Genomic DNA, 55991 nt, shown 5'->3' with positions numbered 1-55991 from the left:
CCAGCCAACGGGTGGGCTGAAAATGCTGACCGGCAACATGGGCAAGGCAGTTATCAAGATATCCGCGGTGGCCAAGGAACGTCACATCATTGAGGCCCCTGCCCGTGTCTTCCACGACCAGAACGATTTTCTGACTGCCTTCAACAACAAGGAACTGACCGGAGATGTTGCCGCGGTTGTCCGGTTTCAGGGGCCGAAGGCAATCGGCATGCCCGAGCTTCACAAGTTGACCCCGTGCCTTGGCATTCTGCAGGACAGAGGCCACAAGGTAGCGCTGATCACCGATGGTCGCATGTCTGGCGCGTCCGGCAAGGTACCGGCGGCCATTCACGTGACACCTGAAGCTGCTGCCGGTGGACCCATCGCGAAAATTCGCGACGGCGATATGATCCGCGTCAATGCGATCAGCGGTGAATTGACTGTTCTGGTTGATGAGGCGGAGTTCAATGCGCGGCCGCTTGCAGAAGCAGATCTGAGCGAACACCAGGATGGCGTTGGCCGTGACCTCTTCTCAGTCTTCCGCAACGCCGTCGGCACTGCCGATACCGGCGCCCATGTGTTTGGCGCTTAAGGAAAAATTTATGCAAGAGCCAGGGTGGACAACACCATCGACCACCCGGCAGGAACGCAGCGAAAAGCAGGGACACACAATCAGTCCCTCAGGACCAAGGCAGAAACGCTGGTAGGTTTGGCCCTGTCCACTGCGTTCAACAAAGAGACCAGATAGAGACTTTGGAGGCGATATGGCCCAGGACATTGAAAAAATCGAACGTGTGATGTGCGCTGCTCCGGTGATCCCGGTTCTGGTCGTTGAAGATCCGAAAAAGGCTGTGCCAATGGCCAAGGCGCTCGTCCGGGGCGGCCTTCCAGCCATCGAGATCACGCTCCGCACCCCACACGCGCTGGAAGCAATCGATGCGGTAAACGAGCACGTGGATGGTGCAATCGTCGGTGCCGGTACAGTTCTGAATGACAGGCAGTATGATGCTGCCGTTTCGGCCGGTGCACGATTTATCGTGTCACCAGGTGCCACCGATGCGCTGCTGGATGCAGCTGATCAGCACAGCGTGCCTCTCCTGCCGGGTGCGGCGACCGCATCGGAGGTCATGAGGCTCCTGGAGCGTGGCTACGAGCGTCTTAAATTCTTTCCTGCCGAACAGGCTGGTGGCGCTTCTTATCTGAAGTCCCTGTCCTCGCCGCTCGCAGCAGCCAAGTTCTGCCCGACGGGGGGCGTCAGTCTGGACAAGGCACCGGACTATCTGCAACTGCCGAACGTACTGTGCGTCGGCGGCTCCTGGATTGCCGATGCCAAGGCGATCGCTTCAGAAGACTGGTCGGGTATCGAGGAGCGCGCGCGTGCAGCCGCTGGTCTGAACGACTAGAAATCCGATGATTAGGCAGGGCTTCGCTTACGGGAAGCTCAGAACTCGGTTGCCGATTGCATGGGATCGTCTTCCGAAGACATGTCGGCATCATCGGCTGCGCCACCTGCCGTGGTGTCGTCTTGTTCAAGCGTTCTGTTCCACAACAAGCGCATTCCGGCAGAGGACTCATTTCGCCAGGCAAATTCGGCAACCACCGGTCTGTCGAACTTGTTCATCGTCAGCAGGACTTCCTCAGGCAGTGCCGTCAGGCCTTTGGCCTTGACGCGGCACCCGTTCTTGCCGGCATCGACAATGGTTCCTTCGATCTCGGTGATGCCGTCCAGGTCAGCAATCTTGACTGGGATCTTGACGTCGTTGCGCTTTTCACGGCGCTTGTCGGAACCCATTTTCTCCTGCTTGGCAAAAACGACGGCCGCATCGTTACCCTTCACGGAAGTCACGTGCGCCTTGACCAGCTTGCCAGCGTCCTTGGCCCGAATGCCGATATTCTTGTAAAGTTGCTGAATATCGACAGATGTCAGACGGCACCCCCATTCATTGACATTTGAGACCACGGCGTTGACCACTGAAAGGTTGTCGAAATCAACGACGAGCACTTCCTCCTCGGCATCCGGCTGATCCTTGAGGTGAAACAGGGTATTTTCACTGCTTTCCGTCGTCATGCCGCAAACCTTGCTCCGGCTCGTTGCCAAACATTGAGAAACTGGTCTTGCCCAGCAAGATTGGGCAGAGAATCACGTCCCCCTCAGGTTGCAATGGTAGGCACACCTGAAAAAATTTGTAATTGACACAACACGCAATTTACTTGTCACAAGCGCGCGAGGCCCGCGTGGTGGAACCCGGCTGGAAATCGCGAGACCGTCGCCGGTAGCATATTTTCTATTTTGACCTCCCCCTTCCGAACAGCCTGTGCTAATGGAAGCGCGGAAACCAAAATACGGTTAAATTCAGGTGATTAAACCGATTTAAGGAGACGTTCATGGCACTCGAAGCCCAATTCGTTTCACTCAGCCAGCATGCCGAGAAACTGAAAAACACCACGCTTCGGGATCTGTTCGCGAACGACCCCGGACGCTTCAATGCGTTTTCAGCAAAAACCGATGATCTTCTTCTCGACTATTCCAAATCGATCATCGATGCCGAAGCTTTGGCTCAGCTTGTCGATCTGGCAAAAGCTGCCGACGTTGAAGGCCGGCGCACCGCAATGTTCTCCGGTGAAAAAATCAACGGCACGGAAAACCGGGCCGTGCTGCACACGGCCTTGCGCAACAGGTCGGACGATCCCGTGATTGTCGACGGCACTGACGTTATGCCGGATGTGCGTGCAGTTCTGGATGCCATGGCAGACTTCTCCGAAGCGGTGCGATCCGCGGAGCTGACATCGTCCACGGGCACCCCCTTTACCGATGTCGTCAATATTGGCATCGGCGGTTCAGACCTCGGCCCGGTCATGACCACGCTGGCGTTGGCACCTTATCACGATGGGCCGGGATTGCATTATGTGTCCAATGTGGATGGAGCCCATGTTGCCGATACGCTGGCAAAGCTGGATCCTGCAACAACACTGATCATTGTCGCTTCCAAGACCTTCACCACCATTGAAACCATGACCAACGCGCAAACCGCACGCAAATGGATCGCCGACACGCTTGGCGAAGATGCGGTCGGCAGCCACTTCGCAGCGGTATCAACCGCGCTCGACAAAGTAGCCGCATTCGGCATCGATCAGTCGCGCGTCTTCGGGTTTTGGGATTGGGTAGGCGGCCGCTATTCCGTCTGGTCGGCCATTGGCTTGCCATTGATGATTGCCATTGGTCCCGATGCCTTCTCAGACTTTCTGGAAGGTGCCCATGCCATGGACAAGCACTTTCAGGAGGCCGACCTTACTGGCAATCTTCCTGTATTGATGGCCTTGATCGGCATCTGGAACCGGGATGTTCTTGGATACAGCGCACGGGCTGTCCTGCCTTATGACCAGCGCCTGTCGAGACTGCCCGCCTATCTGCAGCAGCTGGATATGGAATCCAACGGTAAGAGCGTCAAACTGGATGGCACACCCGTTACTCAGGAAACCGGCCCACTCGTCTGGGGCGAACCCGGCACAAACGGCCAGCATGCTTTCTACCAATTGCTCCACCAGGGCACGACAGTTATCCCTTGTGAGTTTCTGATCGCAGCCAATGGGCACGAAGACGATCTGAAGCACCATCATGACTTGCTTGTCGCCAATTGCCTTGCGCAGTCAGAGGCCTTGATGCTGGGTAGAACGCTGGAAGAGGCAAAAGCTCTTTTGAAAGCTTCCGGCAAGACCGATGACGAAGTCGAACGGCTGGCACCTCATAAGGTCTTTCCGGGAAACCGTCCGTCTATCACGCTGGTCCATGACAGCCTGACGCCCTTTGCACTCGGTCGCCTGATCGCGCTTTACGAGCACCGGGTATTTGTCGAAGGCGTTATCTGGGACATCAATTCCTTCGACCAATGGGGCGTTGAGCTGGGCAAGGAACTGGCGACCGCGCTACTACCGATGGTCAAGGGCGACGCGAGTGCAGACACCAAAGATGCCTCCACAAAAGGACTGTTGGCAGCGCTCAGAAGCTGAACGATTTCCGAGCGGTCGAAAAGCAACACTTTAACGTTTATGGCAACGGGCGCTCTGGAACGCGTGTCAGCGTCATACTTTCGCCCTAACGGCGCTATCTGGTTCACATCGTTGAAGAACTCTGATCAGATATCCCGGTGGCCGCAAAACGCTTGGAAGAATGAACGATTGCCCCGAACGGCAAAGCAGCTTACCTTCGGTCAGACTTTTAATGAATTGACACGCCGTCACGTGCGGCCGGAAAGGAGACGAATTCCATGAAGAAGCTTGTACTGCTCGCTGCAGTCGGCCTTGCGCTGGCCGGATGCCAGTCTGACAGCCAGCGCGACCGCGCCCTCGTCGGCGGCGGCCTTGGCGCGGCAACAGGTGCAGCCATTGGTGCTGCGGCCACTGGTGATGTCGGCGGCGCGCTTGTAGGTGCAGCCATCGGTGGTGCCGGCGGTGCGATTGTCGGATCTGCCACGACACCGAAAAACTGCGTTGCTTATGACCGCTACGGTAACCCGTACCGCGTGGCTTGCCCGTAAGACGCGACGCACAGGCAACACCTCGGTGATGTGACCGGTAGGATGGAAATGATGAGAAAATTGCTTCTTATTGCTGCATCGGCAGCCTTTCTGGCAGGTTGCCAGTCAGACAGCCAGAGGGATCGCGCGCTTGTTGGTGGCGGTCTTGGAGCGGCAACAGGCGCGATCATCGGCGCTGCGGCCGGCAACGGTGCAGGACCTGCGCTTGCCGGCGCTGCCATCGGCGCAGCAGGCGGCGCGATTGTCGGGGCGGCAACGACACCGAAAAACTGTGTCGCCTATGACCGCTACGGCAATCCCTACAGGGTTGTCTGCCCTTAACAGCCTATCTGTCCTTGGATAACCCGAGGCTGGTAAGAAACTGTTAACCATAAATCCCCACCCTTGGCGGACTGAATTTCGCCAGGGGGCAAACTCGGATGAAACCCATCCTAACTGCGGCAGCTTTCGCCGTTCTTTTGGCTGGTTGCGCCAATACCGAGAGCCAGCGGGACAGAATGCTGATCGGCGCCGGGCTTGGCGCAGCGACCGGTGCCACGATTGGCGCGGTTGCCGGATCGACTGTCAACGCAACCATAGCCGGCGCAGCCCTTGGTGCTGTAGGCGGCGGCATTGTCGGCGTCGTCACTACCCCACGAAATTGCATCGCCCATGATGAATATGGAACGCCTTACAAAGTTCGGTGTCCTTGAAACCTCAAAGATATCGCAGCGAGCACAGAGGCTAATTCGTTTGAAGCGACTTTGGCGCAGTTGAAGTCCGTAAGGGTCAAGCAGGTCTTCGTTTTAGTCCAAATACCCTGCCGACCTTTCATTGCGTGCTTGTCCGGGCCAAGCCCGTTTTAGAGCACCCAAGAACCGTTCGGTTGCACCTACCCTGAAAACATCTACTTCTCACGTTCCCTGGGCTTTTGATTTTCACCTTCAGGCAAAACGACTTTCACGCCGGGAGCTTGTTTTTCAAGATCCCGTTTGATGAGACGATATGCGAACCGCCTTAACAGGCTGCGCAACGCAACCTTAAATCCCCCAAATTCCCCCATAGAGCGAAAATAACAACCGAAACCACAACTTTCAATAAGGAGGATTACGAGCGCAATCGTGCGTCCAGCTCACGCCCACCGGTTTTGGGCGCTTCCTTCAATCTGGCTATGTCCTTACAAATTGCGATTGTCTGCGAACGGAGTAATCTTCGATGTCACTGCAATCGGTCCCGATGTTGGTTGTGCTGATGATGCAGAAGATTGTTTGCTCGTTTTTAAAGTCAAACAGGCATTGCCAGCTGGGAGGGCATTGATTGAACACTCCAATTGATGAGCTGCACAAACGGGTCGTTTTGAAACTCAGAACACTCGGAGGCTCTTCGCCATATGCAGCGGATGCGAACGAGCCAGATCCACGCTATCTCGGGTATGGGGTCAGAGCACCGGAAATGAAACGTGTGCTCTCTGACCTGAAAACTGACTTCTCCATTCTCGACAATGAACAGAAGGTTTGTCTGGCAAAGCGACTTGTTTTCTCCGGATACGGTGAGCAAAAGACTGTTGCACTGACACTGCTGGAACGTATTCCCGAGTATTTCACTCCGGACCGGTTTGATCTCTTGGAGGACTTGATCAGAGGTCTTCAGGGTTGGAGCAAGATAGACGCGTATACCGGGTCACTCTTGAACCAGGTGCTAAAGATCCATGAAGCTGAGCTGCTTGAACTGCTTGTTTCGTGGAACTGCGATGATGATCTATGGCTCCGTAGAGCAAGCGTCGTCATTTTCACCCGCAAAATTGCAAAGTCTGGATTGTACAAGGATGTTGCACTCGCGAACTGTGACGCGTTGATAAACGATCCAGAACACCTGGTGCAGACTGGAGTGGGATGGTGTTTGAGAGATCTTATGCGGTGGCACAAGGAAGAAGTGTTGAACTATGTCATAGGTCTGCGAAAGAACGGTGTAAGCAGTACAATTACACTTTACGCACTGCGCGACATCAAAGGTGCGGAACGGCAAGCGGTCTTTGACCAATCCGCCTGACAATTACGTTTGGCGAGGGGATCGGACATTCTGCTATTGCCGAGGCATCAAGGGGCAGCGAGACTTTTGCGAAGCATTCTTTCTCCGGTTTAAAACCTGTCGACGAACGACAATTTGCAGCATGAGAAAGCAGCCAGCTACCTCACAGTCTTTTAACCCAATGGCAGAGCCGAGTGTCAGAACCCCGGCTCCGCTCTCTTGATATCTTTCATTGTGATTTACTGGGTAAAGGTGCGCTTGAGCATCACCGCAAATGCTTGTCGCCCCTCAATTCGCCGTTCATCGCTTTCCGGTACATTTCCCAAGCGGCACCCTTGCGTTTGTCAGGCATCAGACCGTGCAATACGCCATCTATAAGCTCACCTGCATCCGTTAAAAACTTGCCGTAAACACTGAAAGGTGGGCCCATCTTGTCGAACGCCTCTCCCCCTGCAGCCAGCACTCTTCCAAACGCATCGGCAGCCGCATCGGGATCCTTTTCAATCAACTGAGGGGTAATTTTCTTGTAGTTCTCATGAAAGGCCTTGATCGCGTTGAAAGCCTTGAATGCTTCATTGATTTTATTGGGCTGCTTCAGCGCCTTGCTTGCCTTATCGAGCCTGTCTGCTGCTGCGTTGAGCTTGCCCTCTGCGTAAATGTCGTTCGTAGCCCGCGCGAGTGCTCGAAGGTCTTTTGCTGCATTTTCAAATTCGCCTCCGAGTGCATTTGCGTTTGAAATTACGCTGCAGATTTCCTTGTTCCAATATTTGTCCCAAGGGCCATCACAGGGATTGTCAGCCATAAATGCTCTCCAAAAATATAGTATCTACAAAACGTAGATCAGCACTGGGCAAATAAAAACCTATGGAAAAACATAGTTCTAAAGCCCTCATGGGCTGGTTTGAATGCGATAGCGAAGAACATGGAAAAACAACTGCAAGCGCTGAAACGCACCAGTTTCTGAACACGATCATACGAATTCTGATGGTTTGGAACGGGTGTCCCAGACAACCCATGACCGTTGAAATCGTGAGGCAGGTAACCCAGCGCGTGCCGAAGACAGCGGCAGAGTTGATTTTCAGCTTGAACTTGGCGGCAGTCTTTTTGCTTTTAGCAACGCGTCGCACGCAGCAGCTTCATAGCACCTACACTCAAAGATCGCCTTCAACTGAAATCCCTAATCGGGTTAAAAGGCGCATCCACCTTGGCAAGGCGAAAGAAAAGGCCACCTTGCTCTCTTTTCAGCTCGTCGAGGTGGCCCCTAAACTCTGGGTTCTTGTGAAACAATTCAGGGCTGGCCATCTTCTGAAATTCGAAGGAAGAACCATGATCCTTTCGCAAGAATTTGACGACCCGTCCATTGCCAAGGGGTTCCTGGTTGAGCTCAGACCTGAAAATGTTGACGACAGTGATTGCAAGAAACTCGCCCCGGTTCTTGAACCAGAACTTTCGATCGGCCGCTTTGACCGAGCCTGTTTCTTCTCCCGGTGGATGGGTCGCCGGATGCAGTCCGGCAACATTCTGATCGGATGGATATTTCCCATTTGAATCACGCATTGCATGAAAAATCTCATGAAGCAGTGTCATTCCCGCCTTGAAGCCCGGCCCCAGGTAGGACGGCGAACCTGGGACATACTTCCCAGGCGTAAAGAACAGACGTGGAGGCTGACCTGCGTTCGCCGGCTTGAAACGGGCATCTGCTTTTTCCAGGTCGCCCTCAGGGATAACTCGAATTTTCCGCGGCAGTGGTCCAAAGGCATGGAAGACAACGCGCGGCACGGTTCCGGTTTTGAACAGATCCTCCATTTGCTCCCGCACGGCGCGTACGTAACTGGAAGGCCGCCAGATGTGCCCTTCTTTCAAGTTGGCAGGTTTAGCCGAACCCATGATCTTGAAGGTGTCGTCCAACTCAGAGGCGGTTGGAAATGGCAGAGACGCAAGGTCCGTGTCGACCCTTCCGATTGTAGTCGGACCAACCAGCCCATCGTCCACTATGTACTGATGGTTTTGGAACAGCTTGATGGTTGCTTCAGTGCCACCACCGAAAACACCGTCGAAGACGCCGGGAACGCTTTCTGAGTGGGTCATGTCATATCCCAACCGATCCAGCGCCTTCTGTGCGGCCGCAATTTCTGGGCCTCTGCGGCCACGCTTCAGATAATTGCTGTTCGTCAACTGCCTTAACACGGCGACAGAATTTAACTCCGGTGATTTTAAGTTCAACATGGCAAACCACTCACTCGCCTTCTGTGCCGGTGGCACGTTCACTCAACTGATACCTGGTTTCCAGAAACAGTGTCTTCTGAGAGGGCATCCATGAAAGTGATCCTGGTCACATTCAGAAAGATTTGATCGGAGACATGGATGGCGGGATGTATAGAGTGACTATCAATACATCGGCATGCCCCCAAAGATAGCGCAAGGGACCCAAAGTTAATGAAAATTGAGATACCGGAGGAACCTACCCACATGGTGACGGCAATTGTCGCCTATGCCGGTATTGCCAAACGGCTGCATGTTGAACTTGAAAAACATGCCGAGACTGCAGGGATTGACCTGGACGCCATAAAGTCCGACCTGCTCAACCAGGCCAAGAAAACCGTGCCGCACGGGGATTTCGCCAAAGACGAAGTCGGGCTCTACCACACCATGTTTGAAGCTATTGATACGATTTTCAAACCGACAAAATAGCCACTCAAGGCTTTGAGCATTCAGGAACGCGCCTTCAGAACGCGGCCACAATTCACGCTTTTACTGTTTTGCCCACCTGCTTTTTGGCAAGGATTGGATCAACAAAAAAGCCGGCTCGAAAAGCCGGCTCTTTCAGATTCGTATGTGTCAGATCAGGCCGCCTGGCTGGCGCCAGCCTGTTCCAGTGCGACCTTCGGATCGACATAGTCATATCCAAGTGCAGTCGCGACAGCTTCACAGGTTACCTGACCGCCAATGACGTTCAGGCCCGGCAGGAAGTGAGGGTCATCGAGCAGTGCCTGCTTAGCGCCCTTGTCCGCAAGTGCCAGCGCAAACGGAAGCGTTGCGTTGTTGAGCGCATAGGTCGAGGTTTTCGGCACTGCGCCAGGCATGTTGGCAACGCAGTAATGAACAACATCGTCGATGATATAGGTCGGATCTGAATGGGTTGTTGCCCGTGATGTTTCAAAGCAACCGCCCTGGTCGATGGCCACATCCACCAGCACCGAACCCGGTTTCATGCGGCCGACGAGATCCTTCGATACAAGCTTCGGAGCTGCTGCACCGGCAACCAGAACTGCGCCAACAACAAGATCAGCTTCCAGCACATGGCTCTCAAGCGCTGCTCTGCTGGAATAAACTGTCTTGAGGGCCGGGCCGAATGAAAGAGCGAGTTCACCAAGAACCGCCGTGTTGCGATCAAGCACGGTAACATCGGCACCAAGTCCAATCGCCATGGTAATGGCATGAGCGCCAACGACACCGCCGCCGATCACGACGACCTTCGCCGGCTCCACACCGGGAACACCGCCGATCAGGGTGCCGGAGCCGCCATGGGCTTTTTCAAGCGCCTTGGCACCAGCAATCACCGACAGGCGACCCGCCACCTGGGACATGGGGACCAGAAGCGGCAAACGGCCATGCGCATCGGTCACAGTCTCATAAGCAATGCAGGTTGCACCGGACTTTACCAGATCAGCTGTCTGCTCGGCATCAGGAGCCAGGTGCAGGTATGTGAAAAGAATATGATCCGGACGCAGCATCGCGCGTTCGCCTGCCTGCGGTTCCTTTACCTTCACAATCATCTGAGCGGCGTCAAAAACCTCTTTCGCCGTCGGCAGGATCTTTGCCCCAGCGGCTACATAGTCGGCATCGCTCACACCAATCCCGACACCAGCCTTCGTTTCAACAACGACTTCATGACCATGTGCAATCATTTCAAGAACGCTGTCCGGTGTCAGACCGACCCGGTATTCGTGGTTCTTGATTTCCTTCGGCACACCAATACGCATTTCCGTCTCCTCTGAAAGCGTTTTTGATTGCTTTCAATTCTACGCGCCTTCTTGTCGAATGTGCTTGCGTTCACTGTTCTTAAAATGACAAGCGGCACACGATTTGTGCGCAAGAGTTCTCGATCTTCGAATTTTCTGCTAACTTGACATTACATGACAGCAATATATGCGGTGCAACATAATGCAGCTCGACCGTCTCGACCGAAAAATCCTGAATGTGCTTCAAAGCGAAGGGCGCATCGCCAATGCGGACCTTGCCGACAAGGTGGGTCTTTCTCCTTCAGCATGCCTGCGCCGGATGCGCACTCTGGAAGACGCCGGGATCATCGAAAAATATGTTGCACTTCTCAATCAGAAGAAACTCGGCAGACACATGGATGTTTTTGTCGAGATTTCGCTTGTCGGACAGTCCAAGGAGACGCTCGAGAATTTTGAGCGCGCGGTCGCCCGCTCAGACGAGATCATGGAATGTTATCTAATGGCCGGCGATGCGGACTATATCCTGCGTCTGACGGCGCAAGACCCAATGGACTTTGAGAGGATACATCGGGATCATCTGGCTCAGTTGCCAGGCGTCCTTCGCATGAAATCCTCCTTCGCAATCCGGCCGATCGTCCGACGCACAGCAATACCACTCAACGGTGAGTAGGCCTCGGCAAGGCACTCATTTGTTTTTCTCGACGGATGACGCGCAGCTTTGTCCGTCCGCTTCTGTGGTCACCAAAGGACGTTGTCGCGGCCAGTTTATCCGCTGCTGCACTGGCAGCCTGGCGTCCTTTTGAAGTCTCGACGCCGCGAGCCCCGCCCGCTATAGTCCGCCTCCATTCAAAGACTTGGTTTTTCAAGGAACCTGCGCCGGTGTCTCACACGATCACGCGTTTTATCGACACGACCTACCAGCTTGCCGAATGCCCCACCTGGGATGACAGAAAAAACCGCCTGCTCTGGGCTGATATTCAGGGCCGCACGATCCAGTCGATGGATTGGGAGAGCCATGACATCACAACCTGGCATTTCGACAATGAGGTCGGGTCCTTTGGCCTGACAGAGGACGAAAGACTGATCGTCGCGGTCTGGGACAAGGTGCTGCTGTTCGATACGGAAAGCGGCAACAGTGAGGTGCTGGCGGAGATCCAACCTGACCAGCCGCGCACACGTTTGAATGATGGAAAGGTCGGCCCGGACGGAGCATTCTGGGTCGGAACCATGGACACCAACTCGCCGCGCGATCCGATTGCCGGCCTTTATCGGGTCGATGCCTCCGGAGAGGCTGCTGAAATCCGCGACGAGCTGTTGTGTTCCAATGGCCTCGCCTGGACGCCGGACGGAACGTATATGTTCCATTCCGATACCTCACCGGGCTGGATCGAGTATTATTCTTTCGATCCTGTCGCAGGCACGCTCGGATCCAAGATGCTCTTTGCCCAGCAGACAAATGAAACCGGTCGTCCCGATGGGGCAACTGTCGATGCTGCCGGTAACTATTGGAGTGCAGGCGTTTCAGCAGGTGTCCTGAATTGCTTTGCGCCTGACGGCAATCTTCTACAGGCGATCAAAATGCCCGTTGAGAAACCGACCATGCCCTGCTTTTGCGGCCCGGAACTGGATCATCTGATCGTGACCAGCATCAAGCAACCGGCGGATCCAACAGCCATCGAGCCTGACACACTCTCAGGCGGCCTGTTCCTGGTCGAAGGCCACGGCCAAATTGGCCGGAAAACCTATCGCTTTAAAACATCAGGCCGCTGACCGGTCCGGTGTTGGTTCCACAGCACCTTTGTTCAAAAACGGCAATGCCGGTCCTACAGGAACAAGACCTGCGGGATTGAGCGCTTCGATTGAATAATAGCCCGCCTTGATGTGATCTATCCGCGTGTTGTCACCAAATGCGGGCTGTTTGTAGAGCCGCGCAAGGTAGCCGCTCAAGGCTGGATACTCGCGAATAGTCTTCAAGTTGCATTTGAAGAGATCGACATAAGCTGCATCAAAGCGAACCAGCGTCACATAAAGACGGATATCGCTTTCAACGATATCGTCTCCCGTCAGGTATGTACGCCCATCGGACAATTTCGTCTCAAGCGTATCGAGCGTCGCGAAAATGGTTTTGACCGCTTCTTCATAAGCAGCCTGGCTTCTCGCGAAGCCAGCCCGATAGACACCATTGTTGAGAGTGTCATAAAGAAGCTTGTTCAGCGCCTTAATTTCAGACTTCTTTTCAGTCGGTGTCAGGCTTGGTTTCTCTCCGGTCAGACTTTCAAAACCGGTGTCGAAAATTCTGATGATATCGGCGGACTCATTATTGACGATCGTCTGTCTTGCCCTGTCCCAAAGCACTGGAACTGAAGCCCGACCACTATATCCCGGGTCGGCCATTGAATAGAGCTCGTGCATGTATTTTGCCCCGATCTCCGTGTCCGCACCAGTGGACCCCGGGAATGCGCCAAAGCTCCAGCCTTGTCGGGTCATCACAGGTTCCAGAACAGATATTGAGATGATCTCTTCAAGCTTTTTGAGTTTGCGGGCAATCAGGGTGCGCCCGGCCCAGGGACAAATGTAGTTGACGAAGAGATGATAACGACCGGCAACCGCCTTGTGCGCGGCCTGGCCTTCCGGCCCGGCACTACCGTCAGACGTGATCCACGAACGGAAGCTGGACGTCTGGCGAACGAACCGTCCCTTGTCGTCGTTCTTTTGATAAGGGTGCCAGTCGGCACTCCACTTTCCATCAACAAGCATGATCTTGCCTTTCGCTAAGCAGTCAAAGGGGCCAATGGTCAGGCCACCGGTTCCTGTTGCAGAGTTATTCTTCCACCATCAAATGAGAGCGCATAGGCACCGCCTCCAAGCAGAGACTGAACAATCAGCGCCAGTGCCCAGAACGCGGGAAACTCCCAACCGCCGTTCTCATTGGAAAACAGCCAGCCGTTTTGCGCATGAACAAAAATGATTGCTCCAAGAAGGATGGGCAAAAGCGCAAGACTTACATACCGGGCAAACAATCCGCTGATGAGCAGCAGTGCACCGATAACCTCCGCCAGAATTGTGACGTAGGCCAAAGCCCCTGGAAGTCCAAGAGACTGAAAAAAGCCAGCCGTGCCGGCAGGCGTAAAGACGAAATACTTGAGCCCGGCATGGGCAAGGAAGAGAAGCCCCAGCGAAACGCGCAACACAAGCGCGGCATAAGGGGCGGTCCTGGTATCGATCATCACAAATTCCCTGAAGTCAGATTTTTGTTGCTCCAGAGACATAATTGAAGAAAAATATGCGATAAATAACTGAAATAGAAACTTATAGTATCAAAAAAGTGCACAATATGAACCTTATCGATTGCATGCGCGCCTTCTCGGCCGTGGTTGAAACAGGATCATTTACCAAGGCCGGCGACAGACTGAGCTTGTCGAAAACATTGACCAGCAAAAAGGTGCAGGCGCTTGAGGCGCATTTGGGAACACGGCTTTTGAACCGGACAACGAGAAGCCTCAGTCTGACCGAGGCCGGTCGCATCTTCCATGGGCGGTGCGGGCAGATCCTGGAAGATGTTGAGGAACTGGAGGCCTTGATCCAGAACCAGGCAGCCAGCCCTCGTGGCCGACTGTCGGTGACGGCGCCGACAACATTTGGCGAGATGTTCATAGCCCCACTGATGCCGGCCTTTACCGAAAAGTTCCCGGAGATCTCCGTGGATCTAAATCTGACAGACCGGCACATCGACCTTGTCGACGAAGGTTTTGACGTCGCCGTCAGAATTGCCGATTTGGCGGACTCAGCGTTGATCGCAAGGAAGCTCGCACCTGCCCCGATCCACTTATGCGCCTCAACCGAATACTTCAGAAGGTGCGGGAAACCAGCACATCCAACCGACCTTGAACATCATCGATGTGTAATCGACACAAACTTTCAAAACGCCTATTCCTGGCCCTTCAAGATGGATCGGGAAATCCGATCCGTTCAGGTCAACGGGCCGCTTGCGGTCAACAGTGCGCGAGCAGTCAAGGATATCGTCCTTGCAGGAAGCGGAATCGCGCTCATACCGGGATACATGATCGCCAAGGAGCGCCGAGAAGGCAGGCTGGAAACCACCCTTTCCGACTTCAACGCGTTCAACATCAACGTCTATGCGCTGTACAATTCCAAACGTAACCTGGCGCCGAAGGTCCGGGCTTTTGTCGATTTTCTGGCGGACAAGCTGTCTGAAACCGCCACGGAGTGGTGATTTCAGCGCTGGGTCGTAGATCGACTGTCAGCGTTGATCCTTGCCGCATGATTTCAGCGCGGCAATCACCTGTTCGGCGGTCACACCCGGCACCTGAATCTTGGTCTCACCGAAAAGATGCACGACCGCATTTTCACCGTTGGCGTTCTTCTCGTTGAAAATCCGCACAGACTGATTTTCCGGAATGAGAACAGCCATCGAACCGCCTTCGACACTCAAAAGAATGGAAGAGGCTATCAAGGTACAAATCATCGGCCTTCTCCGGAAACATAAGAGATCATCGCAAGGTGCCTCAATAACGACAGCCGCGAACCCTTACCGGTCTCCAGACTGTCCTGGCGGGTTGAACCTGCACCTGACGACTTACTGTTCTGTACACTGCCGGCTTCTGGACCACATGGCTCCTTGCCGGTTGGATCAGGACCTTTTCCTTGACCGAGCTGTAGACAGCTGGGTGACGCACGGCAACTTTCGATGCCGGCTGAACCAGAACCTTCTGACTGACGGTTTTGAAAACGGCTGGGTGCTTGATCTTGCACAAGACATTGCGGCCTTTGATCATCCGGTATTCCCAACCGATACTTGCTGGCTGCACCTGAACCTGGCGGTGCTGCGTCTGATAGACGGCTGGGCTTTTGCGGTAAGTCACACGCTCAGGCTGGACCAGAACACGTCGGCTCTGATAGCCGTAGACGGCGGGCTTTTTCACCACGTAGCTGGACGCGGCCTGTACCAGAACCTTCTCATGAACAGTCCTGTAGACAGCTGGCACAGTTGCCTGCTCATAGCAGGAAAGCGCCTGGCCGCCAGCGAATGCAGCTGACCCCATCAACGGACTAATCACCAGCGCGGCGACCGCGCTCCAGAACCTGCGACGCATGATACTTCCCCCAGTCTGGTGCAGAAACGGCTCTGCTCATTGACTTTAGGGAAGTTCTTCAATGGGTTAAAGCGAAAAAGTTAACAATCGTTAACGCGTTTCGTGCCAATTCGGGACTGAACTCGTGTCAAACCTTGGTCTGCGCAGTCTGGGCTTCGTCGCCCCTGATACCTTTTTCGTAGTCTGTGTCTTCATTGATTATGTGCTTGGCTTCTTCCGGCACCCACTCGCCCCAGCGGGGTTGCAACTGGTGGTCCACCGAAACCCTGTCGTCAAAAACGAAGCATTCGCCCTTCCACAGACTGTTTTCCTCGGGAACCTTCTCCAGGTAGTTCAAGATACCACCTTCAAGATGGTAGACGTCGTCAAACCCGTTTTTCAGCATCCATGCGGTTGCTTTTTCACAGCGGATACCGCCGGTGCAGAACATCGCCACTTTGGGCTTCTTCTGCAATGCTTCCTGTTCTTCCACCCAAGCCGGAAACTCTCGAAATGATTGCGTTTCCGGGTTGAGCGCCTTTTCAAAAGTGCCAAAGGCGAATTCATAGTCGTTGCGCGTGTCAATCACGACAACATCCGGGTCGGAGATCAAGTCGTTCCAATCTTCGGGTTTGACATATTCCCCGACGATCTCATTCGGATCGATACCGTCGACAGCCAGGCGCACGATCTCTTGTTTCAAGCGGACTTTCATGCGCTTGAACACGTGGCGATGCGTCCAGGATTCCTTGTGATGCAGATCCTTCAAACGAGGGTCCGCGCGCAAGTGAGAGAGAACCGCACGCACACCGCTTTCCGGACCGCAGATTGTGCCGTTGATGCCTTCAGATGCCAGCAAAAGACTGCCGCGCACATCCTGCGCGACACAGAATGCCTTCAGGGGATCACGCAGCGCCTCGAAATCATCGAGCTGTGTAAACGAATAGAGTGCGGCAACGAGGAAATCGTTCATCGGGCTTTTTCTTTTTGTTGAATGTGCCTGGTACAGCGCAAGACAATCTGGCGGCTGATACGCATTTCGCACTCTCTATACAGGCTCGATAGCCAGTCTGCAAAGTCCGCAGTATCGCGGATCTCCAGGCCGCCTGCCTTCGCCCACTCCCACCATATCCAATCCGAGACATACCAGGTTGGTCGGCCCGGCAACCGGTTTCGAGGCCGGTGTCCTTAACCATGCTGAAACGTATGATTGTGCTCGGGTCTGAACTCCATTAATCAGACCATTCTGGTATCCAGATCACATACCAGCAAATCATTCCGTGCTAATGCCCATTCTCGCAAAGGCATACTATTCAGCATTCAGGTTTCTCTATTCAAATAGGCCAAAGACATGGACACGACCCCCCAACCAACGCCTGTGACCCATCCGTTTCAATTTAACGGCCGGGCGGGCGAGTATTTCGGCATCTGGATCGTCAATCTGCTGCTCACGATTGTCACTCTCGGCATTTACAGCGCCTGGGCCAAAGTTCGGCATCAACGCTACTTTTACGGAAACACGGTTCTTGATGGCCACAATTTCGAGTATCACGCCAGACCGATCAACATTCTGATCGGCCGTATCATCGTCATCATCGCGCTCGTGATCTACCAAGCGCTTGCGTTCATATCCCCCGCCCTAGCCGGTATTCTGATCCTGATCTATCTCGGCTTCGTTCCCTGGTTGTTCAACCGATCCATCAGATTCAATGCACGCGTTACAAGTTACCGGAACCTGCGCTTCAATTTCGAACCGTCTTACTGGAAAGCCTTTCTTGTTTTCCTCGTCATGCCGATGGTCGCAGTGTTGACAGCCGGCGTCCTGGCACCCGTGGCCTCACGCATGCACAACGCCTATATCGGCAATCGCCTGCGTTATGGAAACTCCTCGTTCAAGACTGATCCAAACCTCGGCGACCTTTATGCCAACTGGGGTATGACCATCCTTGTCATGTTCCTCGGTTTCATTGTCATCGGGATCATTTCCGTTGCGGTGGCACTGCTCTCTGGTATCGATTTTTCCGGCATCGGAACGGCCTTTGAAAGTGATGACGCTGTTCCCACCGGTTTCGCCTTCAGCTTCCTTTTGTTCGGCGTGTTGATCTATACAGCACCGGTCCTTGCCTTCATCTTTTATGCTGCCGGTGTCCGCAATATCGCCTTCAACAGCACAACACTGAACGAAAACCGGCACCGGCTTCGCTCAAGCCTCAGCCGCCGGCGTTACCTCTGGATCCTACTGTCCAACCTTGTCGTCATCCTGTTCACACTGGGTCTGATGCGCCCCTGGGCCGCAGTGCGCACCTGGCGCTATTTTGCGGACCAGACGCAATTGCAATCACTGGAGCCGCTGGACACTTTTGTCGGTGACAACATCCAGGAAGGTTCAGCTGCAGCTGCCGAGTTCACCGCCATGGAAGGCATCGAATTCGGGCTTTAGAGCGAAAGGAGCAATTGCCGCACTGGCACCGAACCCAAAACCTGCTTTCATGTGAATGCGCATGAAAGCAGGTTGTTCCCGGAGTACGGACGCATAAAAATATGCTTTCGGGCCGTCCAGGACAGGATTGCAACGTAGAAGACAATCCTGTGTCGGACGATCCGAAGGACGCCAATCTGGTCTTGAACTGCAGTGTCAACGTCCTTGAGCCATACATAAGCATGACCCTGCAGGTTCTCCTCGGATGTCCGCGCCTGATTGATGCCTGATAGAATTGATTTATGAGCCCGTACCCAAACCAGACCGGCAACCAAACAAACATGCAGACAGTAAACGGCAAGTTTTTCGAAAGCGGCGAGGCCAAAAGCCTCCCGGCAAAGATTAAAAAAACCGGGGAGCTGATCCTTGTCGATATCGATGGACAGCCCAGCACGAGAATGCTTGAACTTGACCGTATCAGCGACAAGCTTCATGGACTTTCAAGGAAGGTCTATTTCGCTGGTGGAGCCGTTTTCGAAACCGACGACGACGCCGGTATTGACGAGCTTTTCGGGCACAAGGGCGGTTTCGTCGACCAGTTGAACCGTTTCGAAGGCTCACTGAAATGGGCCGCAGCCGCCTTCGTCCTGTGTCTTATCGTCGTCTTCAGTGCCTATCGTTGGGGTTTGCCGTTGGCCGCCCTGGCAGCGGCACATGTCACTCCGACTGTTTATTCCGATATCCTCGACTACGGCACTCTGCAGACCCTCGACAGGTCCGTCTTTTCTGCGTCCGAATTGCCGGACGAAGAAAGGCAAAAATATCAGACTGTCTTCGAGGAATTGCTGAAGACCGCGGACCTTGAACCGGACAGAATGAAACTGGAGTTTCGCAAAGGTGGCGTATTCGGCGCCAATGCATTTGCCCTGCCAGGTGGGACGATCGTCGTTACAGATGAGCTTATCAAATTCAGCGAGACACTCGATGAAGTGGCCGGTGTGCTTGCTCACGAAATAGGACATGTCACCGAAAAGCATTCTCTTCAACAGATTTATCGAATTGCCGGTTTTTACCTGCTGGTCGGCGCTGTTACAGGCGATGACGGTCAGCTCTTGGATGAATTGGTCGCTCAGGCAGGCATTCTGCAATCCAGAGCCTATTCACGTGAGTTCGAACACGATGCGGACCGGGTGAGCGTCGACCTGATGCTGAAATCAGGCAGAGATCCTCTCGCGGTCACGCGCCTCCTGGACAAAGTCCTCGCCGATTGCGGAGAATCCTGCGAGAGAACCGATATTCTTTCCACTCATCCCGGGATGGTTGACCGGAAAGCCGCCATCAAGACTCTGATTGAGAATCAGGCTCAAAACTGATCTGCACTGAAAATCAGCATGCAATAGCTTAAATTGGCGATTTCCCTATCAAATTCGCTTGACCTTACCTGGAATACTTCTAGTTAAAAGTGGCGCAACAGCCATAATATCGATATTATCAGGTATGAATATTCAAACCCACATTGATACGGCACAAGAGCCTTCTGCGACGCAACGCGCCTATTTGTCCATCAGGCGAATGATCCTGGTAGGAGAACTGCCTCCTGGCCAGAAGCTGAAGATCGAGAATCTTCGCAAGATCCTCGACATGGGTGGATCTCCCATTCGCGAAGCGCTGACCTTGCTGGTTTCGGACCTGCTGGTGGAACGCCTTGATCAGCGCGGTTTCCGGACCGCCGAAATCAGCCCGCACAACTTCAGCGAAATTCTGAAATTGCGTTGCCAACTTGAGGAGATGGCGATGCGTGAAAGCCTGGCTGTGGCAGATCAGGCTTGGGAAGACCGGCTCGTGATCAGCCACCACCGGATGATACGCGAACCGCGCGCCAACGTGGAGCGGTTTGAGGAGCTTCATAAGGCTTTTCACATGAACCTCATCAGCGCATGCAACTCGCCGGTGCTGCTCAAGTTCTGCAACCAGCTTTACGATCTCAACATTCGCTACCGGTATCTAGCTGGCAAAGCGCTGAACTATTCCAAGAGGGATATCGGCAAGGAGCATCAGGATATCATGAACGCGGCAGTCGATCGCGATGCGGACGAAGCCTGCGCCCTGCTTCTGGATCACTACAAGCGAACAGGCGCATTCCTGGAGAGGCACTTTACTCTCGAAGCAGCCGAATAAGCGCAAGAGGCAAAGCGGTGATATTGCCGTATGTTTCTTCAGCTTGGTCGCCCGGAGGCTCGACGCTGAAATGCTCGCCTCCTGCCGGCAGGCCTCATTGACCCGCGCTCACTGCACAGGGTCCTGTTTGAGCCTGATGCCGCCTTTTGAAAGCCCTATTCCCGAACAAGCACCAGATCGAAGTCTGCCACAAGATACGGTCCGTCCACTTTTCCGGACAGCTCGAAGCCTTCCGCCGGAAAGGTTCCGGCAGCTTCTTCGACATAGGTCATGACGAGGTCAGCACGTACGCCAAAAACCGTGTCCTGGTCCAGGTATGGATCGTCGTCGGGGAAGATCTCCGTAACGAGCGGCCGGAAACCTGGCGCTTTGACAATATAGTGGAGATGCGAGGGTCTCCACGGGTGCCGCCCGCTTGCCGTTAATATGTCGCCCACCGGACCGTCACTTGGAACCGTGTAGCTTACCGGTTTGACGGTGGTAAAAGCGTATCGTCCGTCCTTGCCGGTCGTTTGAATGCCGTGAAAGGAATAAGTATCCTGATCAGGGTCCTGACTGGAGTAAAGCCCATTTGGCGCCGTTTGCCAGATGTCGAGTTCAGCACCCTCGATCGGTTGACCCTTGTCATCCCGAATGGTTCCCTTGGCAAGCAGAACCTGCTCGTTGAAGTCTTGCCTGAGATCTCCTCCAATTGCCAGCGGCGGTGAACCGGTAATGTGGAACGGTCCGAGCACGCTTGAAGACGTGCCTTGCGGGTTTGAATGAAGCATATCGACCAGAGACGATAGTCCGAGAACATCTGATAGGAGCACAAATTCATGGCGCTCCTTGTCCGAGATATCGCCTGCCCATTCAAGAAACTCGATCCCTTTCTGCCATTCTGCGTGGGTCAGGTTGGTATCTTTTGCAAAGGCATGCAGATGTGTGACGAGGCTCTTCAGAATTTCCTTCAATCTCGGATCCGTGTCGGGCCCGAAATAGCTCATGAAGACGTCAGTAATGTTGTCCTTGGTCACGTGACGCATGACAGAGCTCCTAGTTCAGTATGGCCAGGCTCAGAGAAGGCCAGCGGATCAGAATAATGAGGACGATCAGCATCACCACTGCAAAGGGAAACGCTCCGATAAAGACATCCTTGAGGGAGATCCGCGGATCGTTGAGCGTTGCCTTGATGACAAAGCAGGATATGCCAAGAGGCGGTGTCAGCAGACCGATCTCGGCGCCAACGACGGTGACAATGCCGAACCAGATCAGAGACAGTCCCATGGGTTCGACGAGAGGCAAAAACAGCGGCACGACAATCAGGATGATTGAGGCTGTGTCCAACAAAGTGCCGAGGAAGATCATCAGCGCCACGTAGATGACCATAACCCAGAAAAAGCTCATCTGGGTTTCGGTCAAAAGGTCGCCAAGTTCATTCGGCAGTCCAGCAAGGCCCAGCATGCGGCTGTAGATCGAAGCGGCGGTAATCAGAAACAGGATGGAAGCCGTGATATGGCCCGTTTCAAGAAGCGTGCTCCAAAGCGATTGCAACGACAGACGGCGCCGGATGGCGGCGATAACCAGGCCCAGAAGCGCACCGGCGGCACCGGCTTCAACAGGCGTGAACCAACCCGTGTAGATGCCCCCCAGAACCACGGAAATCAGAAACAGCGTCGGCAGGGTCTTTTCCGCAATTTCCCAGGGCGACATCCATTCGGTTTCCTCCGCCGGCCGTCCCCCCACATAAGCGGGTGCAAATCGGCCCATCAGAAAGATGGCGATCACATAGGCAGCTGCCAGCAGAAGTCCCGGCACCACGCCTGCCAGAAACATGTCGCCGACACTTTGTTCGGCAACAAAGGAATAGATGATCAGCATGGCCGAAGGCGGAATGATCATGCCCAAAACCGAAGACCCGGCCACCACGCCGACGGCAAAGCGCGGGTTATAGTCATAGGCCAGCATTTGCGGCACAGAGACCTTTGAAAACACCGATGCCGAGGCGATCGAGGATCCGGTCACGGCAGCAAAGACCGCATTGGCGCCGACTGTTGCCATGCCAATGCCACCCTTGACCTTCTTGAAGCCCGAATTCATCACCGCATAAATGTCGGCTCCAAGCCCGGCCTTGGAGACAATCAGACCCATGAAGGTAAACAGGGGAACGGTGGCGAACGTGTATTCCATCACACTGTCGCCAATCGCGATCTTGAGCAGATTGACGGCAAGATCGAAATTGTCCCGCATCAAGACGATCGAGACAAAGGACACCAGCCCAAGCGCGATCGGAATGTAAACACCGAGATAGACCAGTACGACAATCGCGATGACGGACAGTATGCCGATTTCAAAAGGGCTCACGCGTTATCCTCTGGCTGTTTGGTGTAACGGACAGGGTCGGTGGACCGCTCACCGGTCAGGGCCTTGAGAGCAAACAAGATCAGGCACAGAGCTGCACTCAGGAATATGGCAAGTTTCAGCGGCCACCAGGGAGCTGTGAAGATCCCCGGAACGCCGAAATAGTCCTGAGTCTCGTACATTTCCAGAAATTCTGGCCAGATTGCATAGGCAACCAGCGTCATGAACACAGCTGAGGCAAAGTTGATGATCCGCCTGATCGATTCAGCAAGTTTCGGCCTGGTTGCCTGAAGGATTGTCAGAAAGCCGTCCGACCGGGTGAGCCGGTTCATTCTCACAACGTCAGGCAGTTGCAGGAAGACAATCAGCACCATGGAGAACTGAACGACTTCGACAGCGCCGCGAAACGGTGCATTGAACAAACCGCGTGCGACGACGTCGTAATTCACCACCATGATAAGGGCGAGCACGATGAGGGTGCCAACTGCGTTGGCACCCATGGCCACCCAGTTGGCAAGCTTGGAGAAGGCGCGAACGCCAGAAAGAATTGGACGTAACATTCTGGCGCTCCACTTTGCGCAGTCTGCGCTTTACTGGGAAAGCTCTGCGGACCAGTCGCGGACGGGTGAGTACCCGGCTTCCTGCAGCTTCGTCATATAAGCTTTCAGCATATCGCTGCCCGGTTCACCTTTGGAATCCAGCTCTGCGGCCCATTCGACGGCAATGTTCGGCATGGCTTCCGCCCAGTTTTTCCGCTCAGCCGCGTCCAAGTCAACGACGGTCCCGCCAGACTCCACAAAGGCCGAACGGCTTGCATCGGCTCTGTCCATGGCAATACCGGCAACATGGTCGCGATATTCAACAGCCACGTCCTGCAGGACATTTTTCACTTCGTCCGGCAAGCCATCCCAATAGTCCTTGTTGACCGTGATCGTCTTGGAATTCACAGCACCAAGGTCGGCTTTCAGCATGTATGGAGCCACTTCCGCGATCTTGAATGTTTTCGCAGCTTCCGGCCAAAGCATCGCATTGTCGACCAGTCCGGTCTGCAGCATGTTGTAAAAGTCGGTCAGACCGCCACGTACACCTGCAGCACCTTCGATGCCTTCAAGATAGCGCAGGTTCATGCCGGCTCCTGCAACCTTGCTGCCTTCGATATCCTTCAGCGAGTTGACCGGTTCCTTGGAGAACAGCTGATAGGTATCAAGCACTACGCCGGTTGCCAGATAAACCTGGTTTTGTGCCTCGAATTCCTTCTGCATCGTCGGGAATTCCTTGGCAATCTCATCCACCGCTTTGGCAACCGCCCGGGAATCGGGAGCAATGAACGGTGTTACGGCCGCAAGCGCCTGACTTGGCAACTTGGAGGAATGGAAAATCGTCGTGACGATACCGATGTCGCCCAGCCCGAGTTTCACACCTTCCAGCACGCCCTTCGGTTTGACAATGGAACCGCCATAGCTCTCCTGCCAATCCATCTTGTAGTTGCCGGTTTCAGCAAGACGTTTATCGACTTCCGGAATAAAGAAGTTTGTGAACTCCTTCACCCAAAGCGCTCTAGCCGGATATCCGTCAATGACCACAGCCTTGATCGTTTCCGTCGCAAAGGACGGAACTGCTGTTGCACTCAGGAAAGCCAGCGCCAAGGCGCTCCGTCTTGTCAGTTTTCCAATCATGGCATTCTCCTCCCAAAGAAAGCGAGACCGTCAGGCTTTTTGCCAGATCGTCTCAAGTTTGGTCCCTGACTGTTCGAACAGTTTGGACAAGGGACAGTATTTTGCGACTTCATCGCCGACCAGCCGAAGATCGTCTTCTGAAAGACTTCCATCGGCGCTCACAACCTGACGCAATGCAACGAAGGGAACGTCAATCTCTTCCTCCAGCGTGACGCCCCTGCGGTCGAATTCGCAGGTAATTTCTATTTCCAGGTGACCGATATCGACGCCGAGTTTCGCAGCGCATTTATGCCCGATGACATTGGTGCACCCAGCCAGTGCTCCTAGGGCTGCCTCGGTCGGCGCAGGTCCAAGATTGGTCCCGCCACGTGCTACCGGCTCATCAATCGAATAGCTGACATCACGAATGCCGATATCGGTCCGCGAATGAGACAGGCCATTTGCCTGTACCCGGAGTTTGACGACTGTTTTTTCCCTCAAGGCCACAGACTTAACCTCACAGAAACTTACAGGCCGTGTCGAACGGCAGCCTTGGCAATTTCTGAAACAGAGCCGTTTCGTCTGCATAACCGAGATTGCAAAGGAAATTGGATTTCAGAGATGTGCCCGAGAAGAATTCTTCATCGACTATCGCATTGGAAAACCCGGACATGGCGCCAACGTCCAGTCCAACTGCACGCGCCGCAATCATAAAATAAGCGCCCTGCAGGGTTCCATTGCGAAAGGCAGTCACCTCGGAATGCTCCGGCTTGTCCATGAAATGTGGCCGCCGGTCCTCATGAGGAAAAAGATAAGGCAGCTCTTTCCAGAAATCGACGTCATGCGCAATGATCACGGAAACCGGCGCAGACATCATCTTGTCGATGTTCTTGTCCTTCAGCGACTTGGCCAGACGCTGCTTGGCTTCGGCCGTTTCGACAAAGAAGAAACGCGCCGGGCATGAGTTCATGCTGGTCGGGCCCGCAGCTGTGATGTCGTAAATGATTTCCAGCAATTCTCGCGGAACAGGCTTGTCCTGCCAGGCATAATGCGAACGGGCTGTGCGCAGGATCAGATCGATGCTGTCATTGTCAAGCGTCTCGATCCGGTCACGCAGCTCTCTTATCGTTGCTTGCGCTTCCGCCCTCAGTTTAGCGAGCGCTTCGCCTGAAGGAGCCTTGGACGCCATCATGTTCATTCAGCCGCCTCCGTCGTCACTTGGTCCTCTTCCGCGACAATCGGATTTGCGCAAACACCGATACCTTCGATCTCGACCTCAACGGTTTCACCCGGGCGTAGCCAGCGTGGCGGCTTCTTGGCATGCCCAACACCCGGAGGTGTTCCCATGGCCAGGAGATCTCCTGGTTCGAGAGTTGAGAATTCCGAGACAGTTGCAATCGTGCGCGCAACGCTCCAGAGCATGTCCGACGTGGATGCGCTCTGCAGTATTTCAGAACCGACACGAGACTCAATCTTGAGCCCTTCAGCGCCTTCCGGCAGCTCATCAGGTGTCACGATGACCGGACCGATCGGCCCTGTTGCGTCGAAATTCTTGCCCGGTGTCCACTGGTGGGTCTTGCGTTGGTATTCCCGCACCGATCCATCATTGAAAATCGTATAGCCAAACACATAATCGAGGGCGTCTTTTTCGCTGATATGCTTGCCGCCCTTGCCGATGATCACCATCAGCTCCGCCTCATAGTCGAGCTGTTCGGAGCACGACGGGCGGACCATAGGCGCACCGGCTGGGATCATGGATGTGTTGCACCGCATGAAGAGCGCCGGATAGACCGGCACGTCGTAGCCGCCTTCCTTGATGTGGTCGACATAATTAAGACCAAGGCAGATAATCTTGCCGGGGCGGGTGACCGGAAGTCCAGGCGTCAAGGAAGTGACCGGCTCAGCGTCCACCTTGTTCTTTTGCCCTGCAAGGCTGTCCAGATCCACCAATCCTTCGATCAGCGGCCTCAGATCCGTGCCAACCCGTCCGTCAATCGCCGTCAGGTTCCAGGCCCAATCCCCATCGACGAGAAAGACACCCTGCCCCGACAAACCTGTCCCTACAATAAACCGCATTATACGCCTCGGTGTTTCTGTAATTTTTGATACTTTGACGACTATCTTAAAGATTGTCAAATAATATCGATTTTTTTAAAGTGCCAGAAAGAAGGAGACCTATCATGCCAAAATGGGCAGACTACAAGCGTATTGCCAAGGATCGCGGAGCGCTCGCACTTGAGCTCTTTGTTGTGAATTCCGTACCAGCTGGACCGGATGTCGACCTGCCGGGCACACTGCCGGACCACCTGGCATATCAGGCCGAGCTCGAACAGGATGGGAAACTGGTTTTTGCCGGACCGGTGTCTGACGCGACAGGTGAAGATATGAATGGCGAAGGCATGATCATTTATCGGGCAGCGTCACTTGAAGATGCAAAAGCGCTTGCCGAGAATGATCCAATGCACAAGCGCGGTGTCAGAACCTTCACCATTCGCCGATGGCTGATCAATGAAGGCAGTTTCACGATTTCCGTTGGTTTGTCCGGCAAGAAGGTCAGCTTCTCCTGACACCCAGGAGGAGGCATTGCCTTTTTGGGGGAGTGTCGGCGCTGCCTCAACGCCCCTATCTTATTAAACAGAGCCGTCAGACGATCGGAGCCGCCCATGACCATTCTTGGCGATTTGCTGTCGACAATCTTTGAGCGCCGGTATTTCAGAGGACCAACTGCGCAATTGGACGGCCGTTCGCTTGAGGACCTCATTGAAGCGCTTGTCGGCGCAACGGGTGATGTCACCGGGCTCACAATTGCCGACCAGATCCTGTTGCGATACCAGGAGCTGACCGATGAGGGGAAGCTGACCTTCTTCCATCATCTTGCCGGAGACATGAACATTGATCCGGACCAGGTGCGCGAAACGCTGGACGCTTATGAAGCCAGCCCAAGCAAACAGACCTATCGGGATTTCATGGCGTCAGTGGAACCTGATCGCCAGGAACTGATCCGCCGCTTGAACCAGATACCCGGGGCAACGCAAATTCTGGTTCAGATGCGTGCGGATCTATTGCGGCTTGGTGGAACGGATCACGAGCTACAGGCACTCGACCAGGATTTTCGTCATTTGTTTTTGTCCTGGTTCAATCGGGGCTTTCTGGTCCTTCGCCCGATCAGCTGGGAAAGTCCTGCACATATTCTTGAAAAGATCATTGCCTATGAGGCCGTGCATGAAATCGGTAGCTGGGAAGATCTGCGACGTCGTCTCGCACCGGTCGATCGCAGATGCTTTGCGTTCTTTCATCCATCCATGCCGGACGAGCCCCTGATATTCGTTGAAGTGGCCCTGACAAGCGACATTCCAGGTTCAGTTCAGGACTTGCTGGCAGAAGGCCGCGAACCGATCACGGCGGAAAAGGCAAGGACAGCTGTTTTCTATTCCATATCCAACTGTCAGGCAGGCCTCGCCGGTATTTCTTTCGGCAATTCCTTAATCAAACAAGTGGCCACGGATCTTGCCGCCGAGCTGCCGGATTTGAAGACCTTTGTGACCCTGTCACCCATTCCTGGCCTCACGCGCTGGCTGACCCATGAGGGAATTTCATACGAGGGAGCTGACGCCAGGCAGCTCAAACTGCTTGCCGCGCATTATCTTATGTCTGCAAAACGGAAGGACGGCCTGCCGCTCGATCCTGTCGCCCGCTTCCACCTTGGCAACGGCGCGCTTGTTCACGCAGTTCATGCCGATGCTGATCTTTCCGAAAAGGGCACATCCCAGTCGGCTGGCGTTATGGTCAATTATCTATATGACCTTGCCAAAGTTCCTCAGAACCACGAAGGCTTTGCCACGCGACAGGAGATCGCAGCGAGTTCGGAAATTCGTTCGTTGGATGGCTCAGCCAGAAAGCAGGACTTGAGCAATCAGGACCAAGTACCGGCTGCCTAACGGCAATCCCTGAAATCCTTCACCTTTCCGTAGCGACGGCACCGCGCGTTGTCGATGTAATATTGCATACAAACTTAAAATCGATATTATTAGAATAATAAATCATAAATCGATGGGAGGTGAACATGACACGGAAACTGGTTGGTGCCGTTTTCTTCGGTGCATGCCTGCTTGTTGCCACAGGCGCTCAGGCAGAAAGCTGCCTGAAAGTAACCCTCACCGGGACACAAGGTGGGCCACCTGTATTCAAGGGGCAGGCAGGCGCTGGAACGCTCGTGCAATTCGGTTCGGTTGAAAACAAATGCAATGACGTTCGGTTGCAGTTCGACACCGGGCGCGGCACCACACAGCGCCTCAGTCAAGCCGGTGTACCCGTAGGCCAGCTCGATGCGGTTTTTCTGACGCACCTGCACTCAGACCACACCGAAGGTCTTGCCGACATGATGCAATTGCGCTGGCATTTCAATTCCGGTGGCCCGAAAGTCGACCTTGTCTGTAGTGAGGAGACGAAATCGCCGCTCGGCTTTTCATTGAGCTGCGCACGCTTTGCCAAACATATCGGCGTTTCTCTGATCCAGTCCGGCGAGATCGCACAACGCCTTGCAGAAAACAAGAAACGCTTGCCCGGCGGACCGGCCGAACTTATTACCGTCAAGGACTTCAAACCGGCAGATGAGGCAAAGGAAGTCTGGTCGAAAGGCGATGTGTCGGTCAGCGCCATTCGCTCGACTCACATTGCCGGACATGCATCCTATCGTGTCGACACGCCAGCCGGCAGTGTGGTCATAGGCGGAGATGCCGGTAACGACATACGCAAGCCCCCCCGCCAGACCTCCACCTCTGATCAGGTTGAAAAGCTTGCAGCAGGTGCGGACATCGTAGTCCATTCGACAATTCATCCTGTGATGGGTCCTGACGGCGGTACAGGTTTTCCACCTCCGATATTCTTCAGGCAAAGCAATGCCACCGATCTTGGCCATCTCGCCAAGCGGGCCGGTGCCAAACACTTGATGCTGACCCATCTGATCCCTCCAGTCGGCGCACCACGTCAGGGCCCCTATAAACTGCCCAACGGCGCGCTGAGCGAGGACGACTACCGCGATGCGGTTTCAAAGAGTGGTTTTGAAGGAGAAACCACCGTTGGTCAGGATCTCGCCTCCGTGATGTTGACGTCCTCCAACTGAACCGATGTCTCAGATCGGCCTCGGACGCACTCGCGCCGAGGCCCATTTCCTTCTCGATCAATCAGCTCCCACCACGGCACGTCGTTCCGGATGAGAACGCGTGCCTTCCAGCTTCAGGGCCTACCGATTGCAATTGCGGCGCTCTGGTCTTGACGCACTGAGCAGCTTCTATAATATAGCCATATGGCTATACATTATCAAAACAACCTCGACCGTGCCTTCCATGCTCTGGGGGATGGAACCCGACGCGAGATGATTTCAATGCTTGCAAGCCGCGGAGCTTTGTCCGCCGGAGAGCTGCGTGCACCATTCAGCGCCGCACAACCAACAATCTCCAAACACTTGAAGGTGCTTGAAAGCGCCGGTCTTGTTCGCCGGGAGGTCAACGGGCGCGTCCACCATTTCCACCTTGTCGCCGATAGCATGAAACAGGCAGAAGACTGGATTTCACGGCATCGAACGTTCTGGGAAGGTGCCCTTCAGAACCTGGAATGTTTCGTTACCGAAGCGCAACCAGAGCTTCAGTCAATGGACCGAAAAGACGAGGTCACAGAATGATGGAACCCCAGATTCCGTTGATCGTCAGCCGGATAATTGCGGCCCCTTGCAGCCGGATTTTTGCAGCATTTGCCGATCCTTCCGCGCTTGCCAGATGGTTCAAACCAAACCGGGACACACCTGTCGAGATTTTGACTTACGAATTTCGCATTGGCGGCACCTATCGCCTGGCCTGGCTATTGCCCGACGGAAGGAGACCCGTAGTCAGGGGCACTTTCGAAGAAATAGAGCGAGACCAGGCAATCAGGATGACCTGGGTTTGGGAAGCTCCCGACCCGCTCGCGGGAGTACCAATGCGCGTCACATTTCACTTCGAACAATCCGGCGGGGCCACCGAAGTCAAAATTGTACATGAAGGCATTCCCAACGACATGGCCTGCACGGTGCACCAGGAGGGCTGGGAAAGCACGTTGGACGTTTTAACCGACGTCTTAATCGAAGGACCTGCGACATGAGAAAACTGGCAATTCTGACCTTTGTAACGATGGACGGCGTGATGCAGTCGCCCAGTTCACCCGATGAAGATCGATCAGGCGGTTTTAAGGCAGGCGGTTGGGCAGCGCCCTTCTGGCAAGACGTCATGGAACAGGTGCAGCGCGAGGCCATGAACGAGACCTATGACATGCTGTTCGGGCGAAAGACCTATCAGCTTTTTGCCGGCCACTGGCCGGAAGCGGAGGACAGCACCCCTGCCCGTATCATGAATGCAGCTAGGAAGTATGTCGCAACAACAACAATGGATGAGTTGACCTGGTCGAATTCTCGAAAACTGAACGGCGATCCGGTGACAGCGATCAGAAGACTGAAGGCATCAACCGGGCCTTTGCTCCAGGTACATGGCAGCTGGCAACTTATCCAGCTGCTGGCCCGGCACGACCTGATAGACGAATTTCGGCTTTGGACATTTCCGGTCGTTGCCGGATCCGGCAAACGTCTTTTCCAGGAAACGGGCTCCTTGAGTGGATTTACGCTCAAGAAACTGGAAGCCACCCAGTCGGGCGTTGTCATGAGTATTTATGAACGCTGAGCAACAAGACCGCCGATTTAAACTTACAAATCGCAGACTGAATCTCGCCTTGAAACGACGGCCTTCTCGTTAACCATTGAAGCATTGTTTCGAACTCTAAGTCACGATCACAGAAACGTTGCGTTGCTTTTTCTGAAAACCCGTGTCTATTTTAGACAAAATTACACCAAATTCGAAATATCGATTCTAGACACAGGAACTCGCACGTGTCGCTACAAGTTGAGACAGACGCCGAATCCGAGGCGGTCCAGAACCTGGAACAGCTCGTCCACGACTGGTTTCTGGCAATTTTGGCCGAGCATTCCGATAAGCAAATCAATACCCTACTTGGGATAAGCAGTTCAAAGCTATGGAAATTGAAAAACGGCCATCAGCGTTTGCAAGCGGTCGAACTACTTCTGTTGCATCAGGGACTTGGCATTCCGCTGCCCAAGACCGTCAGGCCAGCAGACAACACATCTGTTCCCGTGAATGACAATTCCGACGGGCCGGCACGCCCAACAGATACAAAGAAGCTATTTGATTTTGCATATAACCGCGTCTGCGATCTGGAAAACAGAAAGCCGGCCGCCTTGCGTGCAAACGCGTTTGAGCGCCTGGAGCAGACATTTCACATTCTAAAGACTGTCCAGGGCACGCCTGAGGCTTTGGAAATTAAGGACCTTACATGAACAACAACGCAGACTTTACTGCGGAGCAATTGACATTCCTGCAGCTCTTTCACATCGCAGCCCAGTATGACTGTCTTTACATTCTGGACTTTTACTGCATGAACGAATTCGATCACGACAAGGTCACAGACCTGAGTGACAGTGAACGCCGGCACCTGGCAGAACTGGCGGAACGCGAAATCTTCGAACATGCGATCGAAAACGGCTATCGGCCAACCTTGCCTTTTAACGAGGGCGGAGAACATGAATTCCTTTGTTAAGAAGCTATCACTGGACCGGGTCGAAAGCGGCGCCGCAGGTGACGAAGCACAATTTCTCTACAAGTTTTGGCGTCAAAACGAAGGTTTCTACCTGCAGGACAGCCAGGTCACGCATCTTTCCAAGAAGCTGATGCTGTTCCGTCCGGACCTTATTCCCGACGACGTGCCCCCGGTCACGCTCATTGGAAAAGATTCGACATTCCGAAACTATTTGCCGCCGTCCGACCAACCGACGTCTTTGCCACTGGACTATCGGCGGAAAGTGGCACCCGGGTATCATGCAGCCATTCGTGGAGAGCCCTGGTACGACATTCAGCGCACCGGCGACATGATGGGCGAAGACACACCCGACCTTACTCTTGAGCGGCTGGTTTTGAAGTTTCGGACGCCGGGAGGCTTTGAGCGGATATTCTGTCTTCTATGGCTTTTGGAGGAGCACTCAGGATCTGGTCTATCATATCCAGAACATCATCACGCTCGTTTCCGGCCAGGTACAGGTCGTTATCAATCGGGATGGGTCCACCGGCCTGCCAGCGCACCGCATTTGCATGCAGGCGCGTGAAGCCACACGACCTTAGAAATCCGTCCTTGAAAACACGCTTTTCCATCCAGCCGTAGTAAAAATCCGCGTCCCATTCATCGAGCGCTTCAATCTGCGCGATGCGGTTAAGCATGCCGCCGAGATGCGAGTTCTGCCATTCCGGACGCACTTCCGTGCCCCCCATATAGACCGTGTCCCCGGTGATCTTTTCAGCAAAGCGTGGCTGCTCTTCTGCCAGCTCGACCTGTCCGCCGGTTTCTGCCGGAAAGCAGCGATAAAAATGCTTGCGCCAATAGTCCGCCAGCGTTTGTGGAGGACGGATCTGGTCAAGGCGTGCGCACACTCTGCCAACCAGTTTGTCCTTCACATCCGTCACCCCAAGCCAGAACGCCCGACCGCTGGAGAATGTCTGTGTTCGCGGAGAAAAATGTGCCTCGAGAACCTTTAACCCACTGCGTTCGGCCATTCTGTCGATCTGATCGAAGTCGTGCCCCCGGTGCAGCGTAAGACCTTGCTTTGCAAACGCGCTATCGATCGCACCCCAGGCGCGCTTCAAACGTATGGGATCGACCTCGGATCTCAGTTTGACCATATGCCCACCAGGTAACTGTTACGCTAACTTGTCCAAGAGAGAACAACCCCGCTGCTTCGGACGTGCAACTTGAATGACCGCTAAAGCTGCAATATGGCAGCAAATGACAGCGGATCGTTTTCCACGGTATCTGCGTCGCCTCATGCAATAAACAAAATACGTCTAGGGGCGCCAGAAATACCAGTATCAATGAACCTTGTGGTAAATACCGATGATCAACATTAACAGACCTTTGCCTGATTAAAGGCAGATCCTCATTGAGGCCGTCGCGATCAGAGCCAGGATGCCGGGTTTGACCGACACATTGCGCAGGGCCAGGTTTGTTGGGCACAAACCATTGAGCGCGCATGACGACCTTCATCGCGCTTTTCAGTATTTTGGGAACCATCTTTCTGGGGCAATGAGCCCGGGTCCAAGCTTTGTCCTGGTTTCCCGTATCTCGATTACCAACTCACGCGGGGATGGTCAGGCGGCAGCGCTCGGTAGGGGTGCTGGAGGTATTCTCTTTGCTTTGCTTGCTCTGTTTCAGGGCGGCCCAAGGCTCTTTCCCGGACATGAAAAGAGACACTTCCGGAAACAATGTCCAGCAAGCGATCGATGGGGCTGTTGGCTTCTCAAATGGTTCAGCGAGCGAGGTGACCCGCTCGCTGAAATTTCGTTAGCGCCCTTTCAACCTTCAGTGCTGGCCTAGCTCCGTCCGCCAACCACAATACGATCGAGGATGAGCGCACAGAACAGGATCGCAAGCCCGGCGAGGATACCCTGCCCTGCGGCTGCATATTGCAGAGCTTCCAGGACATCCTCGCCAAGGCCTTTGGCACCGATAAGCGATGCCACGACGACCATTGCAAGCGATAGGAGGATTGTCTGGTTCACGCCTGCCATGATCGTTCTGCGCGCCAGCGGCAGGTCAACACGCCAAAGAAGGTAGCGGGGGGTCGCACCAAAGGCGAGCGCAGCTTCACGCACTGTTTCTGGCACCTGCTGAAGCCCAAGAACCGTAAACCGGATAACAGGCGGGCTCCCGAAGATCATTGTGGCGACAACGCCTGCCGGCTTGCCTGAACCGATAAAGGCCACAACCGGGATCAGATACACAAAGGACGGCATGGACTGCATGAAATCCAGGATCGGACGAATGACACCGAAGACCCTTGGCCTGCGTGCACAATAGATCCCAAGCGGGATACCAAGGCTGATCGATATCAGGGCCGCCGCGCCGAGAAGCGCGATCGTGGTCATGGCCTTTTCCCAAAAATCGAGCAGACCGAGATAGGCAAGCGCAGCACCTGTGAAGATTGCAACCCGTGGCCCGGCCGATAGGTAAGCCAGCATGATGATGACAAGGGCAACAACCGGCCAAGGCGTACCGACAAGAACAACCTCAATACCGTCCAGCAGCGTGCGCATGCCAAAGGTCAGACTGTCGAAAAAGCCCCTCCCAACAGTCTTGGTCCAATCAAAAACCGTCTGCACGCCGTCACCCACACCCAGTCGCCAATTGCGATCCGTCGGGAAAGTGGCAAGGGCTGCGATGGCGTCCGGCTGGGCAAACCTGATCACCGACAACACGACGACGGCAATGGTCAGTGCTGTGGCAACCGCAAGCCTTTGGACAGACCAGCCGCTCGCCACGCTCTGATCCGAGCGCCACCTTGTGAATTGCTCTTCAAGTGTCCAGTTTGCCAACGATGCGCTTAAAAACTTGATCCCGATTAGAACAACAAGGCCAAAGGCAAGGTAGATCAGACCGCTGGAATCAGCTGCAGCGGCCGCAGCCTGCGCGTCCGCCAATGCTGTCTCCAGGGAACTGGCTGCCCGTTTAAGGCTTTCAAGCGACGACGCGCCTGACTTTTCCGCAGCGGCAATTTGCTGCTGCCGCAGATCCAGCGTTTGCGCAATCTGAGCAGCCCGTTCTCTGAGTGACCCTCCCAGATCTCCAAACAGACCGAGGCCGATTTGAATGTAGGCAAAGGTCTCAAGGACCAGAAATCCCAGGAACCAGGACCACAATCCTCGAGCACCAAACCAGATCGGACCGAGCAACCCGGCTGCAAAATTGAGAGTGAAGCAATAGCCCGGCGCCATCATCATCACGGCAAAGGTACGCTGGTAATAGTCCTGCCCGGTGCCAACGAATGTGGCAATCAACGTGTTCAGCCTGTCAGCGGTTTCAGGCCTGATATCATTTTCATCGACAACGCTCATGATATGCCCCTCATGCCTGACTGCTCTGGATAGCTCGCAGAAGCCCCGACTGGTCGATGACCCCAAGGTCCTGTCCGTTTTCCTTGACCCGGACGACCCCGGCTCCTTCCGTGCAGATCGAAATCAGATCGTTCAGATCCATGTCCGGGTGTGCCGTGCCAGCGCCTTCCGGTATCGGGCCGTTTTTGGCCTCGAACTCGGCAACCGGTTTCATGACCGCATGGGCGAAAATCATGTTGAGCTTGGAAATGCCGGCAACAAAATCTGCGACGTAATCGTCTGCCGGATTGAGAATGATTTCTTCCGGCGTACCGATCTGGACAATCTGACCGTCCTTCATGATGGCAATCCTGTTGCCAATCCGAATGGCTTCATCGAGGTCGTGAGTGATGAACATGGTCGTTTTGTTCAGCTTCGCACTCAGCTCCATGAACTGATCCTGCAACTGCTTGCGAATGAGCGGATCAAGTGCTGAGAAGGGTTCGTCCATCAACAGAATATCCGGGTCGGAGGCAATGGCGCGCGCCAGCCCGACACGCTGCTGCATGCCGCCCGACAGTTCATGCGCGTACTTGTCTTCCCAGCCGCTCAAATCGACCAGGTCCAGGACCCTGTCAGCCTCTTCCCAGCGGCGTGCTTTGCCGGTGCCACGGATTTCCAGGGGCATGGCAACATTGTCACGCACGGTTCGGTGGGGCATCAGACCGAAATTCTGAAACACCATGGCGACCCTGTGATTTCGCAACCGGCGAAGTTCAGCGGGGTTCATCTCAACCACGTCCTGGCCATTGACCAGGATGTGACCGGCTGTGGGTTCCAATAGCCGGTTTACGTGGCGCACCAAGGTCGACTTACCGGACCCGGACAACCCCATGATACAGAAAAGTTCACCCCGGTTGATCTGGAAGGTCGCATCAGCGACACCGACCACACAGTCGTATTTTTCAAGAACTTCAGCTTTTGACAGGCCCTCGGCATGAATGGCGCGCAGAGCTTCTTCGGCCCGCCCCCCAAACACTTTCCAAACAGACCTTGCATCGATTGCGATATCGTCAGACACACCTGTCTCCTTTTTCCAAAAAGGAGGCGCAGCCCCGGCGCCAACCGGCACCAGGGCGTGACCTGTGGGAGTGTTAGTTCAGGCCGAGCCAGCCATCGACAACTTCACCATTCCCATCAATCCAGGCGGCAACGACTTCATCGATCTCGCCGCCCTTGACCACGACTTCATAAGTCAGCTGCGAAAGGTGATCCGCATCCATACTGATGTTGGCAAGGAACTGCGCTGCCGCCGGATTTCTTTCGTCAAGCGACTTTGAATAGGCAACCTTGACGGTCTTGACGAGATCACCAGTCGTGATCTTCGACTTGTTGTACCAGTCGGCGTCCTGGTCCGGCTGAATGATCGTGAACTGCTCCGGATCATGCTCGGGTTCTTCAAGCATGGTGACGTCGTAAAGCGCGTGCACGTAGTGCGGCTTATAGCAATAGAACACAACACCTTTCTTCTGATCGACCGCGTCTTTCAGACGAGCATAAAAGACGGTTTCGTCTTCGGTTGTCGGCGCCAGAAATGTCTCGATGCCATAGTCCCGCACCTTGACCTTGTGCACGTTTGTCGACGCCCATCCGGAAGCACCCACCCAGATTTCTCCGGTTCCGTCGCCGTCGCCATCGAACAGCCCCTGGGCGTCCGGAGTGGCAAGATCAAAGACGGATTTGATGTTGTGCTCTTCAGCCATATAGGTCGGTGTGCAGAACCCCGTCTTGCCGGAATAGCTGCCGGCCGAAAGGGCAACGGTTCCCTTCTGATCGACATACTCGTCCGTGAACGAAGACTGGTTCGGCAGCCAGACATCTGGGTGCACGTCTATGTCGCCACGACCACCATCCATCGCGGCGAAAATGACTGCATTGGCTCCCGGAGCATATCCGACCTCACCACCGAGCCGTTTTTCGATGACCTGGCCGATCAGGTTGGCCATGATCTTGGCTCCTGGCCAGCTGGGCTCGCCCACCATGACTTTGTCCTGCGAATTCGCACCGGAAGTGCCGAGGCCGATGATCAATGTGGCCGCTAATAATGATTTCGTTCCGTATTTCATCTTTCGTTCCTCTGGTAGGTTTTGTGTACGCTCTCAGGCGCGTGCCCGCTTTCGCTGCGGGTCTATGAAAGGGATGTCGGAAACCGCAGCACCAAGACGCTTCATGCGTCCGTCAAGCTGGCCGATTTCAAGTTCTGTTCCGGTTTCGGCGTGTTCAACAGCAATCCGAGCCATGGCAATCGCATGCTCCAGCGTCGGTGACCGCGTTGCGGAAGTCACAACACCAACCTGTCGCTCGCCGGCATAAACTGGAGCCCCGTGTGACGGCACATCGTCGCTGTCGATCAAGAGGCCCTTCAGCACCCGGCGCGGTTCACGGGCATTTCTCTCAAGTGCATCTTTCCCGGTGAAGTCTTCTTTTTTGAGGTCCACCGCAAAGCCCAAACCGGCTTCATAGGCATCGATACCCGGCGCAAATTCGGCATTGCGGGCTGCGAGCCCGGCTTCGATCCGAATAATTTCCAGGGCCGCGGTTCCCATCGGGGTTATGCCGAATTCTTCACCGGCAGCCATGACCGCGTCCCAGATTTCGATCGCATCGGACTTGGCACAGAAGATTTCGTACCCGAGTTCGCCGGTATAGCCGGTGCGTGACAGCAGGAACGGCGCACCTTCACGGTCGTTCAGCCGGGCAACGGTAAGGCCGAACCATTTCATTTGGTCCAGCGAAGGGACGTGCGGTTGGGTGAAGACGATCTTTTGCAATAAATCCCGCGACTTGGGCCCTTGCAGAGCAAGGTTGGGCAAGGCATCACGATTGTCCTGAATACGGACATGCAATTCGCGGTCCCGCGCCAACGCCTCAAGGGTGCGAGCGCTTTCTTCCGATCCGCAGCACCAACGGAACAGTTCCGGGCCGAGCCGCAACAGTGTCCCATCGTCGATGACGGTTCCGCTGTCATCACACATCAAGGTATAATACGCGCGCCAGACTGCGAGCTTTTCAACGTTGCGCGTGGTGGCAAGCTGCATCAGCTTTGCAGCATCCGGTCCGATGATGTCGTATTTGCGCAGTCCGCTCATGTCCTGAACCGTGACCACTTCCCGGCAGGCCCAGTATTCGCCGAGTGTGCCATGGGAGGGAAAACTGACAGGAGCCCAGAGATTTCTTGCAGGTGCGAATTGCTGCGTCAGACACGTCAACCGCTCATGAAATGCGGAGTTCTGACTGATTGTCATCGGAGCATCTTCCTTTTCGCGATAGGCCACTGCCCTACGGATCGGTTGATCGGGCCTATAAATACGCACGTGAATATCAGTCGGGTTCCACCCGTTGATCGGGTCTATGTCATCCGGGCAGGCGGTTGATACGCAAACCATATCGGCCATCGCCTTCATGGCGACGTAGTCGCCGGGGCGCGAATGAGATTCTTCTGTCTGGATGGTGTGGTGATGTGGGTCGACCCAGGTGTTCCAGAAGAAATTGATGGCAGGCCATGCCGACCTGCGCCCAACCCCATAACGAGCCAGCGCATTGGACATGTTGTCAGAACAGTTCACATGGCCGGGAAAGCCACGCTCCTCGTACCCGCGACCCGTGCATGCGAGTCCAAATGTGTCGTGACGCCCGCATGTGTCTTGCACCACATTCAGCATAGGACGCATTTCGCGATCGTAGAATTTGTCGAACAGTCCAGGCTCAGGGTAGGAACGTCTCACCATCGAGCGTGTTGCGGTGCTGTCGATCATCCATTCCTGACCGCCATCAAGGCCGTCGGAACGGAACGCCATGAAGTCGGAGCACTGCTGTCCTTCTATATCGATGATCTGGACGATCTCGCCTTCTCGCAGCTCATAGGCGACACCTGTTCCCCGGTGCACCGTGAATTCTTCTCGGACGTCGCCGAGCGGCAAGGGCAACGGTCGCCCGACCGGAGCTGCAGGAGCGTGACTGACGGACAGGACGCCGCCGGCTGCGCCGCTGATCAGGTCATTCGTGCTTGCAGGCCTCACCAACCAGATGTCTGCAGCCTTTTCGGCTTTCAAGATCATGGGCTCAACGGATGCCTTTGGAAGATGAGCGCCAAAAGACAGTCGCTCTCCACCGCCTTGGGCCGCGACCCAGCCGCAAAATTCCGCGTTGTCAAAACTTTGAATATCGAGCTCAGAAGACGCTGATAGCCCAAGCACTGCGAGCGCTTCGTCTCCGGTCTCGGAAAAGGCGACAATCTGAAGATCACCGGCACCGGCAAAACCGTCAAAGGACAGGAGATCGCCGGGAAGCACCTTCAGGTGAACTGCCTCGCGCGGAGACAGCACATAAGTTCTGGTCTGCGTCGGTTTCCTGAAGCCGGGAAACTTTCTCCCCGGCGTCTCATGGCCAACGTTATTGAACGCGTAAAGTACTGCCTGGCTGCGCATATTAAGCATTTCCGCCATATGTAACTAGTTACATAGCTTGTTAAGACCCATCACATATGTCAAGTCTCTCTTGTTGCAGAATTTGAATTCAGGCAGTTTCGGAGGCGCATGGACAATCCCAAATACCGCAAACGCGCCAATCTCAGGGACGTTGCAAAACTGGCAAATGTTTCTGTTGCGACTGTTTCCCGTGTCCTGAATTCGCCCGACAGCGTTGCTGAAAAAACCAAGGCAGTCGTCAATGCTGCAATCACCGAACTCCGATTTGTTCCGAGTGCAGCTGCACGCGCCATCAACTCGGGACGCTCAAGGGTCGTCGGCGCATTGGTCCCGACCCTCGACCATGCGATTTTTGCGCGCTATCTGGCAGCTTTGGAACAGAAGCTATCCGAATATCGCTTGTCGCTCGTTGTGGCCACGACCAATGGTGATGCCTCCGTCGAGGCGCTAAAGGCGCAAACGCTGGTCGACATCGGCGCGGAAGGACTGATCGTCTCGGGGATCACACATGAGCCTGAACTGTTTGAACTCATTGAGCGCTGCCAACTACCAGCTGTCGCGACATCCTATTTCGATCCGGACTTCCTTCTCCCAACAATCGGTTATGACAACGCCGGTGCAGGCAGGATAGCCCTTGAATATCTTCTGTCGCTCGGCCATTCGGCGATTGCGGTCGTCCACGGTTCCCTGACCAGCAACGACCGTACGCTTGCCCGTCTCGAGGGTCTTGAGGGGCACGACACCGCGCGCATGAGTTTTTTCGAGGCGGACCTGTCCATAGAAGACGGCTGCGAAGCAGCAAACAAAATCCTTTCCCTTGAAGACAGGCCAACGGCAATCTTGTGCCTCTCAGATGTTCTGGCGACCGGCGTTCTGTATGAATTGAAGCGCCAGGAAGTTGCAGTCCCGGATGACATATCGGTCATCGGGATCGACGATCTGCCCGGATCGGCTCATACCTTCCCTGCCCTCACGACGGTGCATCTTCCGGTCGTCCGCATGGGTCATGCGACCGCAACTGCCATTTCAGAATGGATCGAAAACGGCAAAAGGCCCTCTGAACGGCTTTTCGAAACCGATCTGGTGATCCGGGAATCCACCCGCGCCAGAACTGGAATCTAGTCATGGCGGATTGTGGTTCTATGCTCAAATTTGCATTTGTGCCAACGTCGGGAAAATGTCCGTTCCAGGCATATACGAGATCAAATTGCCGAGAGCGCACGTATGCGAAATGAAAAATTGGTTGATTTTTTCATCTCATCGCGTGAAATTATTGAAGAAATTTTCACACACAGATCTTCGTGTTGAAAGACCGATGTCGTTGAAACCGCAGAAATGCGCCCATTCGGTTTTTAGAACGCATAAGATGATGAAAGAGAATAGCGAGCCGCCGGGCACAAGCAGGACCCATTTGGCTCTGACAGTGGAGAGTTCCGCTCCGCGCAAAGAACGACTGGTGTCATGACATGAATGAAGCCTTTCTGAATCCGATCCACAGCCACGAAATCGAATTGAGAGAAGGTCATGGCAACCAAACGCAGGTTTCCTTGCGAAAAAATTGTGCTCTGACGAAGAGCCCCCAAGGCAAGTCCACCAAGGACGAATTTGGCACAAAAAGTGAAAAACAGCATCGAAAGATCGGGCTTCTGCTCGTCGACGGCTATGCGTTGATGTCCGTCGCCTCGGCGACCGAACCGCTTAGGGCGGCAAATCTCCTGAGTGGGTCAGACCTTTTCAGCGTGACCTACTACTCGCACAACGCCGGCAAGGCGCGCGCAACTTGCGGCGCCTACTTTGAAACCGAGCCTCTCGGCATTCTGACCAATCAGGTGGATCTGCTTCTTGTCGTCGCCGGCAGCAACCTGGGCGATGCCGAAAACGCTGGTCTTTTTGCCCAACTGCGCAAACTCGCTGCACATGGCGTGGATCTGGGTGGTATCTCCGGAGGCGGAGCGCTTTTGGCAAAAGCCGGTTTGATGAACGAGCGGCGTTTCACGGTCCATTGGGAGCACTTCGAGGAGCTCAATGCCCTCTCCGATACCTATTATCTGGAACAGCGTTTGTTTGTGATCGACCGCAACCGGTACACCTGTGCTGGCGGGGTTGCCTCTTTGGATATGATGCTAGCGATCGTTAAATCGGAACAAGGCGCTGAACTTGCCGGCAAGGTCAGCGACTGGCTCGTGCACAGTGGCATGCGAGGCCAGGACGAACCGCTCAGATCCAGGTATCTGGGCAGCAACACAGGCGTCAACAGCTGCGTCACCGCTGCCGTTGAACTGATGGAAAGCCATGTCACCGATCTTCTGACACTTGATCAAATGGCCATGCTGGCCGGTGTCAGCTCTCGCAAGCTGCAGCGCAATTTCAAGTCGGATCTCGGTATCGGCGTGATGCGCTACTACATGGATATCCGTCTTCACAAGGCTGACGAATTGCTGCGCAAAACCAGGATGGCAGTGGCGCAGGTTGCCTTTTCTACCGGGTTTGTCGACCAGGCCCACTTTGCCCGCGTTTACAGGGAAAAATACGGGCTTTCTCCGCGGGAGCGCCGGAAAAAAACTCAGATTTCAAGGGCAGACGAACGCTCATTGGCAAATGGCAGTATTTCGGCTGCCGGTACGTTTTCCAAGATCGACCTCAGCCCGGAACTGACCTGACTGCGCCATTAGACTCAGTCTCTTGGCAGCAAATTTGCGGTATCAAAGAGTGGTCCGCAAGCGAGTTCACATGCCGCCTCCTTTCTGCGGCGTTCCATTTCAGACTGAACCTTTACCAGGGTCAAATTCGCGTTCCATCTCATAGGGTTCCACGACTGTGTCCCGTCAGGAACAGGGCTTTCTGCCGGGGATGCCTTTGAATTTCTTCCCGTCATTTGAGCTTGTGCAGACACCGTATTTCATACATATTCAAATATAAGAATTTAAATAGAGGTTTTTTAAGAGATGCCCCTGTCCCGACGTGCCTTTCTTTCAGGCTGTGCCGCATTGCCTGTGTCCCTTCAGTTTGCACAACTGGCGAAAGCTGAGCTCTCCATCGGAAACGGAGTTTTGACGACGGTTAGCGACGGACATCTGACCTTACCGGGCAGTTTTGTCTTTGAGCCAATGCCCTGGGACGAACTCGCACCTCTTTTGCAGAAGGCCGGTATTTCCGAGGCAACATTGAAACCGGATTGCAACGTTTCCCTTTACCGGGATGGAGACAAAACTGTCTTGTTCGACGTTGGCTCGGGCCCAGATTTCCAGCCCTCGGCAGGCAAGCTTCTGGAAGGTCTGGAACTGGCTGGCGTTGCGCCGGAAGATATCACCCACGTCATTTTCACGCACGCCCATCCGGATCATATCTGGGGGTTGCTGGATGAATTCGACGAACCTCTGTTTTATGACGCAACATATATGATCGGCCGCGCCGAGTGGGACTACTGGTGGGCCCCGGAAACGGTCGACACGATAGGGGAAGCGCGGGCTGCGATGGCTGTCGGCGCAAAACGCCGCTTCGAAGCCATTGAGGACTCGGTCGAATTCTTTGACGGAGGCCAGGAAGTCTTGCCGGGCATTCAGGCCGTTTCAACGCCCGGTCACACGCCGGGGCATATGAGTTTCGAGGTCCGAAGCGGAACTGAAGCTGCGCTGGTCGTCGGAGACGCCATCGGCAATCACCATGTTGCATTCATGAAGCCGGAATGGCCGAGTGGTTCCGATCAGGACGCCGAGGTCGCTGCCTCGACACGCATAGCGCTTCTGGACCGGATCATTGCCGACGACCTCAAGATTGTCGGCTTTCACTTGCCGGGTGGCGGCATGGGGCGTGTAGAACATGACGCCAAGGGATACCGCTTTTTACCGGAGGCTTTCTAATGCGTGCAATCGGACTGGTAATCTCACTTTGTCTAGCGATTTCAGCGCACGCCAGCGAAGACATTCCCGACCAGTATCCGGGATCAGCGCTCTATTCAAAGCCGGTCGAGGTGATACCTCATGTCTGGTCGGCCATTGGCGCCACCGCTCCGCCAACTTACGAAAACTCCGGTCACAACAACAATTTGAGCTTCATCGTTACCGGCGATGGAGTGATCGTCGTCAACGGCGGAGCAGCTTACATTCTTGCCGAAGCTCTCCATCAGGAAATCAAAGCCGTCACCGACCAGCCGGTAAAACTCGTTATTGATGAAAACGGCCAGGGGCATGCAATGCTCGGCAACTCCTATTGGTCGGAGCAAGGCGTACCCATTCTTGCGCATGTCGACGCTGCCCATGAAATCGAGGAGCGCGGCAACCAGATCCTCGAAAGCATGAAAAGGTATAACCGGGACAAGGCCGAAGGCACCTTTGTCGCTCCGCCAACCGAAACCTTTGAAGACACACGCATCATCGAAATGGGTGCGTTCCGCATCGAGGTTCTGCATCTGGGCCCGGCACACGGACCTGGCGACACGCAAGTCTGGTTGCCGGAACAGAGCCTTGTCATCGCGGGCGACATGGCATTCCACGAGCGCATGCTGCCGATTTTTGAGGACACGGTTGTCGCGGACTGGCTGGAAACCTGGGAAAGCGGATTTGAGGCACTGAATGCCACTTATGTCATACCGGGTCACGGCCACCCGACCAACATGGCGCAGGTCCGCCGCTACACCCGTGATTACCTGATCTACCTGCGCGGCAAGATCGGCGACCATCTTGAAGAAGGCGGCGACCTGGCCGACGCCTACTATGTGGACCAGTCACCCTATGCGCATCTGGACACGTATGAAGAACTTGCGACAAAAAACGCCGGCCGTGTCTATGAACAGATGGAGTTTGAATAGTCCGGCGGCTTAAGCGGCGACCGGACGACGAGCGAGCTCGCATCGCGTCCACAACGCTTCAAGCGCCGCGACGAGGTGAACAATATCCGAAGCAGTGTGTACGGGCGACGGCGTGATGCGCAGTCGTTCGGTGCCCTTGGGCACGGTCGGATAGTTGATCGGCTGAATGTAGATCCTGTGATCTTTCATCAACACGTCGGAAATCAGCTTGCACTTGACCGGATCACCGACCATCACCGGAATGATGTGGCTCGGATTGTCGAGATGAGGCAGTCCAATGGCATCGAAACGTCGTCTCACCTGAGCCACGTTGGTTTGCTGTTGTTGGCGCTCGACATTGCTCTTCTTCAGATGCCTTATCGATGCCGCGGCACCGGCCGCGACGGCAGGCGGTAAAGCGGTGGTAAAAATGAAACCGCTGGAGAATGAGCGCACAAAATCACAGAGTTCCGCTGAAGCCGAAATGTAGCCGCCGACAACGCCAAAAGCCTTGCCAAGCGTTCCTTCGATCACCGTCAAGCGGTTCATGAGCCCTTCCCGCTCCGCAATCCCTCCGCCGCGTGGACCGTAGAGGCCGACAGCGTGCACTTCATCGAGATAGGTCATGGCGCCATATCGGTCCGCCAGATCGCAAATGGCGGCAATCGGCGCAATATCGCCATCCATGGAATAGACGCTTTCGAACGCGATGAGCTTCGGCTGTTCAACGGGAAGCTCCGCGAGCCTGGCTTCCAGATCTTCCAGATCGTTGTGTTTCCAGATAACCTTCCGGGCGCGGCTGTGACGGATACCTTCAATCATGGAAGCGTGGTTCAAAGCGTCGGACAAAACCACGCAACCCGGAATACGAGACGCGAGCGTTCCAAGCGCCGACCAGTTCGCCACATAACCGGACGTGAACAGCAATGCTGCTTCTTTGCCATGAAGATCAGCAATTTCGGCTTCCAGCAACGTATGATCATGCGAATTGCCGGATATGTTTCTGGTTCCGCCGGCACCTGCACCGCATCTGTCAAGCGCATCATGCATCGCACTCAGCACTGCCGGATGCTGGCCCATGCCCAGATAGTCATTCGAGCACCAGATGGTGACCTCACCAGGGCCATTGTGGCAGGTCGCACTTGGGAAACTGCCACAGTGGCGTTCCAGCTCGGCAAAGGCACGATAGTTGCCGGCCTCTCGGAGCGAATTCAACTCGGATCGGAAGAAAGCGCCGTAGTCCATCAGTTGCCAACAGCCTCTGCAACGATCTGCTGCATCAGGTTCTCCACGGCCTGCATGGACCCTTCCGGATAATCCTTGTGCCCGATCATCACACCCTCATCGGTCTCCATGACGAAGATCCCATATGGACAATGCGTGATGTTCATTGGATCCTTTTCCATGACCTGCCGTGAAATCACAGCGGAGCAGAACAGGAAGATGTCCGCATTCTTGAAGATCGTTGCATCGCTGCCGACATCGGATCCGGTCCGATTGAGCATTGCCCCGACATGGCTGACATAGTCGATGACCAGCCCCTGTCCCACGATCGCGCTTTCGACCGCGAAGGTGGCATCCTCAAAAGAACCGTCGAATGGATAGGTGAAAGGCTTTTCGGCCACGGCAGCGCTGCTGAGCGCAAGGCCGAGCGTTGCAGCAAGAACGACAGTTTTCATTACTTGATCCTCTTTCGGATTGGGCAAACTTTGCCCGGAGCAGCGTCCCGGATAGCCGTTTCGACTTGGGTCCGGGACGCTGAGCTATCAGCCTACCCGAGCATGTCTGTGGTGATACCCGTGTACCAGCCCTCAGACTCCTCGTAGGTCGCCTTGCGCAGATCCGCGCTTTCACCGGTTTGAGAGATAAACCCGTCGACCTTGGCAATTTTCTCCGGTGTCGCCTCGTAAGTGGCACCGACCTTAACCCCATCGTTCGGAGCAATGAGAGACCAGCAGGTGTTGGAGAACTTCGCCGGGAAGACTTTGGAACCGGTCAGTGCCCCGCGCACGGCGTTCGCGCAAACCTTGGCCTGCGAGTTTGCCGAAAAGCCGGATTTTGGCATGTCACCCTGACTTGAGGCATCTCCGAGTACGTAAATGTCGGCATCCGCTTTTGTCGACATGTCCGCAGCGTTTACCGGAGCCCAGTTACCATCCGTTACGCCCGCCAGTTCCGCAATGCGGCCAGCCTTCATGGCCGGGATCACATTACAAACATCAACCTTCGTTTCCTCACCATCGATCGTGACCGTCATCGCGTCAGGATCAACCGAAACGTTTCCGCCACCAAATTCCTCACCGATCCAGTCGACCATTCCTTCATAGTGGTTGGCCCAGCCTTCCTGGAAAAGCGCCATCTTGGAAAACTTCGGCTTCGGATCAGCAACGATGATTTTTGCGGTCGGATTGTTCTGTTTCAGGAAGTGGGCCACCATCGAGACACGCTCATAAGGTCCTGGCGGACAGCGAAATGGATTGGGGGGTGCGACCATTGCAAACGTGCCGCCTGCCGGCATCGCCATCAGTTGCGCTTTCAAAAGCTCAGACTGCGAGCCAGCCTTGTAAGCATGCGGCATCGCGTTTTGCGCACTGAGGCCCCAACCTTCAACGGCGCCTTCCACGAAGTCGATCCCCGGGCTGAGAATAAGCTTGTCATAGGGCACAGTTCCGCCGCCCGCCAGGCTCACGGTTTTTGCATCCCGGTCCACGCCGACTGCCCAGTCATGCACAACGTTCACGCCGCCTGCGGCGAGCCCGCCATAGGTGTGCCCGATGTCTTCAATTTCCTTGAAGCCACCCAGATAGAGGTTTGAAAAGAAACACGTATAGTATTTCCGAGTCGGTTCGATCAAGGTGACATCGATTGCGCCCTTGCTGTCCTTTGCAAGGTAGCGCGCCGCAGTCGCACCACCAGCGCCTCCGCCAACGACCACCACGCGCGGTTTGCCCTGTGCCTTGACTATGGGCGCGGAAAGCGTCGCAGCCACTGCCGCCGTTGTGCCTATGAATTGCCGTCTGTTCAGTGTCATTTTATCCTCCCTAAATGCACTGTCATTGCTCGAGCGCTGAAAAATAGGCCGCCAGCGCCGCTATCTCCTCCGCGTTCAGCCGTCCCGCCATCATCTGCATCACCGGATGTGCCCGCGTCTTGTTCTTGTAGGCATGCATCGCAAGCACAAAATCTTCTTTCGGCCACAGGACAATGGATGGAATGCCGTCATTTCTGCCATCGGCCTGGTGGCAGGTCGTACATTCGCTGCTGAGATATTCGCCATATTCCGGATCGCCCTTGAGCGCGAGAATGGCCGGATCAAGGTCATGATCCGTCGGGCTCGCCGTCGGGTCCGCCTCCGGTATGTTGGCCGGGCTGTCTGAAAACGACCGCAGATAGGCAATCAGATTCAGCCGGTCCTCTGCCTTCTTGAGACCCGCGAAGCTCATACGTGTGCCGCTTGCAAGCCTGCGCGGGCTTTCCAGGAACGCATCCAGGGTATCGGCATGCCATTCCAGCCCGCCAGTTCCGGCACGCACCAGGGCCTTGGAATATCGAAAGTCCTCATGACTGGCGGCCCTGCGTCCGAAGAGACCGTTCAGATGCGGACCAATACGGTGTTTTGCGCCCTCGCCCAGCTGATGACAGCTCTTGCATTTTCTGAACACCTCTTCGCCTGCGACTGGATCACCGAATTCATCGGCAACCGCCGTTGTGCAGAAGGCGGCAAGTGCAATAGCTGAAAGGAGCTGAACGAGATGCATCGCGCACTATTCTCCGAATGACTTCAGATAAGCGGTGATGGCAGCCAGATCGTCTTCCTTCTTCAATCCCGAGAAGGCCATTTTCGTGCCTTTCATGTAGGACTTCGGCTTTGCCAGAAATTCTACCAATGCGGCTTCGTCCCAGACCCGGCCTTCACCATGCGCGGCCACAAAAACTTTGGAATACTTGAAACCCGCCACGGAACCCATCTGACGGCCGATCAGACCGTTCAGCTGAGGGCCCGACTTGTTTTTCGCCCCTTCACCGACAGCATGACAGGCCTTACATTTTTTGAAGACCTTCTCGCCCGAAGTAAGAAGGGCCGGATCTATGGCCGGCGATGAGGCGGGGCCCCCATCGGCGTCCCCTTCCACTGCTTCGGGCGCAGCCGCAGTGGCAACAAAGGTCGGTGTATCCTGGGCAGTGGCATGGTTCATGACCGACTCGCCACCATCTTCCGGTGTCACGTCCAGGAACGTCGCCCGCATGGTTATTTCAACGCTTGGCTTGCAGTTTTCCATGCAAGGCTCGGTGCGCCACTTTGCGTATTCAAGCTCTGGCCTGTCATCAACCACAAAGCCATCCCTGTTATGCATCTCGAAGTCTGCAAAGTTTTCGTGACTGAGTTCGAAATCGTCGTCCACAAGGTCATTGGAATAGAGGATGTAGGCGACAATCGCGTAGGTCTCGTCTGCGGTCAGGGTCTGCGCTTCGCCAAATGGCATGGACCGGTGAACATAGTCCCAAACCGTCGACAGATACGGCCAGTAGGACCCGACTGTCTTCACTGGATCCTTATCTGCCAGGGTGTCGAAACCACCTGCCAGAACGGGCCAGTTGTCGACCCCTTCTGCGAAATCGCCATGACATGATGCGCATTTGTCCGCGAAAACTTCTTCTCCGGTATAGGCATCGCCGCGCCCTTCCGGCAGACCGCGCCCGTCCGGCAGAACATCAACATCCCATGCAGCGATTTCTTCTGAAACGGCCTCGCGTCCAAGACCGAATTTGCCATCGTTGCGCGGGGCATATTCCCTCAGATTTTCGCCGCTCGCCATCTGCTCCTTTGCAGAGGTCTGGATTTCTTCAATCTTTGCTCTGAGCTCGGTAACGACTTGTGCCTCTTCCGAGGCGCGTTTGCTTGCGTCCTCGGCCTGCAAGGACACCTGCTCGACACGCCGTTCGAGCGATTCAATCTGGTTTTGTCCGTAATCCAGGTTCGCAACCAAAAGCGCGGCTGATATGGCAAGCGCCGTGCCGCCGGCAATCGGAAGAACAAGCTGATTAAGAGACTTCGACATTCTCGACGACCCCATTTTCATCCACGAACCAGGTTTGGATACAGTTGTTGTGATAGACGGAGTTTTCGCCGCGCATTTCCCGGAGCTGCTGTTTGGTCGGCTGGACGTACCCAGTCTCGTCCATCGCGCGCGACTGCAGCAGCATTGCTTTGCCGTCCCATTCGGTATCCAGATAAAAGCGCGTCAAAGCCTTTGTATCGCCCTGTTTTCCGAGCCGTGCGGCTTCCCAGGTGATGCCGCCGTCCCTCGAAACGTCAACGCGGGTAATCTTTCCGTGGCCTGACCACGCCAGGCCGGAAATGACCATTGGCCCAGTCGAGTGGTCGATCGGCATTTGCGGACTGGGGGACGTGATCACCGATTTCGCATCCATGACCCAGGTCCATTTGCGCGCGGTCCCGTCTTCGTAAACGTCGGTGTATTTCGAGGTTTCCTCTCGGCTTTCCACCGCGGCATCGGAGACTTCGATCCGACGCAACCACTTTACCCACATGTTGCCTTCCCATCCGGGAACAACGAGGCGCACCGGATATCCGTGCTCCATACGCAGTGCTTCGCCGTTGGCCTTGAAGGCAACAAGGACATCGTCGAGCGCCTTCTCCATCGGGATCGAACGGCCGTTGGACGAAGCGTCGGCACCTTCCACATAGACCCACTTGTCTTTCAGGTCTCCGGCTGCACCCAGACCGGCTTCGTTCAGAAGCGTACGCAAAGGAACACCGGTATACTCCATATTGTGGATCATGCCGTGGGTGAACTGTGCGCCGTTAAGCTGGGCACCTGCCCACTCCATACCGGTGTTGGCGGCGCATTCACAAAAATAGACGTGGTTCTCCCTGGGAAACCGTTCCAGGTCCGAATAGGTGAAGACCAGCGGCGTGTCGACCAGGCCGTTGATCATCAACCTGTAGTCTTCCTTTCGCAGTTCAATGGCCCCGGAATGATGCCGTTCAAAGGCGCAGCCTTGCGGAGTTATGGTGCCATCGAGTGCGTGGATCGGCGTGAAATTGATCGACGAAATCGGCGAGGCCGTCAGCCATTCGACATTCCTGCGAACGACATCTTTTTCAAAGCTGATTGGAAGACCATAAGGCGTTTCGTCGACGCCTACCCCAGTGATCGATGCCCAGTCCTGAACATCGGCAATCAACGGGTCTGCACTATTAGCACTTGCAGCGCCCGCTACTGACGCTCCCGCAATCGCAACACTTCCTTTCAGGAAATTTCTGCGGGATGTTACTTTTTTGCTGCCCATAAAAGGCCTCCCTGCCTCAACTATGCGCCAATGACTTCCACACTGTTGTTCGGTTTCGCGGTGACTGTACCGAGTTTGCGAATGTGGTTTTCGACCACGTCCCAGATCTGCGGTCCTTCGGTGTCTTCGTTCACACTTGCCCAACCGGCGACCACATAGGACCGCGTGGGGTCGACCGCTTCCCCTGAATTCAACAGGGTCAGGTTCGAAATGCGGCTGCCCTGCGGTTGACCGATATCGATCCGGTAGCCAAGCCCGCCGGTGCGCACCATGTCACCGCCTTGCTGGTAGTAGGGGTCCGGATTGAAAATGTTGTCGGCCACGTCTTCCAGAACGGCCTTCAGAAACTCTCCGGTCATTTCGGTGCGATAGGCCTGTCCGTAGGACATGGAAGTCACATTGAAGATGTCCTCACGGGTGATGTCCTGACCCGGGATCAGCGACGGGCCCCAGCGCACACCAGGACTGAGAGCGATTTCTGCATCGCGTTCGGAAAGCAACGCGTCGCAGATGAGATCGTCCCAGGTGCCATTGAAGTTGCCACGCCGATAGAGAAGACTGTCGGTCTTCCCGACAACCTCAGACATTTCAGCCAGATAGGGAGCCCTTTGCTCGTCAATCAATGCCGAGACTTCAGCATCGGGTTCGATCACATCGGAGAAGATAGGAATGAGCTTGTGGCGATAGCCAAGCATCTGTCCGTTGCGGATATCGAGGTCGACCCGGCTCACAAATTTGCCGTTGGACCCTGAGGGCACGATGATGGTCTTTCCCGACAGAACAGGTTCCGGCAATGCGTCATGCGTGTGCCCGGACAAAATGACGTCGATGCCATCAACGACCGTCGCCATCTTCTTGTCGACATCAAAGCCATTGTGGCTGAGGACAACGACACATTCCGCACCTTCTGCGCGGACCTCGTCGACCATGGCCTGCATGTTCTCGTCCCGGATGCCGAATGCGTATTCGGGGAACATCCATCCCGGATTTGCGATTGGCATATAAGGAAAGGCCTGGCCAATAACAGCAACCTTGGTGCCGCCGCGTTCGAACATCTTGTAAGGAGGGAACAATTCCGTCGGTTCGTCCCATTCGACATCGAAGATGTTCTGGCCCAGCGCTGCAAACGGCAGGCTTTCCACGATTTCGTTGACACGTTCACTGCCGAGCGTGAACTCCCAATGGAATGTCATCGCGTCCGGGTTCAGCGCGTTCATGACATTGACCATGTCCTGACCCGCTGTTTTGAAACATGTATACGAGCCGTGCCATGTGTCCCCGCCATCAAGAAGAATGGCGTCCGGGCGCTCGGCCCGAATGGCCTTGATGACGGTGGCAACACGGTCAAGCCCTCCGACCCGGCCATAGGTTTTTGCAAGCGATGAAAAATCTCCGGAACTCAAGGCGTAGTGGCTTGGGCTGCCATCCTGGATCCCATAAAGATTGCGAAACTGCTCACCCGTTACATGCGGCACCGCACCCTTGTTGCTGCCCACACCGATGTTTTCCGACGGCTCCCGAAAATAGATCGGCTTGAGTTGGGCATGGATGTCCGTGACGTGAATGAGCGAAACGTTTCCGAAAGTCTCGAATTCAAGAAGCTGGTCTTGCGTCAACGATTGTTGCGCCGCCAATCGAGCCCAATTGCCGAAACCGGACGCTCCGACAATTGCCGAAGCCGCCATTCCGACTTGAAGAAAATCGCGACGCGAAATCATGTTTTCGTTGGCTCCATTAAACATATGCGCATAAGTGAATATTTATATTACGAAAAGGGCCCCGCCTGTTGGTTGGGGCCCTGAACAGGCTTTAGTTGCGGACGGACGGTCCTTCGACACTCAGTCCGTTTCCGCGCGTGGCAACATAGAGCTCAAGAGCCACGAACTCGGGCGAACCGGGTTTGTAGGTCTCCGCACGCGTATCGCGCACGCAACCCTTGAACCGTGCGTGCACGGAATTGAGCTTTGTGTTCTTCAGCCGATAGGTCGGGAACCCGTTGATCTGTCCCTGGCTCAGGTGATCTGCCCTGATCATCATCCCATAACTGTCCTCATGACAGTTGGCGCAGGACAGTTCCAACTGGCCGGTACGCGTATAGTAAAGTTCCTTGCCCTGTTCCCACGTGGACTTGGCAGGTCCGTCGACAGCAACATTGACCGGCATCCCGCGCGAGACGGAAGAAATCAGTGCGACCATATCGGTCATGTCGCCACCGGTATATTTCCATTTCTCAGCGCCCATGCGCGTTTCACGGCAATTGTTGACCTCCATCTCAAGAGTGGTCACTTTGCCCTTTTCTTCATTCCACTTCGGATAAACGGCACGCACACCCGCCATATCCTCCGGAGCACCGTGACAGCTCTCGCAGGACTTGCCTTCAGTTCCGTCAACGGTTTCCCAATCGACCATTGCGTTTTCGACACCGATCATGCCGGGATTGTCGAAATCGTCCATCTGAAAAGCCTGGGTCTCGTCCGAACGAAAGCGCCAGCCGGAATAGATCGTTGAAAGATTTTCGGCGTGAGCTGGTGCTTCAACCTCCGTAACAATGGAAATCTCGTCATTGATTGTCAGGCTGTCGTCATCAGGGCCCGATACCGCCGCCCCCGGCATCATGACCAATGCGGCCACCGAGCAAATTGCTATTGTCTTTTTATGCACGCCTTCCTCCCTCTCCAAGACGTATGGTGGATCGGAAGATCAGTTGACAGTGATCTTCTTTGACGTGTCGTAGACAGATCCATCGTCGTCATACCAGGTGAACTTGAATTCACCGGTTTCCGGCACCACCGCCTCGAACTGGAAATACGGGTTCGTGGAAATGGCCGGTTCAAGCGTCACATCGATCACGTTCTGACCGTTGAAATCGGCCGTGAAGCGGTTGATGATCGAGCGCGGAATGATGTTGCCGTCATCGTCTTTGCGCTGGCCGCTTTCCATCTTGTGACTGATCAGCGTTTTGATCGTGATCGTCTCGCCGGCGGCAGCCTTTTTCGGGACTTTTACCCGGGGTTTCACACCAGATGCCATGATAATTCTCCTAATACCCTGAGGATCAGCCGCCGCAGCCGCCGATGGTCACTTTCACGTTCGCTTTTGCCGTCTGGAAGGATCCATCTTCCATCTTCGCGATAGCGACGACGTCCTGCGTCGTTGCAAGGCGGATACGGGTTGAAGCGCTTCGCGAGGCACTCAAGGGACCGAATTTGAATGTTGCAACGTTTGGTACCGGGTTGCCATCGGCAAATAGCGTGACCTCCACAGCGCCCGGCGCATCAAATGCAATCGGCACCGTATTTCCGTTTTCAGCGATTTCCGGGGCCGTCAGCGTGATCGCCCCTTCCCCAAGCTCTGCACCGCCGGTCAGCGCCGCGATCTCGTCATCGGTCGTGCTGGCAAATACGGGCAGGCTCGTCAAACTCGCCAGCGCGAAAGTGCTGGAGCCGAGCGCCAGAATTTTTCGCCGTGTCAGTTCCATGTTGGTCTCCATTTCAGGAAAGTCATTGTTCCTTGAGCGTTACAAGAAAGGCGACGACATCTTCGACTTGTTGTGCCGTCAGCAATGGCTGCACTTCGCCGTCTCCATGGGCTTCGCCTGTGTAAGCGTCTCCCAGGCGAATAAACCCTTCGGTTCTGTAAAATGAGGGCATCAGGCTGCCGTCGAACATCACCTTGGCATTCGCAACGATGCCCCGCAGTTCAGGGACGGTCCATCGATCCGCGACCCCGTCGAGCGGAGGTCCAATTTCACCGTGAAATGCAAGATGGCTAAGCGCCGAAACCTGATGGCAGGCGATACAGTTTCCTGCGCCCTTGTTCATGATTTCCGCTCCGGAGGCAGGATCTCCAGCCACTCCGGAAAGCGAGGTTTCAACGGCTCCGTCTACGAAGACAACGTCAGTTGGTTTAACCGCCTCGGCAAATGCCGAGGATGCGGTAAGCATAGCTGTGAAGCCGATAGTTGCGTGTTTCATGCGCCCTCCCTCAGACGATTCTCATCGACCGTTTGTGCGACACTACATCACATATTCCTTTTTACGCAATAACAAATTCAATTAAATGAATTTATCTATCTGTTCGCAAGTGCAGCAATTTGCAGAACAAAATGTCGCCCGGCAATTGATCGCTATTTACCTTGATTTTCAAACTTTCGAGCATGGTATTTCTGGAAAGGCTCATCACTATTGTAGCCTTCCTCGATCACCCAACTCAGCATGTTCAGCGTCGTCCAACGCCCGAATGCACCCGGCATGTTTGCGACCGCCGCCTGTGTTGCTGTAGCCCCATCGGGCACCTCTTTGGGGAAGAAATAGATATTCGGGGTAAACAGAGCACCCCAACGCTTGACCATGTCTTTTTCCGGCAGTGTTGTTCCATCGAAATCGGTGACTTCCACGTCTCCGAACATATTGATCTGCACAACGAAAAAGTTGTCTTCGATATATTGCTCGATCTCCGGTACCACGAAGACTTCCTCATGCATTTTTTTGCAATAGATACAGCCGCGCTGCTCCACGATGACCATAAGCCGCTTGCCCTCGGCATTGGCTTCTTCAAGGTCTTCAGAGAGGTCTTTGAATGTATCGCGCATCCAGTCTACCTTGTGCAGGCCGTCATCTCCAATTTCGGCAGCAAACACCTGACAGGACAGGAGGATTGCGACTATTGCAGCAAACAAACGTGTCATCGTGACTTCTCCTCGATTAGCCAATGGCACTGAACCAGGGAACGTATTCCAGCATCCATTGAGCGATAACGTTGATGGAGTTTGTGGCGATCAAAACGCCGAAAAGGATCAGGAGCCCGCCCATGAGTTTTTCAATGAGGCCCAGATATTTGCGAAACCTTGCCATCCAAGACATGAACGGTCCGATGAAGAGCGCAGCAACAATGAAGGGAAACGTCATGCCGACGCCATAGACGAACAGCAGAGATGCCCCCTGCCCGGCAGTCTCTTGACCGGCTGCTGTGAACAGGATGGCGGCCAGGACCGGGCCGACGCACGGGGTCCAGCCAAACGCAAAGGCCAAACCAACGACAAAAGCGCCGGCCAGACCGACATTTGCCGAGTTGCCGGTCTCCACCCGCAGCTGCCGATAGAGAATGCCGATCCGAATAACCCCGAGAAAATGCAGGCCCATCGCGATGATGATCGCAGCCGCCAGCCATCGCAACACATCGAAATAGTCGCGCACAAGCTGGCCGAATGTCGTAGCCGTAGCACCCAGACCCATGAAAACAGTGATCACGCCAAGCGCAAAACAGCAGGCCGCAAGG

The 55991-nt window shown here is 54.9% G+C and carries 60 protein-coding genes and 1 pseudogene (2 of these 61 running past the window's edge); 27 read left to right on the top strand and 34 right to left on the bottom strand.

Annotated elements, in window-relative coordinates:
- Together edd and eda are read left to right on the top strand one after the other, a co-directional pair.
- Positions 1–571, top strand: the 3' portion of a protein-coding gene (edd, locus tag Q0835_RS07065; RefSeq protein ID WP_298959727.1) for a phosphogluconate dehydratase. Its footprint begins 1250 nt before the window's first position; the window shows 571 of its 1821 coding nt (coding positions 1251–1821); the start codon falls outside the window, past its left edge; its stop codon occupies positions 569–571.
- Between the two features lie 172 nt (positions 572–743).
- Positions 744–1382 (top strand): bifunctional 4-hydroxy-2-oxoglutarate aldolase/2-dehydro-3-deoxy-phosphogluconate aldolase, encoded by a 639-nt coding sequence (gene eda / locus Q0835_RS07060; RefSeq protein WP_298819317.1) that lies wholly within the window; start codon positions 744–746, stop codon positions 1380–1382.
- 38 nt (positions 1383–1420) lie between these two features.
- On the opposite strand, the gene Q0835_RS07055 is transcribed toward eda, so the two are convergent.
- Complete coding sequence (locus tag Q0835_RS07055; protein WP_298959725.1) at positions 1421–2047, bottom strand: PilZ domain-containing protein; 627 nt, start codon at positions 2045–2047, stop codon at positions 1421–1423.
- A 317-nt stretch (positions 2048–2364) separates the two neighbouring features.
- Here Q0835_RS07055 and pgi point away from each other — a divergent pair, with 317 nt between their 5' ends.
- The 5 genes from pgi to Q0835_RS07030 all read left to right on the top strand — a co-directional run bounded on the left by pgi (position 2365) and on the right by Q0835_RS07030 (position 6542).
- Positions 2365–3987: a glucose-6-phosphate isomerase gene (gene pgi / locus Q0835_RS07050; protein ID WP_298959723.1), complete on the top strand. Its 1623-nt coding sequence runs from the start codon at positions 2365–2367 to the stop codon at positions 3985–3987.
- A 257-nt stretch (positions 3988–4244) separates the two neighbouring features.
- Positions 4245–4514 (top strand): glycine zipper domain-containing protein, encoded by a 270-nt coding sequence (locus tag Q0835_RS07045; protein WP_152500913.1) that lies wholly within the window; start codon positions 4245–4247, stop codon positions 4512–4514.
- A 51-nt stretch (positions 4515–4565) separates the two neighbouring features.
- The gene (locus Q0835_RS07040) at positions 4566–4835 is read left to right on the top strand and encodes a bacteriocin (protein WP_298959721.1); all 270 of its coding nucleotides are present in this window, start codon (positions 4566–4568) and stop codon (positions 4833–4835) included.
- A gap of 98 nt (positions 4836–4933) precedes the next feature.
- Positions 4934–5206, top strand: a complete 273-nt coding sequence (locus Q0835_RS07035) for a hypothetical protein (RefSeq protein WP_152500912.1) — start codon at positions 4934–4936, stop codon at positions 5204–5206.
- A 604-nt stretch (positions 5207–5810) separates the two neighbouring features.
- On the top strand, positions 5811–6542 hold the full coding sequence (locus Q0835_RS07030; RefSeq protein ID WP_298819305.1) for a DNA alkylation repair protein: 732 nt from the start codon (positions 5811–5813) through the stop codon (positions 6540–6542).
- A gap of 244 nt (positions 6543–6786) precedes the next feature.
- On the opposite strand, the gene Q0835_RS07025 is transcribed toward Q0835_RS07030, so the two are convergent.
- Entirely contained in the window at positions 6787–7323 is a 537-nt protein-coding gene (locus tag Q0835_RS07025) for a hypothetical protein (RefSeq protein WP_298959718.1), read from the bottom strand.
- Positions 7324–7685: 362 nt separating this feature from the next.
- A complete protein-coding gene (locus Q0835_RS07020; RefSeq protein WP_298959715.1) occupies positions 7686–8747 on the bottom strand; it encodes a peptidoglycan-binding domain-containing protein in 1062 nt (353 codons plus the stop codon).
- A 210-nt stretch (positions 8748–8957) separates the two neighbouring features.
- Here Q0835_RS07020 and Q0835_RS07015 point away from each other — a divergent pair, with 210 nt between their 5' ends.
- A complete protein-coding gene (locus tag Q0835_RS07015) occupies positions 8958–9212 on the top strand; it encodes a hypothetical protein (protein ID WP_298819299.1) in 255 nt (84 codons plus the stop codon).
- A 152-nt stretch (positions 9213–9364) separates the two neighbouring features.
- Here Q0835_RS07015 and ald read toward each other — a convergent pair whose 3' ends face one another.
- On the bottom strand, positions 9365–10504 hold the full coding sequence (gene ald / locus Q0835_RS07010; protein WP_298959712.1) for an alanine dehydrogenase: 1140 nt from the start codon (positions 10502–10504) through the stop codon (positions 9365–9367).
- A gap of 181 nt (positions 10505–10685) precedes the next feature.
- Here ald and Q0835_RS07005 point away from each other — a divergent pair, with 181 nt between their 5' ends.
- Both Q0835_RS07005 and Q0835_RS07000 read left to right on the top strand, forming a co-directional pair.
- Complete coding sequence (locus tag Q0835_RS07005) at positions 10686–11153, top strand: Lrp/AsnC family transcriptional regulator (RefSeq protein WP_298819294.1); 468 nt, start codon at positions 10686–10688, stop codon at positions 11151–11153.
- Positions 11154–11362: 209 nt separating this feature from the next.
- Entirely contained in the window at positions 11363–12253 is an 891-nt protein-coding gene (locus Q0835_RS07000) for an SMP-30/gluconolactonase/LRE family protein (RefSeq protein WP_298959709.1), read from the top strand.
- On the opposite strand, the gene Q0835_RS06995 is transcribed toward Q0835_RS07000, so the two are convergent.
- Both Q0835_RS06995 and Q0835_RS06990 read right to left on the bottom strand, forming a co-directional pair.
- Positions 12242–13240: a glutathione S-transferase C-terminal domain-containing protein gene (locus Q0835_RS06995; protein ID WP_298959706.1), complete on the bottom strand. Its 999-nt coding sequence runs from the start codon at positions 13238–13240 to the stop codon at positions 12242–12244. The genes Q0835_RS07000 and Q0835_RS06995 overlap by 12 nt on opposite strands.
- A gap of 38 nt (positions 13241–13278) precedes the next feature.
- Positions 13279–13710: a DoxX family protein gene (locus Q0835_RS06990; protein WP_298959703.1), complete on the bottom strand. Its 432-nt coding sequence runs from the start codon at positions 13708–13710 to the stop codon at positions 13279–13281.
- Positions 13711–13817: 107 nt separating this feature from the next.
- Between Q0835_RS06990 and Q0835_RS06985 the strand changes: the two genes are divergently transcribed.
- Complete coding sequence (locus Q0835_RS06985; RefSeq protein WP_298959701.1) at positions 13818–14717, top strand: LysR family transcriptional regulator; 900 nt, start codon at positions 13818–13820, stop codon at positions 14715–14717.
- Between the two features lie 27 nt (positions 14718–14744).
- On the opposite strand, the gene Q0835_RS06980 is transcribed toward Q0835_RS06985, so the two are convergent.
- The 3 genes from Q0835_RS06980 to Q0835_RS06970 all read right to left on the bottom strand — a co-directional run bounded on the left by Q0835_RS06980 (position 14745) and on the right by Q0835_RS06970 (position 16549).
- Complete coding sequence (locus Q0835_RS06980; RefSeq protein ID WP_298819284.1) at positions 14745–14969, bottom strand: hypothetical protein; 225 nt, start codon at positions 14967–14969, stop codon at positions 14745–14747.
- Between the two features lie 40 nt (positions 14970–15009).
- Positions 15010–15597, bottom strand: a complete 588-nt coding sequence (locus tag Q0835_RS06975) for a hypothetical protein (protein ID WP_298819282.1) — start codon at positions 15595–15597, stop codon at positions 15010–15012.
- A 127-nt stretch (positions 15598–15724) separates the two neighbouring features.
- Complete coding sequence (locus tag Q0835_RS06970; RefSeq protein WP_298959699.1) at positions 15725–16549, bottom strand: rhodanese-related sulfurtransferase; 825 nt, start codon at positions 16547–16549, stop codon at positions 15725–15727.
- Between the two features lie 378 nt (positions 16550–16927).
- Between Q0835_RS06970 and Q0835_RS06965 the strand changes: the two genes are divergently transcribed.
- The 3 genes from Q0835_RS06965 (at position 16928) to Q0835_RS06955 (ending at position 20173) form a co-directional block, all read left to right on the top strand.
- A complete protein-coding gene (locus Q0835_RS06965) occupies positions 16928–18016 on the top strand; it encodes a YjgN family protein (protein ID WP_298959697.1) in 1089 nt (362 codons plus the stop codon).
- Between the two features lie 281 nt (positions 18017–18297).
- On the top strand, positions 18298–19368 hold the full coding sequence (locus tag Q0835_RS06960; RefSeq protein WP_298959694.1) for a M48 family metallopeptidase: 1071 nt from the start codon (positions 18298–18300) through the stop codon (positions 19366–19368).
- 124 nt (positions 19369–19492) lie between these two features.
- Entirely contained in the window at positions 19493–20173 is a 681-nt protein-coding gene (locus tag Q0835_RS06955; protein ID WP_298959691.1) for a GntR family transcriptional regulator, read from the top strand.
- 155 nt (positions 20174–20328) lie between these two features.
- On the opposite strand, the gene Q0835_RS06950 is transcribed toward Q0835_RS06955, so the two are convergent.
- Genes Q0835_RS06950 through Q0835_RS06920 form a run of 7 tightly spaced genes read right to left on the bottom strand, consistent with a single transcriptional unit; the run spans position 20329 to position 26244 of the window.
- The gene (locus tag Q0835_RS06950; protein WP_298959688.1) at positions 20329–21198 is read right to left on the bottom strand and encodes a dioxygenase; all 870 of its coding nucleotides are present in this window, start codon (positions 21196–21198) and stop codon (positions 20329–20331) included.
- Between the two features lie 10 nt (positions 21199–21208).
- Entirely contained in the window at positions 21209–22516 is a 1308-nt protein-coding gene (locus Q0835_RS06945) for a TRAP transporter large permease (protein ID WP_298959685.1), read from the bottom strand.
- Entirely contained in the window at positions 22513–23073 is a 561-nt protein-coding gene (locus tag Q0835_RS06940) for a TRAP transporter small permease (protein WP_298959681.1), read from the bottom strand. The genes Q0835_RS06945 and Q0835_RS06940 overlap by 4 nt, the downstream gene beginning before the upstream one ends.
- Positions 23074–23103: 30 nt before the next feature.
- Complete coding sequence (locus Q0835_RS06935; protein WP_298819266.1) at positions 23104–24189, bottom strand: C4-dicarboxylate TRAP transporter substrate-binding protein; 1086 nt, start codon at positions 24187–24189, stop codon at positions 23104–23106.
- A 30-nt stretch (positions 24190–24219) separates the two neighbouring features.
- Positions 24220–24675, bottom strand: a complete 456-nt coding sequence (locus Q0835_RS06930) for an OsmC family protein (RefSeq protein WP_298959678.1) — start codon at positions 24673–24675, stop codon at positions 24220–24222.
- Between the two features lie 10 nt (positions 24676–24685).
- Positions 24686–25366 carry a malonic semialdehyde reductase gene (locus Q0835_RS06925; protein WP_298819262.1) on the bottom strand — a complete coding sequence of 227 codons (681 nt, stop codon included), beginning with the start codon at positions 25364–25366 and terminating at the stop codon, positions 24686–24688.
- Positions 25363–26244 (bottom strand): fumarylacetoacetate hydrolase family protein, encoded by an 882-nt coding sequence (locus Q0835_RS06920; protein ID WP_298959675.1) that lies wholly within the window; start codon positions 26242–26244, stop codon positions 25363–25365. The genes Q0835_RS06925 and Q0835_RS06920 overlap by 4 nt, the downstream gene beginning before the upstream one ends.
- A gap of 104 nt (positions 26245–26348) precedes the next feature.
- Here Q0835_RS06920 and Q0835_RS06915 point away from each other — a divergent pair, with 104 nt between their 5' ends.
- The 8 genes from Q0835_RS06915 to Q0835_RS06880 all read left to right on the top strand — a co-directional run bounded on the left by Q0835_RS06915 (position 26349) and on the right by Q0835_RS06880 (position 31806).
- Complete coding sequence (locus Q0835_RS06915) at positions 26349–26735, top strand: YciI family protein (protein ID WP_298959673.1); 387 nt, start codon at positions 26349–26351, stop codon at positions 26733–26735.
- Between the two features lie 96 nt (positions 26736–26831).
- Positions 26832–28106 carry a malonyl-CoA decarboxylase gene (locus Q0835_RS06910; protein ID WP_298819256.1) on the top strand — a complete coding sequence of 425 codons (1275 nt, stop codon included), beginning with the start codon at positions 26832–26834 and terminating at the stop codon, positions 28104–28106.
- Between the two features lie 125 nt (positions 28107–28231).
- Positions 28232–29290 carry an MBL fold metallo-hydrolase gene (locus Q0835_RS06905; protein ID WP_298959671.1) on the top strand — a complete coding sequence of 353 codons (1059 nt, stop codon included), beginning with the start codon at positions 28232–28234 and terminating at the stop codon, positions 29288–29290.
- Positions 29291–29473: 183 nt separating this feature from the next.
- Positions 29474–29848, top strand: coding sequence for a metalloregulator ArsR/SmtB family transcription factor (locus Q0835_RS06900; protein ID WP_298959668.1), 375 nt, complete (start codon positions 29474–29476; stop codon positions 29846–29848).
- Complete coding sequence (locus tag Q0835_RS06895; protein ID WP_298959667.1) at positions 29845–30303, top strand: SRPBCC domain-containing protein; 459 nt, start codon at positions 29845–29847, stop codon at positions 30301–30303. Before Q0835_RS06900 ends, Q0835_RS06895 begins: the two co-directional genes overlap by 4 nt.
- A complete protein-coding gene (locus Q0835_RS06890) occupies positions 30300–30875 on the top strand; it encodes a dihydrofolate reductase family protein (RefSeq protein ID WP_298959664.1) in 576 nt (191 codons plus the stop codon). The genes Q0835_RS06895 and Q0835_RS06890 overlap by 4 nt, the downstream gene beginning before the upstream one ends.
- A gap of 206 nt (positions 30876–31081) precedes the next feature.
- On the top strand, positions 31082–31546 hold the full coding sequence (locus Q0835_RS06885) for a hypothetical protein (protein WP_298819246.1): 465 nt from the start codon (positions 31082–31084) through the stop codon (positions 31544–31546).
- Entirely contained in the window at positions 31543–31806 is a 264-nt protein-coding gene (locus Q0835_RS06880; RefSeq protein ID WP_152500882.1) for a hypothetical protein, read from the top strand. The genes Q0835_RS06885 and Q0835_RS06880 overlap by 4 nt, the downstream gene beginning before the upstream one ends.
- Positions 31807–32159: 353 nt before the next feature.
- Here Q0835_RS06880 and Q0835_RS06875 read toward each other — a convergent pair whose 3' ends face one another.
- Complete coding sequence (locus Q0835_RS06875; RefSeq protein ID WP_298819242.1) at positions 32160–32939, bottom strand: hypothetical protein; 780 nt, start codon at positions 32937–32939, stop codon at positions 32160–32162.
- Positions 32940–33286: 347 nt separating this feature from the next.
- On the opposite strand from Q0835_RS06875, the pseudogene Q0835_RS06870 reads away from it, so the two are divergent.
- Positions 33287–33462, top strand: a pseudogene (locus Q0835_RS06870) (LysE family translocator); the annotation flags it as partial.
- A gap of 164 nt (positions 33463–33626) precedes the next feature.
- Here Q0835_RS06870 and Q0835_RS06865 read toward each other — a convergent pair.
- The 4 genes from Q0835_RS06865 to Q0835_RS06850 all read right to left on the bottom strand — a co-directional run bounded on the left by Q0835_RS06865 (position 33627) and on the right by Q0835_RS06850 (position 39613).
- Positions 33627–35147 (bottom strand): ABC transporter permease subunit, encoded by a 1521-nt coding sequence (locus tag Q0835_RS06865; RefSeq protein WP_298959662.1) that lies wholly within the window; start codon positions 35145–35147, stop codon positions 33627–33629.
- A gap of 10 nt (positions 35148–35157) precedes the next feature.
- On the bottom strand, positions 35158–36207 hold the full coding sequence (locus Q0835_RS06860; RefSeq protein WP_298819238.1) for a glycine betaine/L-proline ABC transporter ATP-binding protein: 1050 nt from the start codon (positions 36205–36207) through the stop codon (positions 35158–35160).
- A gap of 73 nt (positions 36208–36280) precedes the next feature.
- Positions 36281–37252, bottom strand: coding sequence for a glycine betaine ABC transporter substrate-binding protein (locus Q0835_RS06855; protein ID WP_298819235.1), 972 nt, complete (start codon positions 37250–37252; stop codon positions 36281–36283).
- A gap of 33 nt (positions 37253–37285) precedes the next feature.
- Positions 37286–39613: an aminomethyltransferase family protein gene (locus Q0835_RS06850; protein WP_298959659.1), complete on the bottom strand. Its 2328-nt coding sequence runs from the start codon at positions 39611–39613 to the stop codon at positions 37286–37288.
- A gap of 108 nt (positions 39614–39721) precedes the next feature.
- Here Q0835_RS06850 and Q0835_RS06845 point away from each other — a divergent pair, with 108 nt between their 5' ends.
- From Q0835_RS06845 to Q0835_RS06830, 4 genes are all read left to right on the top strand, one after another.
- A complete protein-coding gene (locus tag Q0835_RS06845) occupies positions 39722–40735 on the top strand; it encodes a LacI family DNA-binding transcriptional regulator (protein WP_298959657.1) in 1014 nt (337 codons plus the stop codon).
- 344 nt (positions 40736–41079) lie between these two features.
- The gene (locus tag Q0835_RS06840; RefSeq protein WP_298819228.1) at positions 41080–42273 is read left to right on the top strand and encodes a GlxA family transcriptional regulator; all 1194 of its coding nucleotides are present in this window, start codon (positions 41080–41082) and stop codon (positions 42271–42273) included.
- A gap of 285 nt (positions 42274–42558) precedes the next feature.
- On the top strand, positions 42559–43473 hold the full coding sequence (locus tag Q0835_RS06835) for an MBL fold metallo-hydrolase (RefSeq protein WP_298959655.1): 915 nt from the start codon (positions 42559–42561) through the stop codon (positions 43471–43473).
- Complete coding sequence (locus Q0835_RS06830) at positions 43473–44420, top strand: MBL fold metallo-hydrolase (protein WP_298959652.1); 948 nt, start codon at positions 43473–43475, stop codon at positions 44418–44420. Before Q0835_RS06835 ends, Q0835_RS06830 begins: the two co-directional genes overlap by 1 nt.
- A gap of 9 nt (positions 44421–44429) precedes the next feature.
- Here the strand turns inward: Q0835_RS06830 and hemA are convergent, their stop codons facing one another.
- From hemA to Q0835_RS06765, 13 genes are all read right to left on the bottom strand, one after another.
- On the bottom strand, positions 44430–45644 hold the full coding sequence (hemA, locus tag Q0835_RS06825) for a 5-aminolevulinate synthase (protein WP_298959650.1): 1215 nt from the start codon (positions 45642–45644) through the stop codon (positions 44430–44432).
- The gene (locus Q0835_RS06820; RefSeq protein WP_298959648.1) at positions 45644–46078 is read right to left on the bottom strand and encodes a DUF302 domain-containing protein; all 435 of its coding nucleotides are present in this window, start codon (positions 46076–46078) and stop codon (positions 45644–45646) included. Before Q0835_RS06820 ends, hemA begins: the two co-directional genes overlap by 1 nt.
- 92 nt (positions 46079–46170) lie before the next feature.
- Positions 46171–47430, bottom strand: a complete 1260-nt coding sequence (locus Q0835_RS06815; RefSeq protein ID WP_298959646.1) for an NAD(P)/FAD-dependent oxidoreductase — start codon at positions 47428–47430, stop codon at positions 46171–46173.
- 22 nt (positions 47431–47452) lie between these two features.
- A complete protein-coding gene (locus Q0835_RS06810) occupies positions 47453–48157 on the bottom strand; it encodes a c-type cytochrome (protein WP_298959644.1) in 705 nt (234 codons plus the stop codon).
- A gap of 6 nt (positions 48158–48163) precedes the next feature.
- On the bottom strand, positions 48164–49459 hold the full coding sequence (locus Q0835_RS06805) for a c-type cytochrome (protein WP_298959642.1): 1296 nt from the start codon (positions 49457–49459) through the stop codon (positions 48164–48166).
- Entirely contained in the window at positions 49443–50714 is a 1272-nt protein-coding gene (soxC, locus tag Q0835_RS06800) for a sulfite dehydrogenase (RefSeq protein WP_298959639.1), read from the bottom strand. Before soxC ends, Q0835_RS06805 begins: the two co-directional genes overlap by 17 nt.
- Before the next feature lie 20 nt (positions 50715–50734).
- Positions 50735–52432: a thiosulfohydrolase SoxB gene (gene soxB / locus Q0835_RS06795; RefSeq protein ID WP_298959636.1), complete on the bottom strand. Its 1698-nt coding sequence runs from the start codon at positions 52430–52432 to the stop codon at positions 50735–50737.
- Between the two features lie 91 nt (positions 52433–52523).
- Positions 52524–53375, bottom strand: a complete 852-nt coding sequence (gene soxA / locus Q0835_RS06790) for a sulfur oxidation c-type cytochrome SoxA (protein WP_298959633.1) — start codon at positions 53373–53375, stop codon at positions 52524–52526.
- Between the two features lie 39 nt (positions 53376–53414).
- Positions 53415–53744, bottom strand: coding sequence for a thiosulfate oxidation carrier complex protein SoxZ (soxZ, locus tag Q0835_RS06785; protein ID WP_298819203.1), 330 nt, complete (start codon positions 53742–53744; stop codon positions 53415–53417).
- 25 nt (positions 53745–53769) lie between these two features.
- Entirely contained in the window at positions 53770–54192 is a 423-nt protein-coding gene (soxY, locus tag Q0835_RS06780; protein ID WP_152500867.1) for a thiosulfate oxidation carrier protein SoxY, read from the bottom strand.
- A gap of 22 nt (positions 54193–54214) precedes the next feature.
- Positions 54215–54688 (bottom strand): sulfur oxidation c-type cytochrome SoxX, encoded by a 474-nt coding sequence (gene soxX, locus Q0835_RS06775; RefSeq protein WP_298959631.1) that lies wholly within the window; start codon positions 54686–54688, stop codon positions 54215–54217.
- 152 nt (positions 54689–54840) lie between these two features.
- Positions 54841–55401 carry a thioredoxin family protein gene (locus Q0835_RS06770; RefSeq protein WP_298959629.1) on the bottom strand — a complete coding sequence of 187 codons (561 nt, stop codon included), beginning with the start codon at positions 55399–55401 and terminating at the stop codon, positions 54841–54843.
- A 16-nt stretch (positions 55402–55417) separates the two neighbouring features.
- Positions 55418–55991, bottom strand: partial view of a cytochrome c biogenesis CcdA family protein gene (locus Q0835_RS06765; protein ID WP_298819191.1) — the 3' portion only. The gene runs 167 nt beyond the window's last position; 574 of the gene's 741 nt are visible here — the last part of the coding sequence; its start codon lies beyond the right edge, outside the window; the stop codon is at positions 55418–55420.

Source organism: uncultured Roseibium sp. (assembly GCF_947499295.1).
GTDB lineage: Bacteria > Pseudomonadota > Alphaproteobacteria > Rhizobiales > Stappiaceae > Roseibium.
This window is presented reverse-complemented; position numbering and strand designations above follow the sequence as displayed.

Bases quoted from the DNA above. Each gene is read 5' to 3' on its own strand.
- Q0835_RS06830 (WP_298959652.1), top strand. From the start codon at position 43,473: ATGCGTGCAATCGGACTGGTAATCTCACTTTGTCTAGCGATTTCAGCG.
- Q0835_RS06910 (WP_298819256.1), top strand. From the start codon at position 26,832: ATGACCATTCTTGGCGATTTGCTGTCGACAATCTTTGAGCGCCGGTAT.
- Q0835_RS06975 (WP_298819282.1), bottom strand. From the start codon at position 15,597: ATGCGTCGCAGGTTCTGGAGCGCGGTCGCCGCGCTGGTGATTAGTCCG.
- Q0835_RS06980 (WP_298819284.1), bottom strand. From the start codon at position 14,969: ATGATTTGTACCTTGATAGCCTCTTCCATTCTTTTGAGTGTCGAAGGC.
- Q0835_RS06850 (WP_298959659.1), bottom strand. From the start codon at position 39,613: ATGCGCAGCCAGGCAGTACTTTACGCGTTCAATAACGTTGGCCATGAG.
- Q0835_RS06880 (WP_152500882.1), top strand. From the start codon at position 31,543: ATGAACAACAACGCAGACTTTACTGCGGAGCAATTGACATTCCTGCAG.
- soxX (WP_298959631.1), bottom strand. From the start codon at position 54,688: ATGAAACACGCAACTATCGGCTTCACAGCTATGCTTACCGCATCCTCG.
- Q0835_RS06925 (WP_298819262.1), bottom strand. From the start codon at position 25,366: ATGAACATGATGGCGTCCAAGGCTCCTTCAGGCGAAGCGCTCGCTAAA.
- soxY (WP_152500867.1), bottom strand. From the start codon at position 54,192: ATGGAACTGACACGGCGAAAAATTCTGGCGCTCGGCTCCAGCACTTTC.
- Q0835_RS06990 (WP_298959703.1), bottom strand. From the start codon at position 13,710: ATGATCGATACCAGGACCGCCCCTTATGCCGCGCTTGTGTTGCGCGTT.
- Q0835_RS06905 (WP_298959671.1), top strand. From the start codon at position 28,232: ATGACACGGAAACTGGTTGGTGCCGTTTTCTTCGGTGCATGCCTGCTT.
- Q0835_RS06900 (WP_298959668.1), top strand. From the start codon at position 29,474: ATGGCTATACATTATCAAAACAACCTCGACCGTGCCTTCCATGCTCTG.
- Q0835_RS06970 (WP_298959699.1), bottom strand. From the start codon at position 16,549: ATGAACGATTTCCTCGTTGCCGCACTCTATTCGTTTACACAGCTCGAT.
- Q0835_RS06960 (WP_298959694.1), top strand. From the start codon at position 18,298: ATGAGCCCGTACCCAAACCAGACCGGCAACCAAACAAACATGCAGACA.
- Q0835_RS06890 (WP_298959664.1), top strand. From the start codon at position 30,300: ATGAGAAAACTGGCAATTCTGACCTTTGTAACGATGGACGGCGTGATG.
- Q0835_RS06985 (WP_298959701.1), top strand. From the start codon at position 13,818: ATGAACCTTATCGATTGCATGCGCGCCTTCTCGGCCGTGGTTGAAACA.
- Q0835_RS06940 (WP_298959681.1), bottom strand. From the start codon at position 23,073: ATGTTACGTCCAATTCTTTCTGGCGTTCGCGCCTTCTCCAAGCTTGCC.
- eda (WP_298819317.1), top strand. From the start codon at position 744: ATGGCCCAGGACATTGAAAAAATCGAACGTGTGATGTGCGCTGCTCCG.
- Q0835_RS07020 (WP_298959715.1), bottom strand. From the start codon at position 8,747: ATGTTGAACTTAAAATCACCGGAGTTAAATTCTGTCGCCGTGTTAAGG.
- Q0835_RS06835 (WP_298959655.1), top strand. From the start codon at position 42,559: ATGCCCCTGTCCCGACGTGCCTTTCTTTCAGGCTGTGCCGCATTGCCT.
- Q0835_RS07005 (WP_298819294.1), top strand. From the start codon at position 10,686: ATGCAGCTCGACCGTCTCGACCGAAAAATCCTGAATGTGCTTCAAAGC.
- soxB (WP_298959636.1), bottom strand. From the start codon at position 52,432: ATGATTTCGCGTCGCGATTTTCTTCAAGTCGGAATGGCGGCTTCGGCA.
- Q0835_RS07035 (WP_152500912.1), top strand. From the start codon at position 4,934: ATGAAACCCATCCTAACTGCGGCAGCTTTCGCCGTTCTTTTGGCTGGT.
- Q0835_RS06965 (WP_298959697.1), top strand. From the start codon at position 16,928: ATGGACACGACCCCCCAACCAACGCCTGTGACCCATCCGTTTCAATTT.
- Q0835_RS07025 (WP_298959718.1), bottom strand. From the start codon at position 7,323: ATGGCTGACAATCCCTGTGATGGCCCTTGGGACAAATATTGGAACAAG.
- Q0835_RS06805 (WP_298959642.1), bottom strand. From the start codon at position 49,459: ATGTCGAAGTCTCTTAATCAGCTTGTTCTTCCGATTGCCGGCGGCACG.
- Q0835_RS06895 (WP_298959667.1), top strand. From the start codon at position 29,845: ATGATGGAACCCCAGATTCCGTTGATCGTCAGCCGGATAATTGCGGCC.
- Q0835_RS07055 (WP_298959725.1), bottom strand. From the start codon at position 2,047: ATGACGACGGAAAGCAGTGAAAATACCCTGTTTCACCTCAAGGATCAG.
- Q0835_RS06935 (WP_298819266.1), bottom strand. From the start codon at position 24,189: ATGATTGGAAAACTGACAAGACGGAGCGCCTTGGCGCTGGCTTTCCTG.
- Q0835_RS07040 (WP_298959721.1), top strand. From the start codon at position 4,566: ATGAGAAAATTGCTTCTTATTGCTGCATCGGCAGCCTTTCTGGCAGGT.
- Q0835_RS06950 (WP_298959688.1), bottom strand. From the start codon at position 21,198: ATGCGTCACGTGACCAAGGACAACATTACTGACGTCTTCATGAGCTAT.
- Q0835_RS06915 (WP_298959673.1), top strand. From the start codon at position 26,349: ATGCCAAAATGGGCAGACTACAAGCGTATTGCCAAGGATCGCGGAGCG.
- Q0835_RS06815 (WP_298959646.1), bottom strand. From the start codon at position 47,430: ATGACACTGAACAGACGGCAATTCATAGGCACAACGGCGGCAGTGGCT.
- Q0835_RS06845 (WP_298959657.1), top strand. From the start codon at position 39,722: ATGGACAATCCCAAATACCGCAAACGCGCCAATCTCAGGGACGTTGCA.
- Q0835_RS06995 (WP_298959706.1), bottom strand. From the start codon at position 13,240: ATGCTTGTTGATGGAAAGTGGAGTGCCGACTGGCACCCTTATCAAAAG.
- Q0835_RS06920 (WP_298959675.1), bottom strand. From the start codon at position 26,244: ATGCGGTTTATTGTAGGGACAGGTTTGTCGGGGCAGGGTGTCTTTCTC.
- soxZ (WP_298819203.1), bottom strand. From the start codon at position 53,744: ATGGCATCTGGTGTGAAACCCCGGGTAAAAGTCCCGAAAAAGGCTGCC.
- Q0835_RS06820 (WP_298959648.1), bottom strand. From the start codon at position 46,078: ATGAAAACTGTCGTTCTTGCTGCAACGCTCGGCCTTGCGCTCAGCAGC.
- Q0835_RS07045 (WP_152500913.1), top strand. From the start codon at position 4,245: ATGAAGAAGCTTGTACTGCTCGCTGCAGTCGGCCTTGCGCTGGCCGGA.
- Q0835_RS06875 (WP_298819242.1), bottom strand. From the start codon at position 32,939: ATGGTCAAACTGAGATCCGAGGTCGATCCCATACGTTTGAAGCGCGCC.
- pgi (WP_298959723.1), top strand. From the start codon at position 2,365: ATGGCACTCGAAGCCCAATTCGTTTCACTCAGCCAGCATGCCGAGAAA.
- Q0835_RS06840 (WP_298819228.1), top strand. From the start codon at position 41,080: ATGAATGAAGCCTTTCTGAATCCGATCCACAGCCACGAAATCGAATTG.
- Q0835_RS06770 (WP_298959629.1), bottom strand. From the start codon at position 55,401: ATGACACGTTTGTTTGCTGCAATAGTCGCAATCCTCCTGTCCTGTCAG.
- Q0835_RS06955 (WP_298959691.1), top strand. From the start codon at position 19,493: ATGAATATTCAAACCCACATTGATACGGCACAAGAGCCTTCTGCGACG.
- hemA (WP_298959650.1), bottom strand. From the start codon at position 45,644: ATGGACTACGGCGCTTTCTTCCGATCCGAGTTGAATTCGCTCCGAGAG.
- Q0835_RS06810 (WP_298959644.1), bottom strand. From the start codon at position 48,157: ATGCATCTCGTTCAGCTCCTTTCAGCTATTGCACTTGCCGCCTTCTGC.
- soxC (WP_298959639.1), bottom strand. From the start codon at position 50,714: ATGGGCAGCAAAAAAGTAACATCCCGCAGAAATTTCCTGAAAGGAAGT.
- Q0835_RS07015 (WP_298819299.1), top strand. From the start codon at position 8,958: ATGAAAATTGAGATACCGGAGGAACCTACCCACATGGTGACGGCAATT.
- Q0835_RS06855 (WP_298819235.1), bottom strand. From the start codon at position 37,252: ATGAAATACGGAACGAAATCATTATTAGCGGCCACATTGATCATCGGC.
- Q0835_RS06865 (WP_298959662.1), bottom strand. From the start codon at position 35,147: ATGAGCGTTGTCGATGAAAATGATATCAGGCCTGAAACCGCTGACAGG.
- ald (WP_298959712.1), bottom strand. From the start codon at position 10,504: ATGCGTATTGGTGTGCCGAAGGAAATCAAGAACCACGAATACCGGGTC.